45 protein-coding genes and 1 tRNA gene (2 of these 46 running past the window's edge) are annotated in these 57,671 nt (G+C 45.1%); 23 read left to right on the top strand and 23 right to left on the bottom strand.

The features are described from left to right. From DYD21_RS00480 to DYD21_RS00490, 3 genes are all read right to left on the bottom strand, one after another. Window positions 1-232, bottom strand: partial view of a carboxymuconolactone decarboxylase family protein gene (locus tag DYD21_RS00480; RefSeq protein WP_116030778.1) — the start only. The gene continues 317 nt to the left of window position 1, outside the view; only the first 232 of its 549 coding nucleotides appear in the window; it begins with the start codon at window positions 230-232; the stop codon falls past the left edge of the window. A gap of 94 nt (window positions 233-326) precedes the next feature. Continuing rightward, entirely contained in the window at window positions 327-1,175 is an 849-nt protein-coding gene (locus tag DYD21_RS00485; protein WP_158551356.1) for an AraC family transcriptional regulator, read from the bottom strand. 7 nt (window positions 1,176-1,182) lie between these two features. Next, entirely contained in the window at window positions 1,183-2,289 is a 1,107-nt protein-coding gene (locus tag DYD21_RS00490) for a DUF3179 domain-containing protein (RefSeq protein ID WP_147303450.1), read from the bottom strand. 210 nt (window positions 2,290-2,499) lie between these two features. Here DYD21_RS00490 and DYD21_RS00495 point away from each other — a divergent pair, with 210 nt between their 5' ends. Then, window positions 2,500-3,213, top strand: coding sequence for a flavodoxin family protein (locus DYD21_RS00495; protein WP_116030785.1), 714 nt, complete (start codon window positions 2,500-2,502; stop codon window positions 3,211-3,213). A gap of 336 nt (window positions 3,214-3,549) precedes the next feature. Here the strand turns inward: DYD21_RS00495 and egtD are convergent, their stop codons facing one another. The 8 genes from egtD to DYD21_RS00540 form a co-directional block, all read right to left on the bottom strand. Further along, window positions 3,550-4,500, bottom strand: a complete 951-nt coding sequence (gene egtD / locus DYD21_RS00500; protein ID WP_116030787.1) for an L-histidine N(alpha)-methyltransferase — start codon at window positions 4,498-4,500, stop codon at window positions 3,550-3,552. A gap of 32 nt (window positions 4,501-4,532) precedes the next feature. Beyond that, complete coding sequence (gene egtB, locus DYD21_RS00505; RefSeq protein WP_116030789.1) at window positions 4,533-5,831, bottom strand: ergothioneine biosynthesis protein EgtB; 1,299 nt, start codon at window positions 5,829-5,831, stop codon at window positions 4,533-4,535. Between the two features lie 305 nt (window positions 5,832-6,136). Beyond that, entirely contained in the window at window positions 6,137-6,805 is a 669-nt protein-coding gene (locus DYD21_RS00510) for a cytochrome c biogenesis CcdA family protein (RefSeq protein WP_116030792.1), read from the bottom strand. A gap of 17 nt (window positions 6,806-6,822) precedes the next feature. Then, on the bottom strand, window positions 6,823-7,350 hold the full coding sequence (locus tag DYD21_RS00515; protein WP_116030794.1) for a peroxiredoxin: 528 nt from the start codon (window positions 7,348-7,350) through the stop codon (window positions 6,823-6,825). Window positions 7,351-8,135: 785 nt separating this feature from the next. After that, entirely contained in the window at window positions 8,136-9,605 is a 1,470-nt protein-coding gene (locus tag DYD21_RS00520; RefSeq protein WP_116030796.1) for a HAMP domain-containing sensor histidine kinase, read from the bottom strand. After that, window positions 9,598-10,326 (bottom strand): response regulator transcription factor, encoded by a 729-nt coding sequence (locus tag DYD21_RS00525; RefSeq protein WP_116030798.1) that lies wholly within the window; start codon window positions 10,324-10,326, stop codon window positions 9,598-9,600. Before DYD21_RS00525 ends, DYD21_RS00520 begins: the two co-directional genes overlap by 8 nt. A gap of 151 nt (window positions 10,327-10,477) precedes the next feature. Beyond that, complete coding sequence (locus tag DYD21_RS00535; RefSeq protein WP_147303451.1) at window positions 10,478-11,005, bottom strand: hypothetical protein; 528 nt, start codon at window positions 11,003-11,005, stop codon at window positions 10,478-10,480. A gap of 105 nt (window positions 11,006-11,110) precedes the next feature. Further along, a complete protein-coding gene (locus DYD21_RS00540; RefSeq protein ID WP_116030802.1) occupies window positions 11,111-11,509 on the bottom strand; it encodes a DUF423 domain-containing protein in 399 nt (132 codons plus the stop codon). 895 nt (window positions 11,510-12,404) lie between these two features. Between DYD21_RS00540 and DYD21_RS00545 the strand changes: the two genes are divergently transcribed. From DYD21_RS00545 to DYD21_RS00585, 7 genes are all read left to right on the top strand, one after another. Further along, window positions 12,405-14,096, top strand: a complete 1,692-nt coding sequence (locus DYD21_RS00545) for a S8 family peptidase (protein WP_116030804.1) — start codon at window positions 12,405-12,407, stop codon at window positions 14,094-14,096. A gap of 100 nt (window positions 14,097-14,196) precedes the next feature. Next, the gene (locus DYD21_RS00550; RefSeq protein WP_116030806.1) at window positions 14,197-14,871 is read left to right on the top strand and encodes an alpha/beta hydrolase; all 675 of its coding nucleotides are present in this window, start codon (window positions 14,197-14,199) and stop codon (window positions 14,869-14,871) included. A 52-nt stretch (window positions 14,872-14,923) separates the two neighbouring features. Beyond that, window positions 14,924-16,507 carry a cation:proton antiporter family protein gene (locus DYD21_RS00555; RefSeq protein ID WP_116030809.1) on the top strand — a complete coding sequence of 528 codons (1,584 nt, stop codon included), beginning with the start codon at window positions 14,924-14,926 and terminating at the stop codon, window positions 16,505-16,507. Beyond that, on the top strand, window positions 16,497-17,153 hold the full coding sequence (locus DYD21_RS00560; protein ID WP_116030811.1) for a DsbA family protein: 657 nt from the start codon (window positions 16,497-16,499) through the stop codon (window positions 17,151-17,153). The genes DYD21_RS00555 and DYD21_RS00560 overlap by 11 nt, the downstream gene beginning before the upstream one ends. 72 nt (window positions 17,154-17,225) lie before the next feature. Further along, window positions 17,226-18,347, top strand: coding sequence for a hypothetical protein (locus tag DYD21_RS00565; RefSeq protein WP_116030813.1), 1,122 nt, complete (start codon window positions 17,226-17,228; stop codon window positions 18,345-18,347). Between the two features lie 347 nt (window positions 18,348-18,694). Beyond that, window positions 18,695-19,867 (top strand): MFS transporter, encoded by a 1,173-nt coding sequence (locus tag DYD21_RS00575; protein ID WP_116030817.1) that lies wholly within the window; start codon window positions 18,695-18,697, stop codon window positions 19,865-19,867. Window positions 19,868-20,318: 451 nt separating this feature from the next. Next, the gene (locus tag DYD21_RS00585) at window positions 20,319-20,873 is read left to right on the top strand and encodes an HAD-IIIA family hydrolase (RefSeq protein WP_116030821.1); all 555 of its coding nucleotides are present in this window, start codon (window positions 20,319-20,321) and stop codon (window positions 20,871-20,873) included. A 442-nt stretch (window positions 20,874-21,315) separates the two neighbouring features. Here the strand turns inward: DYD21_RS00585 and DYD21_RS00590 are convergent, their stop codons facing one another. Then, entirely contained in the window at window positions 21,316-23,418 is a 2,103-nt protein-coding gene (locus DYD21_RS00590) for a prolyl oligopeptidase family serine peptidase (RefSeq protein WP_116030823.1), read from the bottom strand. Between the two features lie 186 nt (window positions 23,419-23,604). Between DYD21_RS00590 and yajC the strand changes: the two genes are divergently transcribed. From yajC to DYD21_RS00615, 5 genes are all read left to right on the top strand, one after another. Beyond that, a complete protein-coding gene (gene yajC, locus DYD21_RS00595) occupies window positions 23,605-23,922 on the top strand; it encodes a preprotein translocase subunit YajC (protein ID WP_116030825.1) in 318 nt (105 codons plus the stop codon). Between the two features lie 83 nt (window positions 23,923-24,005). Further along, the gene (gene ribB, locus DYD21_RS00600; RefSeq protein ID WP_116030827.1) at window positions 24,006-25,229 is read left to right on the top strand and encodes a 3,4-dihydroxy-2-butanone-4-phosphate synthase; all 1,224 of its coding nucleotides are present in this window, start codon (window positions 24,006-24,008) and stop codon (window positions 25,227-25,229) included. 44 nt (window positions 25,230-25,273) lie between these two features. Next, the gene (locus DYD21_RS00605; protein WP_199535431.1) at window positions 25,274-25,894 is read left to right on the top strand and encodes a trimeric intracellular cation channel family protein; all 621 of its coding nucleotides are present in this window, start codon (window positions 25,274-25,276) and stop codon (window positions 25,892-25,894) included. Between the two features lie 485 nt (window positions 25,895-26,379). Beyond that, window positions 26,380-28,965, top strand: a complete 2,586-nt coding sequence (locus tag DYD21_RS00610) for a M14 family zinc carboxypeptidase (protein ID WP_116033376.1) — start codon at window positions 26,380-26,382, stop codon at window positions 28,963-28,965. A 697-nt stretch (window positions 28,966-29,662) separates the two neighbouring features. Further along, window positions 29,663-30,001, top strand: coding sequence for a hypothetical protein (locus DYD21_RS00615; protein WP_147303452.1), 339 nt, complete (start codon window positions 29,663-29,665; stop codon window positions 29,999-30,001). Between the two features lie 45 nt (window positions 30,002-30,046). On the opposite strand, the gene DYD21_RS00620 is transcribed toward DYD21_RS00615, so the two are convergent. From DYD21_RS00620 to DYD21_RS00640, 5 genes are all read right to left on the bottom strand, one after another. Beyond that, the gene (locus tag DYD21_RS00620) at window positions 30,047-34,444 is read right to left on the bottom strand and encodes a YCF48-related protein (protein WP_116030832.1); all 4,398 of its coding nucleotides are present in this window, start codon (window positions 34,442-34,444) and stop codon (window positions 30,047-30,049) included. Between the two features lie 340 nt (window positions 34,445-34,784). After that, window positions 34,785-35,381, bottom strand: coding sequence for a dihydrofolate reductase family protein (locus DYD21_RS00625; protein WP_116030834.1), 597 nt, complete (start codon window positions 35,379-35,381; stop codon window positions 34,785-34,787). A gap of 342 nt (window positions 35,382-35,723) precedes the next feature. Then, on the bottom strand, window positions 35,724-35,999 hold the full coding sequence (locus DYD21_RS00630; protein ID WP_158551357.1) for a hypothetical protein: 276 nt from the start codon (window positions 35,997-35,999) through the stop codon (window positions 35,724-35,726). Between the two features lie 155 nt (window positions 36,000-36,154). Beyond that, window positions 36,155-36,826, bottom strand: coding sequence for a 6-bladed beta-propeller (locus tag DYD21_RS00635; protein WP_116030838.1), 672 nt, complete (start codon window positions 36,824-36,826; stop codon window positions 36,155-36,157). Between the two features lie 174 nt (window positions 36,827-37,000). Next, entirely contained in the window at window positions 37,001-38,140 is a 1,140-nt protein-coding gene (locus tag DYD21_RS00640; RefSeq protein ID WP_116030840.1) for a restriction endonuclease PLD domain-containing protein, read from the bottom strand. 914 nt (window positions 38,141-39,054) lie between these two features. On the opposite strand from DYD21_RS00640, the gene DYD21_RS00655 reads away from it, so the two are divergent. Further along, window positions 39,055-41,739, top strand: coding sequence for a TrlF family AAA-like ATPase (locus DYD21_RS00655; protein WP_116030846.1), 2,685 nt, complete (start codon window positions 39,055-39,057; stop codon window positions 41,737-41,739). Window positions 41,740-41,837: 98 nt separating this feature from the next. On the opposite strand, the gene DYD21_RS00660 is transcribed toward DYD21_RS00655, so the two are convergent. Next, window positions 41,838-41,912 (bottom strand) — tRNA-Val (locus tag DYD21_RS00660). Between the two features lie 449 nt (window positions 41,913-42,361). Between DYD21_RS00660 and DYD21_RS00670 the strand changes: the two genes are divergently transcribed. Continuing rightward, on the top strand, window positions 42,362-43,657 hold the full coding sequence (locus DYD21_RS00670; protein WP_116030850.1) for an acetyl-CoA C-acyltransferase: 1,296 nt from the start codon (window positions 42,362-42,364) through the stop codon (window positions 43,655-43,657). 326 nt (window positions 43,658-43,983) lie between these two features. Then, window positions 43,984-46,110, top strand: coding sequence for a fatty acid oxidation complex subunit alpha FadJ (gene fadJ, locus DYD21_RS00675; protein ID WP_116030852.1), 2,127 nt, complete (start codon window positions 43,984-43,986; stop codon window positions 46,108-46,110). Between the two features lie 65 nt (window positions 46,111-46,175). Here the strand turns inward: fadJ and DYD21_RS00680 are convergent, their stop codons facing one another. From DYD21_RS00680 to DYD21_RS00690, 3 genes are all read right to left on the bottom strand, one after another. Then, window positions 46,176-47,405, bottom strand: a complete 1,230-nt coding sequence (locus DYD21_RS00680) for an aminotransferase class I/II-fold pyridoxal phosphate-dependent enzyme (protein ID WP_116030853.1) — start codon at window positions 47,403-47,405, stop codon at window positions 46,176-46,178. 125 nt (window positions 47,406-47,530) lie between these two features. Next, window positions 47,531-48,433, bottom strand: coding sequence for an aldo/keto reductase family oxidoreductase (locus DYD21_RS00685; protein ID WP_199535432.1), 903 nt, complete (start codon window positions 48,431-48,433; stop codon window positions 47,531-47,533). 28 nt (window positions 48,434-48,461) lie between these two features. Continuing rightward, complete coding sequence (locus DYD21_RS00690; protein WP_116030855.1) at window positions 48,462-49,757, bottom strand: choice-of-anchor B family protein; 1,296 nt, start codon at window positions 49,755-49,757, stop codon at window positions 48,462-48,464. 109 nt (window positions 49,758-49,866) lie between these two features. On the opposite strand from DYD21_RS00690, the gene DYD21_RS00695 reads away from it, so the two are divergent. Further along, window positions 49,867-50,070 carry a hypothetical protein gene (locus tag DYD21_RS00695; protein ID WP_116030857.1) on the top strand — a complete coding sequence of 68 codons (204 nt, stop codon included), beginning with the start codon at window positions 49,867-49,869 and terminating at the stop codon, window positions 50,068-50,070. A gap of 12 nt (window positions 50,071-50,082) precedes the next feature. On the opposite strand, the gene DYD21_RS00700 is transcribed toward DYD21_RS00695, so the two are convergent. Continuing rightward, on the bottom strand, window positions 50,083-50,991 hold the full coding sequence (locus tag DYD21_RS00700) for a diacylglycerol kinase family protein (protein WP_116030859.1): 909 nt from the start codon (window positions 50,989-50,991) through the stop codon (window positions 50,083-50,085). A gap of 378 nt (window positions 50,992-51,369) precedes the next feature. Further along, window positions 51,370-52,245: an SDR family oxidoreductase gene (locus tag DYD21_RS00705; RefSeq protein ID WP_116030861.1), complete on the bottom strand. Its 876-nt coding sequence runs from the start codon at window positions 52,243-52,245 to the stop codon at window positions 51,370-51,372. 143 nt (window positions 52,246-52,388) lie between these two features. On the opposite strand from DYD21_RS00705, the gene DYD21_RS00710 reads away from it, so the two are divergent. The 6 genes from DYD21_RS00710 to DYD21_RS00735 form a co-directional block, all read left to right on the top strand. Next, a complete protein-coding gene (locus tag DYD21_RS00710; RefSeq protein ID WP_116030863.1) occupies window positions 52,389-53,432 on the top strand; it encodes a BF3164 family lipoprotein in 1,044 nt (347 codons plus the stop codon). A gap of 91 nt (window positions 53,433-53,523) precedes the next feature. Beyond that, window positions 53,524-54,075, top strand: a complete 552-nt coding sequence (pyrR, locus tag DYD21_RS00715; protein ID WP_233505458.1) for a bifunctional pyr operon transcriptional regulator/uracil phosphoribosyltransferase PyrR — start codon at window positions 53,524-53,526, stop codon at window positions 54,073-54,075. Next, a complete protein-coding gene (locus DYD21_RS00720) occupies window positions 54,072-55,025 on the top strand; it encodes an aspartate carbamoyltransferase catalytic subunit (protein WP_116030865.1) in 954 nt (317 codons plus the stop codon). Before pyrR ends, DYD21_RS00720 begins: the two co-directional genes overlap by 4 nt. A gap of 170 nt (window positions 55,026-55,195) precedes the next feature. Next, the gene (locus DYD21_RS00725; RefSeq protein WP_116030867.1) at window positions 55,196-55,462 is read left to right on the top strand and encodes a DUF6364 family protein; all 267 of its coding nucleotides are present in this window, start codon (window positions 55,196-55,198) and stop codon (window positions 55,460-55,462) included. Next, window positions 55,443-55,856 carry a PIN domain-containing protein gene (locus DYD21_RS00730; protein WP_116030869.1) on the top strand — a complete coding sequence of 138 codons (414 nt, stop codon included), beginning with the start codon at window positions 55,443-55,445 and terminating at the stop codon, window positions 55,854-55,856. The genes DYD21_RS00725 and DYD21_RS00730 overlap by 20 nt, the downstream gene beginning before the upstream one ends. A gap of 153 nt (window positions 55,857-56,009) precedes the next feature. Continuing rightward, window positions 56,010-57,671, top strand: partial view of a hypothetical protein gene (locus tag DYD21_RS00735; protein WP_116030871.1) — the 5' portion only. The gene runs 72 nt beyond the window's last position; the window shows 1,662 of its 1,734 coding nt (coding positions 1-1,662); it begins with the start codon at window positions 56,010-56,012; the stop codon falls past the right edge of the window.

Raw genomic sequence — 57,671 nt, forward strand, 5'->3', positions numbered from 1 at the left:
AGTAGGTGCATCCGTTTACCTGACTCACAGCAAGGTTTACGACTTCTTTCTCTTTGTTATTGAGGGATGTTTTACCATTAGCAAATGTCAGGTACCTGGCCAGTGCATTATCTGAATGGGCATAGGTTGCATAAATATTCGGAACAAAGTCGAGTTTAGACTTCAAATCGTCGAAGATCTGCTGATTTTGTTCAGTGACTTCATCCCGGGTCGGTACATCAAAAGGTCTCATAGTATTTGTGATTTGTTTTCAGTTTTGATTTAATCTGTACCTAACTTCGGGATGTTTCTGCTGCATAAAAATGGCAGTTATACACTGTGGATTGTCAATTTTGCCCGGAAAGCACCCGGTTCTTCTGATTCTTAAATTCAGTTGTGGTAAAACCGGTATGATTTTTAAACAGTTTGCTGAATTGTGCAGGGTCGGAGTATCCCAGTTCATAACCGATCTCCTTGGCTGTTTTATCGGTGTAGTAGAGCAGGCGCTTGGCTTCCATAATCACTCTTTTGTGAATAACCTGAAGGGGTGAGTCTTCTGAATATTTCCCAAAAATATTGGTGATTGTTTTAGGTGATTTGTGCATCAGATCAGCATACTCACTAACCGATTTTATGGTTTTGAAATGTTCCTCTACCAGCACGTTGAACGTTCTTATCAGGTCGATATCCGACTGTTTATCATTGCTTTTCAGGATTTGATCTTTCGCCATACGGGTGCAGCGGATGATTAGCCTTTTCAGCAGAATCCGAAGCATTTCCTCCTGGTTTGAATCCGCTATCGCAAACTCTTCTTCCAGCACAGAAAACAACGTTCGAAGTCGGTTGGCCTCGTTCCGGTCGAGCTTCAAAACCGGTGTACTGTTAGATCCAAAAAAAAGAAGTCCGTTGCACGATACTTCACTATCGTAGGTATGCACGCAGTAAAATTCCCTGTTGAAAAAGAGACTTTTCAGTCCGCCGCGGGAATTGTCAATTTGGACTTTATGAAGATATGTGGTGCAGAGCAGGTGATCCGGCCGGAGTTCAATCTTCTGTTCATCAATCAACAGGTGAACAGAGTGATCGCCATCATTCCAGAGAAACATCATGTAACGCCCCTGATTCACATATTGATCGGGAAAACCGTGTGCCATTGTGAAACGGGCATCAATTTCAGCATTTTTGAATTCCTGCATGTTCATATCAATCCATCATTTCGGTTTCGGGATAGAACACCAGCCAGGCGAAAGCGAAGTAATCGCCGTAAACTTTTGTTTCGAGCTGTTCACCTTCCCGCGGACCTGATACGGCTCTACCCGAAACGGACCAGCTGCTGCCTGTTTGGATATCCTTAATTTCACCACCGGTGAATTCAAACTCCAGTTGTTCTCCATTCAAAACCGGTGAGAATACTCCTGTTGCCCCGTCATCACGCGATTGGTGGATTTGACGGTCATCGAGTGCTGAAGCCATACCGTAAACGTGGAAAATCACGATTGGCTCATCTCCAACCGAATCATGCAGAACTCGTTTATTCCGCGTAACACTATAGGCATAACCCTTTACCTGTTTGTCGGTTCGCACTCCGATTACTTTTTCCATCGGGCTGATTTTATCAGGAACCTCTTCATGCAGTAAAAATGGAGAGTTATTGATGTCATCATATCCCGCGTATGGATTTTCACCGTAATTTCTTTGATGGCCGGTATCACGCGACAGCACTTCAGCATTGGGATGAGCTTCCCTGAACTGATCAAAAGAGATGAGCTGGCTGGGGACAATCGTTAAAAAGTCGCCGGTATAATCGCCCACAAGAGCTTCACCGGAAAACTGCTGCCAGAGACTTTCGGTTTTTCGATCGAACATGATCATATCAGAATGGCGCAGTAATCCGGAGACACCGAATTCAAGTACTTCGCCATCATGGCGGCGGTCGAATACGATTGCTGAATAGCATAGCGGACAAAATGTAACTGCAACCGGTACGCCGCCAAGTTCATCATTTGCAATTTCGTGCCACATTAATATCTGTATCGGATATGCGCGGGCTTCCCCATTGATTTCGAGCGATATCACCGGTTCAACGCCATTTATCCAGGATTCAGCTTCTTCCTGGGATACAAACATCGGATCATCAATGGAGGGAATGCCGTCTTTGCCCGGGCCTCCGTCGATCAGTTCACCGAGATCAATTGAACGCTGGCTGAAATCGGTATCAAATCCCCTTATCTGTTGTGAATTAACAACTTCAGCCGCAAAAAACGCAATAAATAAACAGAGAAGCGGAAGGATTCTAAGAGTTTGTTTCATTGCATTCGGTTTATCATGAAAGTAAATGAGATACTCCAAAATATTCTTAACAAAAGGTTCACATGATGTCACAATTTGATAACATCGTAACCCTGTGATTTGATTTGGTGCTTTTTTGTGTTTGATTGGTTGTATGGGAAAGGCACAATCAAAGATGCTGACCTCCTCAGAGTTTTTATCTGATCAGCCCTCAATTAAACCAAGTAAGCTATGGAACACTCACTAAATTCGATTCAGCAGAAATGGATTGATGAAAATCCTTACGACTTTTCTGGCGTGAGCGCACTTTTTTTGAATTGTACACTGAAGAAATCCCCCGAAAAATCACATACTGAAGAACTAATGCAGCTGTCGCAGCAGATCATGGAGGCTGTGGGTGTAAAGACGGAAATACTTCGTCCGGTTGATAATGACATTGCAGCGGGAGTGCAGCCAGACATGACCGAACACGGCTGGGAGAAAGATGAATGGCCGGGTATTCAGAAAAAAGTGATGGATGCCAACATTCTGATTATCGGAACGCCGATCTGGCTTGGTGAAAAATCGTCGGTAGCCACACAGGTGATCGAACGACTGTACAGTTTCTCAGGAGAGATGAATGATGACGGCCAGTATTCCTATTATGGCAGGGCAGGCGGCTGCGTGATTACGGGAAATGAAGATGGGATAAAACACTGTTCGATGAGTATACTGTACGGACTTCAGCATATCGGCTACACCATTCCTCCCCAGGCTGATGCCGGATGGGTAGGTGAGGCAGGCCCGGGAAAATCCTATGCTGATGAGGGCTCCGGTGGCCCTGAAAACGAATTTACGAATCGCAATACAACGTTCATGACCTGGAACCTCCTGCACATTGCGAAAATGCTGAAAGATAACGGCGGCGTTCCGGCACATGGCAACCAGCGCTCACTTTGGGAGTGATATTGAAACAGGAGATATCTGACAAACCCTGCTTTTTCAAAAAATTAAGATTTTTTAGAAAAGTGATTGAACTTCACCCACCCCCTTTTTTTTGAGAGGCTGTGAGAAAATTGCAGTCCAAAGAAAATGCACTTAAATAAAGTAATACTTTTGCCATTTTCACAGCTCCCAGACTTTCTGACCCACCCCCGCCCCCTCCCTATCGCGCCCTAACGGGACTTGATAGGGAGGGGAGCCTCAATACAAGCTTTGACACCTTAAAAAAATAAATAATGCCAACGAATGGGAGTGAAAATTCTCAAAGCCTCTCGAAGGGGGACCCTCTTAAACACATTTCTATGTTGAACTAACATTAAAATAGTGTACACTGAAATAATCCCTGGAATCGGTCCAGGTTTTTTGGCAGCTGAATGAACCCGAAGCTAATTCTCTGAATTCGGAAATGGTGTATTTATTTGAGTTTTCGGTGTGAATGGTTTCGCCTTCGGAGAATGTGAACTCATCATCTCCTATGGTTACCGCCTGATGTTTTCTGCTCACAAGATGCATCTCGACCCTGCCTTTTTCCGAGTTATAAAATGCGTGATGTTTAAATGCATCGGGTTCAAAATTGCTGCTCAGCTCACGATTTATACGTGTCAGTAAATTTTTATTGAATGCGGCAGTTATCCCTTGCGAATCGTTGTAGGCTGCGTCGAGAACGGCCCGGTTTTTTTTCAGATCCACGCCGATCAGCAGGCCATCACCGGTCTCGAGTCCATTTGCAAGGTTGATCAGAAAATTCTTCGCGTTCTCTTTGGTGAAATTTCCGATCGTTGATCCGGGAAAATAGACAACTCTTTTTGAGGCCTCATCGGAAAAGGGAATTTTGAATAGTTCGGTATAATCAGCAGCAACAGGTTTGATATTGAGATGCGGATAATCAATCCGAAGAATGTCTGCAGTTTGATTCAGAAACTCTGCCGAAATATCAACAGGAACGTACATTGCGGGTTCGGTCAGATGATCCAGAAGTATTCGTGTTTTTCTGCTGCTGCCGCTTCCAAGTTCAACCAGTTGTGCATGGCTCCCGATAGCTTCAGATATTTCATCCGCATAGTTATCCATAATCTCAATTTCACAATCGGTAGGATAATATTCAGGAACATCACAGATCTGCTCGAAAAGCCTGGATCCCTCCTGGTCGTAAAAATATTTACTTGGCAGTTCTTTCTGTTGTTTAGAAAGTCCTGTAATCACATCCTGATAAAGGGAGTTTTCCGCACTTACCGCATTTTTAATGGCCATTGCATAATATTTGGATGTTTGTAGATGAATAATTATTTCGCAAGTCTGATTCCGGTGAACTGCCATCTGAACTTTGCATGGAAAAAGTTGCGGTATGTTTTTCTGAAATGTGACCTGGATGTTGCGCAGGAACCTCCCCTGAGCACGTACTGGTTGCACATAAACTTTCCGTTGTATTCGCCGAGTGCTCCGGGAAAGGTTTCATATCCCGGGTAGGCAGCATAGGCACTTTGAGTCCACTGCCATACCTCACCGAACATCTGATTCAGACCACGATCATCTGAGTCGCTGCTGATCTGCGTGGGGTGGAAATGTCGGGCATCCACAAAGTTTCCGTTCAGCGGTAATTCTTCTGCGGCCAGTTCCCATTCAAATTCGGTAGGGAGCCTGCATCCGGCCCTGCGCGCATAGGCATCGGCCTCAAAATAACTTACATGGGTTACCGGTTCATTTGGATTGATCTTCTCCATTCCGTTCAGCGTGTAGTGGTACCATCCATCATCTGTTTTTTTCCAGTAGAGCGGTGAGCGCCAGCCATTCTCAACAACATGAGAATACCCCTCGTCCAGCCAGTATTTCGGATCGTCATAACCGCCATCATTTATAAATTCAATAAACTCACCATTTGTGATAAGCCGGTTTGCAATTTTGAAATCATGGATATAGTTCTTGTGGCGCGGAAATTCATTGTCGTACCCGAAACTGCCGCCCGGGTGTCCTGTTTCATAAACGCCCTCAGAAAATGAACTCCACGTTAATTCCGGCACCTGACCTGTACCCGGCCTCTCTGTTTTCAGATATACAGGATGCAGCGGGTTTTGTCCGAACATGTACTTCAGATCAGTGATGATCAGTTCCTGATGCTGCTGTTCGTGGTTTAATCCAATTTCGAGCACCGGCTGCCATTTTTCAAAATCCGGCTCACTGCTATTTTCGATGAATAATTCTACGTGTTCATTTACATAGTCCCGGTACTGAAAAACTTCATCCACTGTGGGCCTTGAGAGATTGCCGCGTTTATTCCGGCAGTGGGGTTCACTTGTCTGCAGGTAGTAGGAGTTAAAGAGGTAGCTGTACTGAGGGTGTTTTGTTTGATAATTTTCGAGCGCTTTCTCAAGAAAAAAGGCTTCAAAAAACCAGCTCGTATGGGCAAGGTGCCATTTTGCAGGACTGGCATGCTCCGTTACCTGTATCACCAGGTCCTCCGTTTTCAGTGGTTCTACAAGCTCCAATGTGAAAGCGCGGACTTTTTTAAACTGCTGTAAAAGGCCTTCTCTTGTTGTCAGATCTGTTTCAACTCCGTTTTCCGGTAATTTTGTTTTTACTCTCATATCGATCCTATTTTGAAGTTTTCAGGAAATCAGGAACACATACTTCTCAATTATCTATTATAATAACTCAATATAACTTAGTTCCATTCTGCTACTATAAAATATAATTGATGATGCGTGTCAGCTTGAGTGCCGGAACAGCTGATTATCTGATATAGCATTAAACCATTTCCATAGTTTAAAATAGTTTAGAGTTCTGAACTTACCCCCCCCCTCTAAAAAATGGAATGGTTTGCCAGAGTGAATGAACTGTATCTTCAGGACTTACATGTAATCATTCCTACAACATCTCATTTAATTACTCATTAATACATCAAAAATGACTGATAATAGATCACATATGCGCCCGCACCTATCAGCATCCAGCCGGTTACTTTCTCCATGTGTGGCAGAATTTTTCTCAGATATTTCATCATAACGTCCCTGGCCAGCACCGACAGCAGAATAGCTCCAATCATCATCATGCTCATTCCTCCGAAATAAGCGACAAAATAACCGGCACCGGTCCACGCAGAGGGAGCCGCCATCGCCTGAGTGGCAACGACCAGGAAAAGCGGGAAAAGACATCCCAGGGCCCCGATTGCGTAAGCAATGCCAAACACAAAGGCTTCAACGACTTCCGATTTGGGCGATGCATGATTCACATTCAGCGTGAAAGAGAAACTTTTCCCGGTAGTCATCAGAATTCCAATGATAATGAGGATAACACCCATGCCGATCGTGATCCAGATCATATAGTCTTTGAGCAGCTGTGCGGCTGATATGATCAAAACAGTTGCAATAGCGTAGATTGCAAAGATACCTGCAATACTGAGTAGCGCAAGTTTAAGACCCCTCAAAAGTCTTGTAGATATACCAGGGTTACTGCCGCTTCTTGAAATAAAGGCGACAATATAACCCGGCAGCAGAGCCACGGCACAGGGCGCCAGAAATGCTAAAACGCCCTGAAAAAAAGAAAATGAGTAAAACTCCATAAAATGGGTGGCTCAGGTTAATCGAGAAGCTCTGCAAATAATTCACGGAACTCGTCTGCACTGAGTGCCTCACCTTCTTTTTTAAATGTGATGTATCCGTCGCGATCCACACCCACGGTTGTAGCTTGTCCTGAAACTCCGAAATCGAGCATGATTTGAGGGTGCCCGGCTGTACTTGGAAAGCGAAAGTTCTTCTCTTCAGAAAGGTCTCGAATCACATCTTCAGTATCGGTAGGATCAATGCTGATGGCTACCATCGTAAGACGATCTTCGTACTCGGGATACACCTCAGACATCACAGGCCAGTTACGGGCGCATGTAGGGCACCATGATGCCGTAAAATAGACAACCATCGGCTTGCCTTCATCAAGAGACTCGCTGAGGCTGATTGTTTGACCATCCACGGTGGTTACTTCGAAATCCGGGGCGCGGTCTCTGTCATTAGCTGCCTGACTTTGATCAGTTTCACCCTGCTGATTACATGATGCAAATAGAAAGGCGGATAAAATCATGAGGAGAACTGGTGTAGAAGTTTTCAAATTCATACTGTTGTTGATTCATTTAATTAACTATTAATTTATTTCTCCAAACTACAGTATGGCCACCGACAAAGTGTCCCGAATCTATAACAGAAGGTTGATTTTTCGTAAACAGGATCTGCTGAAAAGGTTAAAACGAGAGGTCAAGGGAAAGAAAGGTAAGATTCACTGTGGGGTGAAATTTTAAAAATGGTTTTCGCAGACTGCACCCCCCCCCTAATCTGCAGGAAAATTATAGGTTTTGAAGAGATGGTACCGCCACTTTATTGATTTTAATCATAAGTGGCTTAATTCCCCGACTCTCTGAGTCGGAAATAAATAGGAGTCCCCCTTTGAAGGTAATGACACTAACTTTGATGACTACCTTGAGAACGAAATCTAATAAACTCTTGCATAATAGATATTGTGTCGATTTTGTAATACTTCCGGCCTTTGATTACTTAAGGAGGTGATTGATTTGCGGGGAGTGCATGCGATGTTTGTAAAAACTACCGGCCAAATATATGATTACTGTCACTAAGTGATATGGACCTTTGTTTTTACATCGCAAAACGGACCGTAAATCCCGACTGAAGGAATCACCAGCCCGGCGGGTTTTGGATACTGCCGCCTGCCCCGAGTGCTTTTGTTTCGGGGACCGTTCAAAAGTATCAGGGGATTAATCCATATTTGGCTAATATTAGTGACATTACCTATGAGGGGGCATTCAGAGTTCGGAATTATCCATTTTTAGTTGTGAAGCACAGCAGGCCGTCCCCCATTATCCCCCCTGAGGTAGTTCATTTCACATTTCAGGCAGGAATACCGTTACCCGGCAGCGCAACCCTGAAGGTGGTTCCACGATTTTCGATACTGCTAACCATCACTTCAGCACCGTGCAGGTGAAGTATTTTCTGCGCAATGGCGAGACCCAGTCCGGCTCCCTGTTTTTCAGACCGGCTTTTATCAGCCTGGTAAAACCTGTCGAAGACGTGAGGGAGATCTTCTTCAGAAATACCGCAGCCGGTATCCGAAATCTCAATCACAAAATCCTGGCCACTCTCTACAGTTGCGATGGTTACTTTTCCGCCCTCAGGCGTGTGCTGAATAGCGTTGTCGATGAGATTGGTTAAAGCCCGGCTCATGAGTCCAATGTCGGCTTCGATCAGGTTGTTGGGATTCGTTGGGAATTGAGCCTCAAGTGTAACTTCCCTCTTTTCCGCAATTGGCCGAAATTGTTGTACCAGATCCTGTATCAGTTCAGCCATGGAAATTTTTTCGAGATTAGGTGTTACCTCTTCGGCATCCAATTTACTGAGTTCGAAAAGGCCGTCAATCAAACTGTTCAATTTTTTTGTATTGCTGAGAACAGTTCCGAAATAATTGTGCAGTTCATCTCTGGTAATGGTATCACCTTTCATCTGAATAGTCTCCAGGTATCCTTGAATAGAGGCGATCGGACTTCTGAGATCGTGCGAGACATTTGCAACCAGTTCTCTGCGGAGCCTGTCGGTTTTTTGGATCTCCTTCATGTTCTCGACAAGGGTATCCGCCATTCGATTAAAACAAATGGAGAGTTCGGAAAGCTCGTCGTTGCCTTCAACTTCAATTCGTTCGTTCAGTTGGCCGCGTTCAAATCCCTTTACGGTCTTTTTAATTTTTTCCAGCCGTGAAGTGAGGTTTGAAAAGACGAATAAACCTGTAACCAGGCTGATTATAAACACAACGCCAAGAAGGATTAGCGTGCCGCGCATAATGTAACTCTCTGTGATCATGGCAGTAGCCTGCGTAAACTGATCACCCTCAAGTACCACGTAAATGTAGCAGCCCTCCGATCCCATAATACTGATATTGGCTGCACTGAATGGTTTTTCCCTGTCAGGGTTAAGCGGATCACTGGCCAGAATGGGTAGAGGATCACCGTTTATAAATCGGTCGAGAGGTTCTGTGTCTAATGCAATTTGGTCGAGGGCAATTTTCTCTTTGGAAGCCGGAATTACACTTTTCACGTACCCGGTACTGCTGAGAAGGTAGAAGTCAAACTGGGGATTTTTACCGCTCAGTTCAGTAAGTTTTTCCTCAATTTCATCCTGGTTGAACGATTTGGCAAGCATTGGCTGAAACTCTTTCGCAAGAACTGCGGTAATATCCTGGTTGGTTTTTTGAATGGCTTCCTTCGCAATGTCTGATGAAGCTCTCATTGTAATGGTTACCACCAGTAAGCCAAACAGAATCAGGATGGCTGAAAAGATAACCGCGATTTTCAGATAGAAACTACGCATGCTGTTTGCTCTCCTCTTTATCCGCGAAGCGATACCCTACGCCCCATACTGTGCGTATGTAGTGGGGTTCTGAGGGATCGGCCTCAATTTTTGTTCGAAGACGATTGATGTGGGAATTTACCGTGTGGCTGTATCCTTCGTAACTGTACCCCCATACTGAAGTCAGCAGCTCATCCCTGCTGAACGCCTTACCGGGGTTCTTAAAAAACAGAGTTAAAAGCTCATACTCTTTGCTGGTGAGGTCTATCAGCTTTTTGTTGAGTGTCACCTTTCTTTTCCCGGTATCAATACACAACCTGTCAAACTCCAGGATTTCTGATTTCGATTGCCGTTCATTTTTATTGGCACTCATTCTTCTGAAAATGGCCTTGACGCGGGCCAGGAATTCGCGAATACTAAACGGTTTGGTCATGTAGTCATCTGCCCCGAGTTCAAGGCCCAATACCTTGTCAATTTCCTCAGCTTTGGCCGTAAGCATCAGGATTGGGGTAATTTTATCTTCGCGGCGAATCTCTCTGCACACATCGAAGCCGTCCAGCTTAGGGAGCATGATATCAAGAATAATGAGATCTGGCTTGCGATTACGATAAAGATCCAGGGCAGCGATGCCATTTTCAGCTTTGTGAACAATGTAGCCATCATCCGTTAAGTTGATGGTCAAAAGGTTCTGCAAATCGGCATTGTCTTCTACTACGAGGACGGAATGTGGCGAATTGGCCATGAGGATTGGGTGTGATGTTCAATATCAGTTTAAAATCTTCAGTCTGGATGCGGAATTCATCACACATTCATAACATTCCGGTTTTAACTGAATGTCCAAAATCCCTGGTATTGCAAAGCCCTCCGGGTTGCAGTCAAAAACAACAAATCCATCAATTTCTGCTGCGACTACGATTGGATTGATGATAGTCCTCAATAAAAGTATCGAGCAGATTTTGTGCCGCCTGGTTGATTACCGGCAATCGATCGTACGATACCAGTCCAACCATGCCGGTTTCCCAGGTGCTTGCGGATGTTTGCATATCCCGGTTGAGTGTGAGCTTTACGGGTTGATAGAGACGTAATTCAATGGAAAAAGGGATCAGCCCGTTCTCCATCTCCATTGCGTTGATGTGCATATACAAGAATGGGATATCGGCCGAGGAATGGACTTCTTCATCGGCTACATATCGTAAATCGGCATTCAGCAGACGGTTGATGGCATCCTGGCGAATCACGGAAGGCGTTAGGGTTTCACTGTCGGCGATGGTTCGGCTCCCTTCAATATTGGCGGTAAACCCAAATTCCTGAAGCCCTTCGAGCGAAATCCGCTCCCGTTCAATTTCATTTTGGGCAAGAACGAAGGCAGGAACAAAAGAGATAAATAACAAAAACGTGAGCAGTAGCTTTATCTGTTTCATAATCGGAAGATTTGTTAACAGGAACTCATAATTCAATATAGTGAACGGAATTCAAAATCGGATATTGGATATTTAACCCGTTCGGAACAAAAATAAGCTGATAAACTACAGCGGAGTACCTTTAGGATCGTTTTGTTTCATCACCCCGACAGCCAAAAAAATCCAGCCAAGAATAAAAGCCACTCCGCCTATCGGGGTAATTGCGCCCAGCCAGCCGGTATCGGTTAGAGTTAAAATGTATAAGGAGCCCGAAAAGATCAGTACTCCGGCAGTGAGGCAGTAAAAACTCATGGAAAGCCACTGATTTCCGCGCAACTGAAGAGCCATCACACCGAGAAACAGAATTCCCAGAGCGTGATAAAAGTGATATTCCACACCGGTCTGGTACACATCAAACCGTTCGGGCGTAAGCATATCCTGGACGATGTGCGCTCCAAATGCTCCAAAAGCTACGGCAAGGGCCAAAAAAACCGACCCGGTTGTAATTATCGTTTTTGAGTTCATTGTGGTTTGTACCTACGTTTAAATTGTTCGTTTGGTCGGTGTTGAGTCATCGGAGGGGTTTTTCGATCAATCAGGTTATGCTGGATTGATACATGATTCATGGACGGTTCATTTTTGGACAGTATTAGCCGCTTTTTTACTCAATTTTAGATCCAACTCAGGTTAAAACCTGAGTTGGATTGTTAAATTATGAATGTAAAAGTCCCCCTTAAAAAAGGGGGATTGAGGGGGATGTTCATCAAAATCTTGGTAAAAACCAATGGACACCCCTCTAAATCTCCCCTTGTTAGGGGAGACTTCTTAATGGCTAATTCAAAAAGATTATTAAAAGAACTCAGCTTTAATAGATTCAAATAATCTACATGAGAAAGATAGAGGGCTTTCTTTAAAAACCATACCGACGTTTTCGATTATCTGACGGTTTGATGATTTCACAGTCGTAAAATTATTTTAGTTCTCATGAGCTCTTTTCTGTGCAAAAAACGCATACCTATGTAGTGGTTATCCTTCTGCTTTCGGGTATACTGTTCAAAAAACAGGTTCTATTCTGATTCGTGTGGGTTGAAAAACCTCATTGCCAATAATTTAATATGGATTTACTGAAATTTGTCATTCCCATCCCGGTAGGGTTTGTGGATTATTTGTTTTTCGGTTTAGAAAGTTTCCTTTGAAAAAGTTGTGAGATAAGATATGAACATTGATATAGGCCATTTTTTACCACGAAGTCGCAAAGTCCCGAAGGTACACGAAGGAAAAAATATATCAATTCCACAACTCCAAATAGTTTATTGATCTTCGTGAAGTCTTCGTGTCCTCGCGTCTTCGCGGTCCTTTAGTACGATTGTTTAATAAACTCTCCCATACTAGTCGACATAGAGCCAAAAAAAATAACATCATGAAAAAGCTGCCTTTACTCATAATTATCTTTTTTATCCCCGGTTTAATTTACGCACAAATACCCGGTGTGGATTATCATCCTGAACGGGTGATAATTAAGTTTTCAGATAATGCTCAGGTGCTGCATCAGCTTGATTCGTATCTGGCCAAGTCAGATTTTAACTATTCTAAGATCAACTCCAGCGATCAGGCAATTCATTCAATAGCTTCAGATTTTTTCTCAAACTACGGATTTCTCTCCTTGCGAAAATTGAAAACAGGTTTTCAGTCCGCGCGCAAGAAACAAATCACAAACCACCCGTTTAACCGAATTTATATCGCTGAACTGCCGGCCGGCAGAGATGTGTTGTCGGTGATCGATCAATTAAATAATGATCCCGCTGTAGAGATTGCTGAACCTGATTTTATTGGCCATGGAGGAGGTAAACGTGCAGAACTTTTGCCTTTTTATCTCAGTGAAGATGACCCGTACCCAAACGATAATTTTTTTGAGTACCAGTGGGGCCTGGAAAACCGGGGTCAGGCGATCAATCAAATCCAGGGCGTGTCGGGTGAAGATATCAATATAAAACCCGCATGGCATCTTACAACCGGGAGCCGCGACATTACCATCGCAATTCTCGACAGTGGCCAGCCCGATTCTGTTCCAGATTTCAGCGGCCGCGTGGTTCCGGGATATAATTTCGCCTACGATACCACTTCTACTATTGATGACCACGGCCACGGAACCAATGTTGCAAGTATTGCGGTTGCCACAGGAAATAATGGAGGGATAATTGCGGGGGGTGACTGGCAGTCGAACATTATGCCGGTTAAAATTTTAGACGATGAGAATTCCGGTTTCTATAGCTGGTGGATTGACGGAATTTACTGGGCTGTAGAAAATGGTGCCGACATTTTAAATATGAGCGTTGGCGGATCGCAGGTCAGTCAGCTTATGGAAGAGGCCGTTGAGTGGGCCATCGGTGAGGGAGTTCATGTAATCGCCTGCACAATGAATACAAATGATGATGTTATGTATTATCCGGCTGGATATGATGGCGTAATTTCAGTTGGCGCAATTAACAACGAGGGGAACCGTGCCGCGCCGTTTTGCTGGTCGGAGGATAGCGGCAGTAACTACGGCGAACATATCGACCTGGTCGCGCCTGGAGAGTTTGTTCTCGGTCTTAGCCATTCCAATCCCGAAGGTGCATCATACTGGTGCGGAACATCACAGGCTGCGCCGATGGTTGCCGGTGTAGTTGGGCTGATGCTTTCCGTAAATCCATCACTGACTCCGGCTGAAGTTAAAAATATTCTGATCACGCAAGCACGGGGCGATAATAGCTGGAATAGATATACCGGTTGGGGTACACTGGATGCGTACGCTTCCGTCACCTCGATTATTACCTCGCGGGAAGAAGAGCTAAAGAACGAAACTCCTTCCTCACTTCAGCTCGATCAAAATTACCCGAACCCGTTTAATCCATCTACCCAAATACGCTATTCCATTCCGGAACGGGATCACATCACTCTTACAATTTACTCGCTCGACGGCAGGAAGGTGACCGTGCTTTATGATGGCGTTCAAAATGCCGGATCCCACAGCATCACGTTCGATGCAGCTATGCTCGCCAGCGGAATCTATCTGTACAAACTCGAGGCTGGCGGCATGCAAACATCCCGAATGATGACGATGATTAAATGACTTACTGACGAGACTTCATTTAATATTAAACGAAAAAGAATTATCTTCTGTTTTGATAGTGAAAACCAAGTAAATCATAAATCAAAACAGAGACAGAATCATGTTCCGTGCAGATAAAAAGTCGAATTTCCAGGGTCCTCATCAAAATCAGCAGACAGCGACAGCGGGTGCATCGAAAGAGAATGCGAAAGCGGCAATGATTTTAATTCACGGCAGAGGTGCGTCAGCCCAGAGTATTTTAACACTGGCAAACGAATTTAGCGACCCCGACCTGCACTACGTGGCGCCGCAGGCGAACGACCATCAGTGGTACCCGAATTCGTTTTTAGCCCCGTCAGAAAAAAATGAACCGGGGCTCTCCTCCGGTTTGCAGATGATCTACGACCTCGTTTCTGATCTCGGAGAATCAGGCATACCAAAAGAGAAAATCATCATCCTGGGATTCTCACAGGGTGCGTGTCTTGCTTCTGAATTTGTTGCCCGCCACCCCGCAAAATATGGCGGACTTGCTGCTCTGAGCGGAGGGCTCATTGGGAAAGGAGATCACGTACCACCTGATAGCTATAGCGGCGACCTGGAAAAAACGCCTCTATTTTTCGGCTGCAGCAATATCGATCCGCACATCCCGAAAGAGCGCGTAGATGAATCGGAAGAAATTTTCAACTCACTCAATGGTGATGTGAACAAGAAAATTTATAAAGGGATGGGGCACACGGTTAATGAAGATGAGATTCTGGAAATTCAAAAGTTGATACAGAACGTGACTGAAGCGTAAGTAATCCTTACTTTACCCGATTGATCAGATCAATTTAAAATAATAGCTGTCAATGGATATCATTTGGGTTGGATTCGCATTGGTATTTGGGATGGGAGTTGCCCGACTTCATTTACCTCCGTTAGTTGGATACCTTGCTGCCGGATTAGCGCTTGCCGCATTCGGTTATGAAGCCGGAGAAATGTTGCAAGAGATCTCTCACCTTGGAGTGATATTTCTCTTGTTCACAGTCGGGCTTCATATCCGGTTGAGAAATATCCTACGCTATGATATTCTGGGTATCGGACTGACCCACCTTGCTGTATCAACGGCCATATTTACCCCGATTTCACTTTATTTTGGTTATGACCTTCAGGCTGCGATCATCATATCCATTACACTGGGCTTTTCAAGCACCGTACTTACTGCGAAAAATTTAGAACGCAGAAATGAGCTTGGAGCTTTATACGGTCGTGCCGCGATCGGTATTCTGATTATCCAGGATTTAGTTGCAATTGGAATTATTGCATATACCGGTGGCGGCATCCCTTCTTTTTGGGGGATTTCCATATTAGCACTTCCGTTGATACGCCCTCTGCTCCTAAAGTGTTTGGATATTTTAAAAGATGAAGAGCTTTGGATGCTGTTCGGGCTTGGGCTGGCTCTTGGCGGAGCTTCACTATTTGAATTTTTCAACTTATCCGGAGAGCTCGGGGCACTTGCCGCGGGTATGTTATTGGCATCTGATGAAAGAGCAGATGAAATTGCCAAAAAAATGTGGGGTGTTAAAGAAGCTTTTCTTGTAGGATTTTTCCTTGAAGTAGGATTAACCGGTTTTCCCTCACTGGAGGGATATTATTTCATTGCTGTACTACTGCTTCTACTTCCCCTGAAATCTATTATGTTTTATGGATTATTCATGTTTTTCAAATTCAGGGCAAGAACCGGCTTTTTGGCTTCAGTATCTCTCACAGCATATAGTGAATTTACTCTTATCGCTGGAGTTGTAGCGAGCGCCGGCGGGTTTATACCTGAGGAAACCATCGTTGTTTTAGGTTTATTAACCGCTATATCGTACGCTATTAATGCACCTATTACTATGAATGAAGAGAAGATTTGGAAAAAATGGCAGGGTTTTCTGCTAACCTTTGAAAGAGATGTAAGACATCCTGAACATCAAACCGTCTCCCTTGGTTCTGCAGAGTTCCTCATTGTAGGTATGGGGAATGCCGGCAGGGCAGCTTACGATAAACTCAAGGAACAAGGGAAGCCCGTAGTCGGTATGGATATTGATCCTGATCGGATTGAACGTAATATTGATGCGGGACGACGGGTTCTTTACGGTGATATACAAGACACGGATCTGTGGACTAATATCGAAATGGATAAAATCCGGTCGGTTATGATTGCAATGGGGAATACGGAAGTGAAGGAAAATGCCACCCGCACGCTTCGAACAAGTGGATTTGAAGGTTTAATTTATGTATTAACAATGCGTGAAGAAGAAGCCATTATAATGCAAGAGGCCGGAGCCAGTGCTGTCTCAATTCCAATTAAAGAGGCAGGAGAAAAACTGGCTGAGCTGAGTGCTGACCTTGTGGATGAGCCTCCCGCCATCGATGTGAAAATAAAAAAGTCGGAGCATAATGGTGAATAAGATCACATTAATTTACGTATACGACCCTCTCTGCGGATGGTGTTTCGGTTTTCATCCGGTCGTCCAAAAAATTAAAAAGCGTTTTAATGGGCAGATGAATCTTGAAGTCAAGCCCGGCGGCCTGGCCATTGGCGAGGGGGCCGGTCCGATATCCGAACACTTTTCAGATCTACATTCGGCATTAAACCAGGTTGAAAAGAGAACCGGCGCCGAGTTTGGTAAAAACTTCAGGCTATTAGCTGAAGAGGGGAGTTATCACTTCAATTCCGAACCACCCTGCCGTGCCCAGGTCGCAGTTAACATGATTTCGCCAGATCATGCCCTGGATTTTGCCGGTAAGCTGCACCACGCGATTTTTGCAGAAGGAAAAAATTTAAATCAAGCTGATACATATCCTGAACTGATTGAAGAGTTTGATATCGATCCGGACCGGTTCATGGAGCTTTTCAAAAGCGATAAAACCGCGAAGATTCTGCAGGAAGAGATCCGGTGGAGCAGAGAATCCGGCGCGACTGGATTTCCCGCACTGCTGATTCGTATCGGCGATCAAACCAGCCTGATGACGCGCGGTTACCGTCCGTTCGACACCATTGAGTCTCACCTCCATCATCTGATCAACAACCTCGAAAAAATAAGCAAAGCATAGCAAGATTGAATTCAGGTTTTTAGTAACATCCCTCATCCATAAATATATACTCAAAATTAAATCGCCCACTGTATGATTCTACTTGAAAAGCTGACTCAACCCGGGCCTTTCAGTCTCTCTGCAGTTCTTTTATCGGCTATGATCAGTTCATTGCTTCTGCTGCCAATGGATAGTCATGCACAATCAAACAGCGGTGAAAATTACTCAATCCATGAAGGGGAGTTAAATGGCGCCCCATACAAAGTTGCCGTACCGGAAAACTGGCAGGATGGAAACCTGTTTTTTCACCTGCACGGCTGGCGGCCCGCCGATGCACCGCATGAAGCGAATCTTAACCCGGAAAATCCATTTTATCGCGAACTCCTGGAGATGGGATGGGCCGTTGCCCGAACCGCCTATTACGAAAACGGGGTGGATAACGAGGCGCACATCCGTGCCATCACTGAGCTGCGCGGGTGGATTGATAGCGAACTGGGAACTGTCGGTCGGGTAATATTGGAGGGTGAATCCACAGCCGGATCTCTCGTGCTTCGAATTGCGGAGATCGAACCCGGACTTGCCGATGGAGTTATCGCCAAAGGAGCTTTTGTAAATATTCACGATGAAGATGCCGACTCTTACCTGGAAGGCACACCTAAAATTCCCGCTATTCTGATGAGCAACCTCACTGAACTTGATGAGCCGGTGGCGTATACTGCGATTTCGGAAGATGCCGATGTTAGACCCGCATTACGTCCATTATTGCGCCCCGGACACGTGAATGTCAACTGGGTAGAGCGTCTTGATGCGTTTAATGATCTGAATAACTGGATCAGCTCCGGCACGGTTTCGCTAATCAGCGAAGGAACACGTTCGGTACCTGTGCGTGAAACAAATACAACTGTAGATGACGGTGAACTCATCAACCGTGTTGAGGAGACCGATCCCTATTTTGGTAACGCAATTCTTGGATTTCACCCTGTAGAATTGGGGGATATCGGAATTTTCCCCGGCGATTATTTTATCCTGGAGACCGGTGACGCCAGCTTTGAAATTTTTTACGGCGACTCCTACGGTGATGTGGCGGAGGGTGAATGGGTGGCGTTTCCCACGGCGGATGACAGAATCCTGGTGGCCCGCAACTTCGAAAATGCAGTTGAAACAGCCGGCTTCTCCCGGGGTGACCGCGTTGTGATTCGCTGGATTGGAGAGTGATAATTGAACAAATCAGGAAGAATTTCCGGAATGGATCACGTGAAATGCTTCTGATTCGTGTCATATCACTGATGAAGTGATGGGGGGATTGGATGAGGATCTTCACCGAATGAATTCGCTTCATCCGGTGAATTGCCCGGCTTTTTCATTATCCAATGCATAACCAGACAGAGTAATACTAGCCCAATCCACTCATCCGATGACGTGGAGTCAGCGGATGGGGGACCTGCCAACTCCAGATTTGACATGATCTGGAAAAAATGAATGAACCCGGATTTTATCCTGTTGGTCGATGCCACACCTGAGTCACATCTTTTGTATCTTGTGCCTCTTTTTAAACTTCCGGAATGTCACCTGAACAAAACCGTAAAATTTTACTGATACTCGCGATTGCCGTAATCGCATTCAACCTGCGCCCATCCATCTCTGCAGTCGGTCCGCTGATCTCTGAAATTCGCAGCGACACCGGACTCTCCAACTCGCTCCTGGGAATGCTCACCACGTTGCCCGTACTCGCTTTCGGTATTCTCTCGGTATTTACACCGCTGTTTACCAAACGGCTGGGTACAGAGGGAACCATGATGCTTGCGCTGATTATTCTAACGGCCGGAATTCTGCTTCGTGTGATTCCCGGTTCGCTCATGCTCTTTGGCGGAACCATCATCCTGGGGGCTGGAATTGCCCTGGGAAATGTACTGTTACCGGGAATTGTAAAAAAACAGTTTCCAACCAAAACAGGTTTGGTAACCGGAATCTACTCCGGGATGCTGGGAATCGGCGCCGCGCTCTCTTCCGGAGTGAGCGTGCCGCTAAGTGAAAACGCGGGGTTTGGCTGGCGATGGGCTCTTGGATTCTGGGCACTTTTTTCAAGCATTGCGGTGCTTACCTGGTTCCCTCAGCTAAAACGAAATTTCCAGGTGATTGCCAAACGTCCGCTCGGAAACGCCCTTAAACAACTCAGCCAGTCGGGACTCGCGTGGAATGTGTCTCTTTTTATGGGTTTTCAGTCGTTTACGTTTTATATCATCATTGCGTGGCTTCCGGAGGTATTGCAGGATCGCGGAATCAGCGCAATGGAGGCTGGGTGGATGCTTTCGCTTTGCCAGGGCATGGGAGTGTTGGGTACATTTTTTATGCCCGCCTGGGCCGAAAGACTCGAAAATCAGCACATTCCGATTCTCGTTCTGATCATTTTGGAAATTCTCAGTCTTCTCTGGCTGATGATTCCCGGCACGGCATTCACCGGCGTGATTGTATCGCTGCTCGGTTTCAGCATGGGGGGCAGTTTTGGAATGGCCCTCCTCTTTATCGTACTCAGAACCCGGGATTCCGATTCTGCCAACGAACTATCAGGAATTTCACAGTCGGTTGGTTACACACTGGCCGCAACAGGCCCGGCGCTTTTCGGTGCGGTATTTGATATCGCACAGGTATGGACCGTTCCCCTGGGGATGTTGCTGCTCTTCAGCTTTTTAAAACTCTGGTCAGGCTGGAAAGCCGGAGATCAGGCCTTTGTTTAGAGCTGGACTCGAAATCTTCATTGGACGAGTTTTTTTGTTGTTAATTTGATAAACAAAATGATATGATGAATTCGTTGACGACTCGTCCGATGAATATTAAGGCATTAATCATATGTGGTTTAATTCCCCGATCCTCTGGGTTGGAAAAAATAAAAAAGTCTCTCTTCGAGAGGCTGTGAGGAAATATATCAACAGCATTAAAAAACTCCTTCTATTTGACCACGAGGTCACGATGACACGAAGATTCACGAAGGTTAGGAATTTGATTTTGTTATACTTCGTGTACCCTCGTGACTTTGCGTCTTCGTGGTAAAAAAAATGGCCGATATCTTTGATTAAGTATTTCCTCACACCTTCTCGAAGGGTGACACATCAAAATAAGCTTTGTATTGACCAAAAAGTTATGAGTCACATCAAACTCCAATAATCCAGCAATCCAATAAACTTCCAAATGAAACAGAAAGCATTTTTTCTTGACCGCGACGGAACACTCAATGTTGATTACAATTATGTACATACAAAAGAGGAGTGGGCCTGGTGTGATGGTGCCCTGGAAGCACTGCGGATTATTCAGGATCAGGGGTTTAAAATTGTGGTTGTAACAAACCAGTCTGGGATCGCCAGAGCGCGTTATACGGAAGAGGACGTTATACAGCTCCACAAATGGGTTGATGAACAACTCAGTGAAGAAGGGCTATCGGTTGATGCCTGGCATATGGCGCCGCATCATCCCGAATACGATCCAAAACCGCACACCTGGCCGTCTGAAGACCGAAAGCCCGATACTGGTATGTTTGATAAGGCCGCTGAAAATCTTGGGCTCCGCTTTAACGGTTCGTTTATGGCGGGTGATAAAATTTCAGATCTCCAACCCGCAATTAAACTGGGTATGAAGCCCATTTTTATCCGATCAAGGCATGAACCCAAACAGGACAAAGCATGGCTGAAAAAACACTCCATCCGGCCCTATGATACACTTCTGGATGCGGTGAAAGAATTGTTGTGATTTGGGATTTATTGTTAATTCATCTTTGTAAACAGTAATCAACTTTGAAATACCTACGTAGTACCGTCCATTTCACGAACTTCGGGTTGTGAGTGCCCTTTTTCCCGGGATCCCTTGGGGAGTTTGAAGAAAGGTGAGATACCATTGTTCAAACACCGCCCCCCTTTTATATAGAGCTGAATTTTCAGACCAACGTAGATAGTTTGAGTGTCGATGGTTCTGAAAATGATTCTTAAAAGGTATATCGTTGATTTGACTTCTGTCGGGTAACCATCGGATACAGTTTCAAACCCTACACAAGATTTAGCCCGATGGTTGATTGTTGTTTGTCTTCACCACCCCACGTTGAAACGTGGGGCTACAGTTTCTTTCACCCGCCTCCGGGGGTTGTTTGGAGCTTTTTTAATACCTGGGTTCAATTTTATAATTTGTATAAAAAATGTTATTCAGACTCAGATTTCAAATGCTCTTCAAAAAACTCAAAGATTCTTCGGTATTCATCATACCATGAATTCGGGCTGGTAAAACCGTGACGTTCTGATGGGTAGATCATCATCTCGAATTGTTCATGCCCGCTCTGGATTAACTCTTCCGCATACTGGAATGCATCCTGTGAACCCACATTATCATCTATCAAACCGTGAAGGAGAATCACCGGGTGTTCTAGTTCGGAAGCGTGCGTGAGCGGTGAGCTTCGGTCATAATGTTCCGGCACTTCATCCGGATCTCCAAGCCGCGGAAGTGTATACCACGGATTGGCATAGTAGTAATTTCTCCAGTTCGACACTTTTCGCAAAGCAGCACCGGCGTGAAAACGATCGGGTTTGTCGGTCAGCACATAAAGCGCCATAAATCCGCCGTAACTTCCGCCATAAATACCCACGTTGTCGAGGTCCAGTGCGCCGCCGGTCTCTTCCTGCAGCCAGTCGAGGCCGTCCACAATATCTATTGTTTCATACTTGCCCATCCAGTTGGTCACATCTTCCCGAAACTTCCGGCCGTATCCTGTACTGTGGCGAAAATCAACCTCTACGACAATGTAGTCGTGGTACGTGAGATATTGATGAAACATATATTCCCGCCAGTAATTGTTCGACCACCCTTTGTATACGTTCTGAAGTGAGCCCGCCCCGTGAGCAAAAACCACCACGGGATACGTATTTTCAGGATTGTAGCCTTCCGGGTAGAGAACTGACATCGAGAGGCCGGTCTCGCCATCTCTTCCGGTGAACCGAATGTACTCCTCTTCTTGCCAGTCAATCACCTGAAATTGTTCAGGAACGGAATTTGTGAGCTGAATCTCTCCGGAAGGATTTGAGAGATCTATTTTGAACAGATCATACGGTTCGTTGAAATAGGTTTTCGCATAAATCAGGGTTGATTTATCCGGGCTGAGCGAAAACTGGTATCGGTATGCCTCCCGTTCGGTAAGCTGCTCTGCGGTTCCGTTTTGAGTATTGTATACAAACAGGTGTCGTTCTCCATAATCTGCTTCGTTGTTTGCATATACAATTGTATTGTTGCCGATCCAGCTGGCCCATGTGATTTCAAAATCACCGTCAGTGTGCTGCTCAACACTTCCGGTGCGGAGATCGGCGATGTACATGTGATTCCAGCCGCTCTGTTCAGAAAGAAACATCAGTTTTTCATCAGATGGGGCAAATTCCATAGAATGACCGTGAAGCCATCCGTCCGTAGAATCTTCAAAAAGAACGGATGCTGTGGTATCACCATGGGTATCAAAAATTTTGAGCTTTCTCTCTTTCAGAGCTGCATCAGCATGATCCACCGCAATAAATCGTCCGGATGCAGAAGCACTGGTTGATGACCGGTGAACGCCATCCACTAACGTTTTTCGCTCTCCGGTTTCAAGATCTGCACGCTGAACCGTAACGGCTGGAATTCCCCGGGTTGTTCCGCCCGGTGATACAAAATCTCCGAGATAAGTGGGGAAATATATGGTTCGTGAATCGGAATGGTCTGATTGCGAAATGATCAGCGCCTGGTTGCCGGCCCAGCCGTTGAGTGAAAAGTTTGGTTCGTCACTGCTTTTGCGGGTTACCTGCTGAAGTCCCGGACGCGAAACCTGGGTAACCCAAATATCCCCACTTTTTCCAAATGCGATACTCCGTCCATTCGGCGACCACTGAATACTGTATACGTTATCTTCAGACGAAAACAGATTTCGCTCAGCGGATCCATCAGCATTCGAAATATACAGATCACCATCTTTTGTATATGCAATCAGTCGGTTGTTTTGGGAGTGAAATACGCGATTGACATCCTCTGCTGGCTCGGGAGTCCCGCCATCGAGATCAAGTTTATAGAGCCCGGTATCAAAATATGCGGAATCATTCCAGGAGATGTAGACTGACTGCTGGTCACCTGCAAAAGAGTGGAGCGAAGGGCGAATACCGGGGATCACCGGTTCCAGGAAAATATTTTCAAGAGTCAGGCGGTCTGGTTCGTCCGCCTGTGCAAGTGGCGCGTCAAAAAAGGGTACAACTATCATCGCAATGATGACCGGCAGTAGAATACGTTTCATAAGTAAATATTTGTTTTCGGTAGAATCTGCTGAATTTGGTCTGAAAATAGAAAAAATGGCGGTATAAAAAAGCAGCGGCAGATGGATAAAATGCAGATATCACCAAAGCTGATCATCGTTGTAGGCCGTTCAAAATTATCCTATCTTACGAAGCTGTATAATCAATCAAAATAACTACCATTTTTTATGACTTTACTACACGCGTTTTTTATGATGGGATCCCCTGACGGCGGCGGAGACGGCGCCCTGATCAATCTGCTCTTCCTGGGTGCACTCTTTTTTGTATTCTACTTTTTTATTATTCGTCCCCAGAGCAAACGTCAGAAAGAGATACAGAAAAAAGTTTCTGAAATGAAAAAAGGCGATAAAGTGGTTACTGGCGGCGGAATGATTGGCATCGTGAACACAATCGACGAAGAAACTGTATTGTTAGAGATCGACAGCGGCGTGAAAGCACGATTCCAAAAAGGGTCTATTACCGATGTAAACCCCGGTAAAAAGTAAATTTTGCAACATACTTTATCCGGCCGGATGTTCGCAATCCGGCCAATTTCTATTTTCGGCAATCATACCTATCATTTTTTGTGATGTCAGACAAAACGTTCGATACCATCCCCGAGGCCATTGAGGATATCCGCAATGGAAAAATTGTGATCGTAGTGGACGATGAAGACCGTGAAAACGAGGGTGATTTTCTTATGGCGGCTGATAAAGTTACCCCCGATGCGGTGAATATCATGGTGAAGCATGCACGTGGCCTGGTCTGTGTGCCGATCACGAAAGAACGTGCTCATGAACTTGAGCTGGATTACATGGTCACGGAAGGTGCCGATCCCGATGAGGCAGCATTCACCATTTCGGTAGATCACAAAGAGCTGACCACCACCGGAATTTCCGCACCCGACCGCGCCAATACGATTCGCGAGCTGATCAATCCCGATGCTTCTCCAACTGACTTCCGCCGGCCGGGGCATATATTCCCGCTTATCGGTGTAAATGGCGGTGTACTCCGCCGGGCCGGACATACCGAAGCAGCCATCGATTTTGCACGTCTTGCCGGTTGCCAGCCCGCCGGAATTATTTGTGAAATAATGCATGATGATGGCGAGATGGCGCGTCTGCCCGAGCTGATCGAGCTGAAAAAGAAATTCGGGATGAAGCTGGTGACGATTAAAGATCTGATCGCCTACCGGATGGAAAACGAATCGCTGGTAAAACAGATTCTCACTGTGGATATGCCCACAATTTACGGTGATTTCAAGCTGCAGGTTTTCCAGGACAAACTCACCGGCGAAGATCACCTGGCATTTACCAAGGGAACGTGGGGCGAAGATGATCCCGTATTGGTCCGGGTTCATTCGGCCAATCCGCTCGCTGATATTTTTGGCAGTAAGCGAAGTGATAAAACGGCTGTGCTTCAGCAATCTCTCAGTATGGTGGAAAAATCGAACCGCGGTGTGGTGCTCTATATGGATCAAATGAGCAGTGAATACACAATTATCGACCAGATTACCGCTATCCGCATGCAGGAAGAAGGGATGAGTAAAGATGAGATTCGCAAGAAACTCGGGCTTAAGATGGATGCGAGGGATTACGGTGTGGGGGCGCAAATTCTGCATCAGCTTGGCATCCGGAAGCTTCGGCTGCTTACCAACAACCCGGTAAAACGCGTTGGGCTGAAGAGTTTTGGCCTTGAAATGGTTGAAGAGGTGAAAATAGAACTCGACCATGTAGATACCGATCACCACGAGGAAAAGCTCGACAAGCCCGAAACCAGGGAAGGCTTTCTCAAAAAAATGATGCTTGAGTAGCTCCCTTACTACAACTCTTAACCTATCACCGCACGGAGAAACGGTTGCTGCAGTTTGATCTCTTCACGACAATCGATGCAATCGGCACATTTGCATTTGCTGTTTCCGGTGCTACAGCCGCTATCCGCAGCCGGTACGATATTTTTGGCATTCTCGTTCTCGCATTTGTAACAGCAATCGGCGGAGGTACCATCCGCGACCTGCTGATCGGTAACACCCCGGTCAACTGGCTGACCGACACGATTACCATCTGGTCGATACTCACCGGCTTTATATTCGCACTGATTTTTAGAAAACGGATTGGTAAATGGGATGGCTGGCTCTTCTTTTTTGATGCCGCCGGGCTCGGGCTTTTTACTGTAACCGGCACCCAAATCGGGCTTGCATCCGGCATGGGCGTTGGTATTTCGGTAACGCTGGGCACGATTACCGGCTGTTTTGGCGGCGTGATCCGTGATGTGCTGGCAGGCATCAAACCGCTTATTTTCAGAAAAGAGATCTACGCATCTGCCGCTGTGATCGGAGGGCTTCTTTTTGCCGGAACGCTGCACTTTACCGGATCGCTATTCTGGGCTCAAATCACTGGAATCATCAGCACAGTGCTGATCCGTGTGATTTCCGTACGGTTTGAACTTGAGCTTCCGAAACTTAAAAGCAGTTCTTGAAGTATCGCGTATAGCTGGAAATTTTAGGTTGATGATAAAAGTCCCCTCTTGAGAGGGGAAATGGATTTGAAAACTGCGGAACGCAGATTTTCAAGCCGAGGGGTGTGTTGGTAGGGTGCATGATCTAAAAAGTAACTTCAATTTTGACCAATGCTCTTCGGAACACACCCCTAAATCCCCTCTCAAGAGGGGACTTTTTGACCGTCACCTCAAAAAATGTGCCTTCATACGATATATATCATAACCACAATTCAAAATTTGTTCACACGGTAGATTAGAAAAGAGGGAACTTAATACAGGATAAAAGAAATGGATTATCAAACGATCTCAGGTAACAACCCAAAAATCATCTTCAATCTTCACAGATTTTTTCAACTGGCTGTGTTAGATTACGAGCGGATTTTCACGGCACCGTAAATATTACTGCAATACCGATCTCCGTTTGGAAACAGACGATCTGCAACTTCAATGCATTACAACTTATGATGAAACGATATACAACTGCGTTAACCCTTCTTTTTCTTTTCATAATCCCACAACTCGCTATCAGCCAGGTCTCTCTCGACTATTACCTGCCCGATGACATTACATATAATCCAGCGGTTCCCACACCCGAAGAGGTGATTGGCCACCAGGTTGGCGAATGGCACATCACACACGATAAGCTCGTTTTTTATATGCGCGCCGTTGCTGAAGCGTCCGACCGGGTTACATACCAGGAATTTGCATACACATACGAAGATCGGCCGCTGGTTATGCTGACGATCACTTCTCCCGAAAACCACTCTTCCCTCGACCGGATAAAAGAGAATCATCACCGGCTGAAATCGCCTGCGGAATCGGGTGATCTGGATCTGAGCACAATGCCCGTGATTATCAATCTTGGGTACAGCGTACACGGAAACGAGCCGAGTGGTTCAAACGCATCCCTGCTGATGGCCTACTACTATGCTGCTGCTCAGGGTGATGAGATCGACGAAATTCTTGAAAATTCAGTAATCCTGCTCGATCCGAGTCTGAATCCTGATGGCCTGCAGCGATTTTCAACATGGGCCAATCAGCACAAAAGTATTCACGGAACCGTTACCGATCCATCGAGCCGCGAGTATGGTGAAGTGTGGCCCGGCGGAAGAACCAATCACTACTGGTTCGACCTGAACCGGGACTGGATGCCTGTGCAGCATCCATCAAGCCGGGGACGCATTCAGCTTTTCCAGGAATGGATGCCGAATGTACTTACTGATTTTCATGAGATGGGAACCAACGCCACCTACTTTTTCCAGCCGGGAGTACCGGAACGAACCCACCCGCTCACGCCGCAGCGGAACCAGGATCTGACGATGGCCATTGCAGAATATCATGCCGATGCACTGGATGACAGGCAAGAGCTCTATTACACTCGCGAACGATTTGATGATTTTTATTACGGCAAAGGTTCCACCTACCCCGATATTTTTGGGTCCGTTGGCATCCTGTTTGAACAGGCCAGCTCCAGGGGGCATGCGCAGGAGAGTATTCACGGCGTGATTGAGTTTCCATACACGATTCTCAACCAGGTCACCACATCGTTTTCAACGGTGAAAGCGTCCATCGAACTTCGTGAAGAGCTGCTCGATCATATGAGAACCTTCTACCGGGAGGCAGAAAATGAAGCGTCCGGTTCATCAGTGAAGGGAATTGTTGTTGGTGATTCGTACGATCGCGCACGAACCTGGCACCTCGCTGATCTGCTCAGTTTCCATGATATCGAGATGTATACGCTGGCAGAAGATTTTGAAAATAATGGCACCTCATTCAGTGCGGGGGAGGCAATTGTGATTCCGATGGAGCAGACTCAGTTTAAATTCCTGGAAGGCATATTTGAACAGCGAACCGAATTCCCTGACAGCCTTTTCTATGATGTTTCCACCTGGACACTTCCATACGCGTTCAACCTTCCGTTCGCTGAACTTTCACAGCGCCAGTTCAGCAGCTCGCTGATGGGCGACCGAATCGAATCCCCTGAATTTCCAGAAGGGCGTGTGATTGGCGGCAGAAGTCAGTATGCCTACCTGTTCGAATGGGATGGATATTATGCGCCAAGAGCTCTTCATCGCTTGCAAAACGCCGGTGTAAAGACCAAAGTCTCCGGCACAACATTTCAATCCGTCACAACCGGAGGAGTTCGTGATTTTGATTACGGCACAATCCTGGTTCCGCTCGGCATACAGGACGTTGATGAAATGGAGATCTTTCGGATGATGCAGCAAGCTGCTCAGGAAGACGGTTTGGATATCTACAGCGTTGGCCGCGGATTGAACCCGAGCGGAATTGACCTTGGCAGCCCCAGCTTCAGCATTCTGGAGAAACCGGAAACGGTTATTTTGGGAGGATCCGGTGTTCGCGGTAATGATGTCGGTGAAATCTGGCATCTGTTTGATCAGCGTTTTCACATGCCGATTACAATTCTTGAGAAAGACCGTGTCGGTCGATCGGATCTAAGCCGCTATAACACGATGATACTCGTGCAAGGAAACTACAACGATCTTTCATCCAACGATGTAGATGAAATCAAGCGGTGGGTTCGCAGGGGCGGCACGCTGATTCTCAACAAATCGGCTGTAAACTGGGGCGTTCGGGAAGGACTTGCAAATGTTGAATTCGTAGAGCGGCCGTCCGACGACTCTGAAAAAAGACCCTATGCCGAACTGAGTGATGCACGCGGAGCACAGGTCATCGGCGGCTCGATATTTCACGGTGAGCTGGATCTCACCCACCCGCTGGCCTATGGCTATAACCGTGAGGACATCACCGTTTTCAGAAACTCCAATACGTTCATGAAACCTGCAGAGAATCCATACGCAACACCGCTCCGGTATACGTCGGATCCACTCGCAAGCGGCTACATATCAGATGAAAATCTCGAACTCATCGGCGATACCGCATCCATTATTGTTAGCAGTTACGGAAGAGGACGCGTGATCAGTATGATTGATAACCCGGCATTCCGGGCGTTCTGGTTCGGTACAAATAAACTGCTGATGAACGCCGTATTTTTCGGGGATACCATCAGCGGAGCCGCATCAAACTAACAAACCATTTGTAAAATGAATCTAAATCTTCAAAGGTCCGCATCTCAGTGGATCTTTGAAACTTCAGTTCGATTTATAGATAATTTCATTTATTCGGTATTAAGTCTCCCCTAACAAGGGGAGATACAGAGGGGTGTCCATCGGTTTTTCCACAATCAGATGAACATCCTCCTCAATCTCGTCTCGAAAGTCGGGACTGGAAATACACCAGCTGATGCGGGAAAAAAGAGGAGCCCTGTTTTAAAGGCTGTGAGAAAATAAATCAACAAGTAAAAAAACTCCTTTTATTTGGCCACGAAGGTCACGATGACACGAAGAATCACGAAGTCTAGTAATTTGATTTTGTTATACTTCGTGTACCCTCGTGGCTTTGCGTCTTTCCCTGAGGACCCCTTGCGGGGCGTGGTAAAAATAAATGGCCGATATCTTTGATTAAGTATTTCCTCACACACTCTCTAAGGGGGGCTTTTAAAGATCATTATTTAAGAATCGAACTCAGGTTTGAAAGATTTTGATAATTGGTGGGAAAATCCGTCTAATTACTGACTCATTTGGTTCGTAAGAATCTAATCCAAAAAGGCTAAAAACTATTGTGCCGAACGACAGTTTAGAACAGGCAATTTCCCTGTCAAAAGGCAAATCAAGGAGTTACAAGGTGATAGCTAAATCACTGTAAATTTGACATTTACCGGATATTGTGAATATTAAGGAAGGATCAGTACATACTCTCCCGTTGATTCCCTGGGAAATGTTAACGGATGGACAAGTACATATAGGTTTCAGAGAACCGGATCAGCTTGCCGGCAGGGATGATAATGGAAACGTTACTGTTTCCGATGAAACCGTATTATGTGGAAAAGTCAGACTCCGGGATATGGGTGTTCAAATCTTACATGAATTCAGGCTGAGTCCATCTATAACGGCTGAAATACCGGCAGATCCGGATTTTATCGCTGAATTGAGGAATTTTGCACTGATAGATTACCTGGAACCTGTTACCACCGGAGAGTATTATACGACTCCCCTTTTTTATTAAAGTCAGGGAATTCAGACCCCTGACCACAAGTTATCCGGTTGCTCCCTATTTTATCAGCATCATCTGCCTTGCCAGGGTCTGTGAGTCTGTTTGAAGCCGATAGAAATACACTCCGCTTGACAGACCGGATGCATCAAAACGAACGGTATGTCTGCCCGAACTTTTCCCTTCATTTACCAGTACCGCCACCCGCTGCCCCAGCATATTGTATATATCAAGTCTAACGTTCGATTGTTCCGGTAATGAGAAACGAATCTGGGTAGTTGGATTAAATGGATTCGGGTAGTTTTGATCCAGCTCCAGATCTGTAACAAGTTCAGACGGTTCATCGGGATGAACGGAAACCGGGGTTTCAGACTCTCCCTCCGGGCCTGTATACTTTAGAAGTGTGCCATTGTTTGCCACTGCCCAGCCGCTCTGTGCACTTGTGAAATGGGCGTCCATAATAGATCTCTCCGTTGGCACGGGCACACGAGCCCAGGTTAGCCCGCCGTCGGTTGAAAACATGGTCAGCGCAACCTGGCTCGATCGGCCGCCGACCGCCCAAACCGTGTCCCGGTCAATGGCAAAAACAGTTTCGAGATCGGGGGTTCTGAAGCTAATATCTTCAGCCAAATGCTGGGTTGACCAGGTAGTCCCGCCGTCATCGGTAAAAAGGATGATCTCATCTTCGCCAGCCGCCCAGGCCGTTTGTGCATCATGAACAGCCAATCCCTCAAGATCGTGATCTGTACCGGAATTTTGCTCCTGCCAGGTATCACCTCCGTCCGTAGTCCGAATAATCGTGCCTTCGTCTCCTACTGCCCAGCCGGTCTGATTGTCGGCAAAACGGATTTCGTTGAGCGACTCATCGGTTCCTGAACCGAGCTCCTCCCAGGTTTCTCCGCCATCACCGGTTCGCCTGATTTCTCCGCTGTTTCCCGCAAGCCAGCCGGTATCGGGTCCATGAAACCATGCAGAGTTGATCGAGTGATCCGTTCCGTCTGCGATCCGGTCCCAGGTATCACCACCATCTTCCGTGCGAAAAATCCCCTCATATCTGCTGATGATCCATCCGGTCTGATCATCCGAAAAGTAGATATCCTGATAATATCGCTGCCATTCATATTGCGGGTCTTCGTCAGCCGGCACCACCTCGTCAAATGACTCGCCGCCATCCGTAGTCCGGAAGATTTGAGAATAGCCCAGAATCCATCCGACCTGCGGCGAGTTGAAGTGTGTTTTGAAAAAATTGCCTTCAATAACGTCGCTTTCCACCAGCGTCCACGTTCCGTGTACCGGGTTATCCATGGTTCGGAATGACCAAACCGGGCTTTGGGAATCGGAAATTTCGTTTGATTTGGTAACCATCCAGTAATATTCGGTGTACCAATCCAGCGGCCCGCTGTAGTAGGTTGAGTCGAGAGCGGCAACTGGTGCGCCCTGATAGATAATCTCATCGGCACCTAATTCGGGATGGGTGCCAAAATAGACGGTAATCTCGTCAGCGTTTTCATCTCCGGACCATTGTAGTGTAGTATTTACGTCTACATCCACCGTATCGGGCGCAGGTTCCGGATTCGTAGCTGTAAAAAGGCTGTTGATGGTCACGTCCAGCTCCAGAAGGAACGGCTCGCTGGCATCATTTGTGGTAACTTCGACCTCAACTCGATAGGTTCCGGTTGTATTCGAACCGCCCTCAAGTTGAAGCGGTATCACGCCCGCCGTTGCCGGTTCTACCGACCCGTTTCCCAAATCCGGTACCACCAATCCATCGGGCAGGCCAAATCCGTGCTCATCAGTGTAAGAGACGGTCACATCCCAGGTCAGATCGGCATCACCGATATTGGCTACATAAAGATAAATCGTCTCCTCTTCTCCGCTGCGCGTGAATGCATTTGCCGTTGAAAGCTGTGCCATGGCGACCGGTGCCGGATCGGAATCAACAATCGTCGTCCGGGCCAGCCGCTGGCTGAACGATCCGCCAACCCAAAGATCATCCCCTTGTCTGGCAAATGCACGAGGGTTGCCGTTGAGTCCGTCCCCGACCTGATGAGCCTGACCGGTACCGATATCCAACCGGATTCCCCTGTCTTCATCACTTGTTTGATTGGCATAATAGATAGTGTTGCCGGATTTATAGATATCCCGGATCCTGTTGCCGGGCGGTTTCACCGCTTCGGGCGGATAAAACCAAGTATCCGTTTCGGGATGAACAATCATCAAGGTGCGGGGAGAATCCCGCTGGATTAGTTGACCATCCTCATCCCATTGCCGGAAATTCAAAAAACCACCGGCGATATACAGAAATTCTCCGTCACGCATCATCGTTTCGTTAGAGCTATTAGCTGAATTCCCCCGCAGACGACCGTTTAACTGGCTCACTGCACCAGTCTCCAGGTTTTTTCGAAACAGGGTACCCGTTTCATTATCATTAACATTGTAGATATTAGCTGTGATATAGAGATGTTCATCGTCGCTTTCAAGGGAGATGAAATTTCGGTCCCGCAGCGCCCACTCCTCCGGAAAATCGATAGACGCCGACTCCCCGCTGGTGAGATCAAGCTGCATCAGGTTAAGCTGATGATCCGCCCGGTCGGGGATGGTGGAGAAGTAACCGGCAATATAGAGCTGGCCGTTTTTGATATGCAGGTCGTTGACCATCGGATTCCACATAGCGGTACCCCCGGTGAGGTTCTGCACCTCTTGCCATTGTGTACCGTCCCAGCGGATGAGGCTGCGTGTCGCCTCCGTCAGTCCGTCCTCGTTGATGCCATAAATGAAATTACCGCCGAAATAGATGTCACCGGTGTCCGGATCTTCAATAATTGTATGAATCTGCGCGCCGGGAGTGCCCACACCCGATCGGGAGATACCACCCTGCAGCGGAACAAAATCGCGGGCTTCCGGATCGTAGGCAATGGCCAGTGAGGCATCATACGTTTTCGATCCCGCGTATGCCCGCCTAAAATTGCCTCCAACACCCAAATAGAGCAGCCCGTCCGCCATAGCCAGGGCGGTGACCCCGCCGCCATCAATACCAAAACCGAGTTGGTGAAAGGTTTCGCCATCAAAGCGGGTAATGTTTTCCATATCCAGCAGTGTTCCGGTTGTAGTGCCGCGGTGAAAGGCATTGAATTCGCCGGCTATGAAGATATCGTCGCCCATTTTTAACCCAACCCGTGTCGGGCGTGAACCCGGTACAGTCCTTGCCGATCTGTGCCATGCTCCGTTACCCAGAATACTGTACCCTTCGCTGTCCAGCTCATATTCCATGTTGGTATCGTTAAAGACAGCTACTCCGCCTACCGTAAAACTGCCCTGGTTCTGAGTACCCAGCGTTACGACATTTCCAAATATATAGATGTGCTCCCCGTCAATAAACATATGTCTCAGGGTGGCACGTCCCTGGCTGTTTAAGGGATTTTTGCGAGTACTTAACGAGGTGGTTTCGAAGCCGTGCCAGGACCCGTTTTCACGGTATGCGAAACTGGTGGCATGTGTGGCGTTGTTTTGGTCGATATCGGCCATGTCCATCAGCTCTTCTTCAATAAGATGATCGAAACTGCCGCCAATATAGAGCCGGCCTGAATCAGGATGACGAGTGATCGTTTGAACAAACCCGGTTGATACATTTTCTACCGCTCCGGCTCTCCGCCATGTACCGCCGCCGACCATATGCCAGTTGCCGCCTGACCAGCGCACGATTCCGCCTACCGGTGTATCGCGATATCCATCAAAGGATTCATAATCACTATCATAAATCCGGGCATTCCGGAAACCGCCTCCTACGTACAGACTGTTGGAAACCTCATCGTAATAAATCGCACTAACACATCCGCCCCACAGACCGGTATATTCATAATCCTCTGAACCCACCGTGAAAGGAACCCATTCGTTTCCAGTCCAGGCCGAAATTCCATTGAACGATTCGCCACCCGACTGAGAAAAACATCCGCCGGCGTAGAGTGTGCCGCTGTTGTTCATTTCAAGTGTGGTAACACCTCCTAACGTAAATCCCGCACCCATTGTGCTCCATTGACCGCTGCTGGTATTATATTGCGCAATTCCAAGGGCACTGAAAGCTGAACCATCTGCCGGGTTGATTTCGGTAAAGGATCCGCCTACATATAAGACATCCTCATGCGTATACAAGGCAGCAACGGTACCATTCAGATCTCCGATATTCTGCCACTCCTCTCCGGTCCAGAGTGCAATATTCCCGGCTTCCAGGGCTCCCGCATGATCAAAATTTCCGCCTACATACAGCTCTCCGTCCGGGCCTTCTGCCAGATCATTAATCTGGCCATCGGTTCCGAAACCAAAATCTCCTGTCCAGCCTGTATCCTCTGTTAATGGATTTCCATGCTGAATGAACTGTGCCTCAGCAACAGGCAAACCCGCCGCAATAAGCATTAATAAAGAAAAGAATAGTGCCGGTATGATAGCTTTTGTTTGATCCATTTATAAAGAGATTGATGAATGCCAATTCGTGTTAATTTCACAAAATCTCTCAGCTACCAACAGTCAAGCTTTACATAAAGATTGAGACTTTAAGAATAGAAAGCGCAGGAAATACGTATGAACTGTCAAAAAACTCTGAAGTTTAATAAATGACCGTGGTGAGAAGATTGGAGATCAGATCCAATTACGTTTAACTAAAAAACTGAGTTCGGGGATAATGTCGTTGCGGGAATCCCCGAATCTGTACCTGAATGAATAGAAATGCCAAATTTTGTTACGGGCTTTCCTGCTTTATAACGAGCTGGTGTTTATTTATAAGTTATAGGGTAGATTAGCAATATTAAGCTCCAAGAGTACCTGTCTCCACTTCCCCGGCTCGCTTGTAATTGGAAATAATAACCCCGTATGGTGTAATCGTACTTTTTGTTAATGTAAATGCTGCCGGAATTGGGCCATCATCAAACAACTTTTTACCTTTACCAAGAGTCAGCGGGTGTATGATAAGCCAGAGTTCGTCTACTAAATCATTCTTTAGGAGCTGTTGAACGAGTTTGCCGCTGCCCCAAACCTGAAGATCAGGACCTTCTGAATTTTTGAGCTTTTTGATACCGGCTATGTTTTTGAGGAAAACTGTGTTCTTCCAGTCTGACTTTTCTCTGGTCCTGGACATGACGAATTTGGTGCCATCATTGATGCCCGGCCAATTATCTTCATGTTCAGGCCAATAGCCTTCCCAAATTTCAAATGTTTTTCTGCCCAGGAGATATTCTGCAGGGTTCATCAGTTCTTCCATAATCTTATTACCGACTTCGTCAGAATTAGGTGCAGCCCAGCCGCCAAATTTGAAGCCGCCTGATGTATCTTCTTCAGGTCCGCCGGGAGCCTGCATCACTCCATCCAATGTGATCATTGATATGACGATTATTTTTCTCTTCATTTATTCACCTTTTAGGTTTAATACTCTATCCTGAGACCTGTAATATATCGACTGGATAGGCCAATTCTACGGTGGAAATGCGACACTATCACAGGGCAATTACGACATAAAAATTTATGTTTGAGTATAATTTTAAGTCTGATAACTGTTTGGTGCTTAACCGGGGTGGTAAAGTTTTAAATGTAAACAGCTAAACGTAATCGCGTCCGGTTGATTTACATTGTCAGCGCTGAAAAATAGCTGACTTGCTGTTCTTTAGCCGGTTTTGTGAGAATACAAGAGCATATGAAGTGGGTTGAAGAGTTCCTGAAAAGAAAATGAGGCCACTGATTCTGCGTCTGCTTAGTGGATGTTAAGCCTGTAAACCCGCACATCCGGATCGCGATCATCAAAATATCTTCTCACAAACAGACGATTTTCATTGTCTATATGACTATGAAATAATTTCACATCTTCACCATACTCTATATGGTCAGACAGCGAAAACTGATCAATAAAAGTGCCATCCAGAGCGAAGACTTCAATATAATCTCCTATGGTCAATGCTTCTTTCTCATTTTGCCGATAAATGTGGTAGAAATAATTATCATTGACATCCAATAACATAGAGTAGTACAAAATTTGATATCTATAATTCCCGCCTCTGCCAGAAGAGCTCACCAATCCATTCATATCCTGCAATTCAGATATTGAATCTACATCGTATTCTACATAGTACGGAGCTTCAATAGTTGGATTTCCGACTACTTTAACATCACCTGAGACCGTATCAATTAAAAAAGGTTGCCTTTGTAAACTGTGTGGCCTGCAACAACCCTGTTGCCATCAACTGAAATGAGTTTATGACCTATTGTCCTGCCCATATTCTCTTCGATGGGGATCTTGTTATCAAATTGATATTTAAATATTGGAAAGTGAGATGAAATGTTTTCCTCTTCACCAAGTTCGTAAACTCTCAGTGCGTTTGCAGTCACATCAGTACTGCCGGGTACACCTGAACCTACATAGATTGTCGCAAATTTATCGTTTTTGAGAGGCGCCAGTGTCATAGTTGTCATATCGGGCATGTCTTTGTAGATAAACTCCTCAACGCTGCCTGCTTCCATATTAAATTTAGCCACTTTGAACTGAAAACGATCCAATACTAGTAAATTATCATTTTCATCAACGGCTATTTCTGTAATTCTATTAAATTCTCCCGGACCTCTGCCCTGGGCGCCTACGCTCTGAAGATATTTGCCATCGGGTGTGTATTTATGAATCGCTCTGCCCCGGTGGTCTGCCACAATAATATTGCCGTGGCTGTCAGTACTTACACCAACCGGATTGTATAGATATCCGGGCTCACCGAATTCAAGATCTTCACCTACTGTAAAAAGGTATTCTACCTCAAGACTCATATCCTGAGCCTGCAGTGAAGCACAAAAGAAGAACAGGCTGGCCACAAAGGTTATTATAATTTTTTTATAGCGCTAACGGAGAGCCATTTAACCGGCTTGGCCATTGATGCGAATAAAGTGAGGAAAACTAACAACTAAAACAAGAGCAGAGGCGTGAAAACATGCCTTACGTGGCCAAGTCCGCGTTGAAATGGTTGTTATAAAGCGGTTTTAGGAATATTATTTAGACAAATCGTCAATTTTAAAAAAATCAAATATGTATTCAAGTTTACCATTCTTAATTGGATATTCTTCTGGCATTAGCCAACCGGGTATTTCTCCAATTGATGATTTTCCTATGTAGTCAATTTTTAATCCATTTTTCTCTTTTTTGGTCAAAGCAATTGAATATTTATGCGACATGTCTAATTTCTCAAAAACAAGAAATTCAAGTAGTTTTCTCAATGACTCAGCATTTATAGACTTAATATTTTGCATTCTTTTTCCTGAACCTGAACCACTCGAAATGCTATGGATACCCAAAAAGAATTCTCTAATTTCTTGCTCATCTACGGTTTGAAGGTTTTCGGCAATGTGTTTTGACTTCAAATATCTTTCCAATCTCCAATTGAAGTCTTTTTCTTCTATATATTTGGATATAAAAATTTCAAAATACTTCTGTAGTTCTTTCTTGTCGAAACGAGAATAGTTAGTCAAACTATAATCTTTAACAATTTTTGTTTTGAAGAAGTGACAAAAAGCATCAAATGTGTATGTAAATGGCAGTTCAGTATTGTTTAAATGCTCTAATATTCCCTTGACGAATAAGTGTTTTTCAAGAATTCTTGAATAGTTACTTGAATGTGTTTTCGAAATTCTTGCTCTTTTGTATCTCTCGTTAACCTCAATTTTCTTGTAGAATGTTCGATAGTAAGTAATAGTCTTTAGATCCAATTCGCTGAATGCTTCTTGTTTTAGTTTATGAAGGTAATTTGCTATAAAATCAAGATTGTCAGTTGTTAAAACATTCAATTCCTTGTTGCTACCTATCCCGCTATTTGTAAAATTGGAAGACCCGATTATTGCACATAATCCCAGCCCATTTTTCTTGAAGTAATACACTTTTGAGTGAAGTGAGCTTGTATCATAAACTGAAATAGATTTTTGTGAAGTTTTTAAATCTAAAAGTCTTTGAAATAATTCAGGTGTAGCTGGATAAGATAACCTACAAATTAAGGTGAATTTCACACTACGTTCCATGAGATCGAATAGAACATCGTTAGATGCAATAAATGGAGAGCAAATTAACACCTCGTCAGCTTTATTTATCCATTCTTTTAGCACGGTTCGTAGGCTTATCGTTTCATTATCTATTAGCATATCTGTAAGATTTTAAGTCTTGAATGAACACAAGTTGTTTTCCGCTTTATAACATATAATTCATTTCAGGGCTTTAGACCCTGATTTCTATCGGATAGTAAACCAATTATCTTGATCGTGCAAAAAGGTTACAAAAAATGCCCGATGAATGTTTATCGGCAGATTCTGTATGTCTGAATAAAAGTATCCACCCGGCCAACAGTATCTTTCGGGTGATGATGTCACATAGTTGTGGAAATTGGAATTTCAAAAGCAGGGTGCTCCACACTATCACATCATTGTAGGACTGCCAAAACTTTACAAACATGAATATTTTAAACATTGGTTAAGTAATTGCTGGTTTGAAGTCACTCAAGGCTTTTGGGATGAAAAAACAAGAGAATTACTTATCAGCCGATACGGAAGTACAGAAAATCAAGAATACTCGATCTACTGCTCATTATCCCTTTAAGTACCTGAATAAGGAGTTATCTGATGAATCTAAGAATCAAGGTCGCTACTGGGGATGCTCACGTAACTGGGGTGATCTCATGCACGAAGCGGAACTTACAGGGAGACAGCTCGTCCAATTCAGACGATTAGTTAAGAAACTCACCAAAAAGAATAACGCGCGAATGGCTAAGATGATAACCCTTCCTTTAAATCTTACCATTTTTGGCTAATGGGGTAGTTTTATAGATGCTCTTAATTGGGTTGAACAAGCGTATTAGGCTACAATACTTAAGCCGAACTCACCTTAGTAAAATTGTTCTAGTATTCAATTGCACTCTTTTAATGCACTAAAGAACTAACTACTTGAATATTAACTATATCGGTGTAGCTTAAATGTGTTATTGAAATAAGGAAATAATTATGGGACTATGGGCTAGTTTATAGTCCCATACTTCGCTGACAAAAAAAATAACTACTAAAAAATGGCAAATATTCAACAAGAATTAGACGAAATTGGATACGGAGCAAAATTTAGAAGAGGCGATTTACATATACATTCTTATGGTGAAAGATATGGTTCCTATGATGTAATAGATACTACAATGACTCCTAAAGCTATTGTAGATAAAGCCTTAGAAGAAGGACTTGAAGTAATTAGCATAACTGATCATAATGATATACGAAATGCTGAAATTGCAATAGATTATGCAAACGATAAGAATATTTTAGTCATACCTGGAGTTGAGTTTTCAACGACACAGGGTCACTTACTTGTATATTTTCCAACATTCAAAAATCTGGATGATTTCTTTGGAAAGATTGATGTGAGTGAAGACAGAAAAACCTGTTTTAAAGGATTTGTCGAGTGCTTAGAATTGGCTGGGATTTACGATGGGTTTGGAGTGGCGGCACATATTGATGGACCAAAAGGTTTCGAAACTGAAATTAAAAACTACAACCCTGATAAAGAAAACATAATTAAACATCCTAATTTACTTGGTTTAGAGATTGTCAAAAAAGATTCAAGTAAATTTTACACTATAAATGATACAGAAATTGAAAGGATTAACTTCTTAAAGAAAAGGAACAAAGAACTTTCAAAAGAAAAAGGATATCCTATTGCGGTAGTCATGAACTCAGATTCTCATAGTCTTTCAAGACTTGGAAGAAATGCAGCAGATGATAAGAAAATTACAAGATTTAAAATGGATACTTTAACATTTGAATCTTTAAAACATGCCTTCCTTGATTCATTCTCAAGAATACGTATTGAAGAATTTGTTCCAGAAAATGTACCGCATTTTTACGGTGTTAGAGTTAAAGGAGGGTTTCTACATAATCAACTTATAAAATTTAGCCCTAACCTCACATGCATTATAGGTGGAAGAGGTGCAGGTAAGTCAACACTTTTAGAGTCTATAAGAGAAGCTTCTGGCAACCAATCTCAGAGTAGTAAAATTGTCGATTCCTCAGTTTGGCCAGAAGAAATTGAATTAGTATTCAGAGATGAAGTTGGAGAATATCATGTTTTTCAAAGAGATATTGATGAGGAAACTTATAACAAGACAGATCAAGAAGATGGAATCAAATGTGTACCAATAGAAAGTTATACACAAGGTAGAACTGCTGATTTGATACAGCATGCTAATGATAAACCAGACGTTCTTCTAGAATTTTTTGATGAGTTTATAGTGTTTGAAGAGTTAAAAGAAGAGGAAGAAAAAGTTAGGGTAGATCTGATAGATAAGATAGACTTAATAGATCATCTTAGAAATGAAGTAAATAAAATTGAGGAACTTAAGGGGCAAAAAAAAGAAGTCGAAAGAAAACTTGAAGTTCAAGCAAAAAACAAACTAGATGAATTGATAAAACTTGAACAGAACTTACAAAAGGGTCGAGAGTTTAGAACTGATTTGATAGAGGATCTAAACAATGCGATTACGACTGTGAGAAAGGTGTTATCCGATAAAACATACTTTAATCAAATTAAAGAACAGGACTTTGATTCAATTGAAGTTGGGAAATCAGAATTAGATGAAATTCTTAATGATGTCCAAAAAATAGAAAAGATTATAGAAAAGGCTGGGTTGAAAATTGATTCCGAGTCTAAAGAGATGATCAAATCCATTAAAGGTAATTTGAAATCTTGGAGACTCGAAGAATCCAAAATTCTATCAAGAATTGAAGAAAAAAAGAAAGAGTTAGAGGAAAAGGGCATTAGGTTTGATTTGGCTTTTATAAAGTCTCTAACAAAGCAAAATGTCAAAATTGATAAAAAGCTAACTCAATTAAGAGTTAAGAAAAAGCAATATTTGAAGGAGTTGAAAAATGAAAGAGAACTTATTAAAGAGAGAAAACAATTAAAAAACAGAATTTATCTATACAGGAAAGTGTGGGCGGATAAAATAAATCAGCTACTAGCAGAAACGGTAACTGATTATAGTATTTCGATTAAATTTAATGAAGGAAAATTCTCAGAAGATTTAATTCAATATTTGATGACTGAAATAAATTGGTATCACACTAAGACACCAAAAATGAGGGCTATAATTGAGACTTATCCTCCATATGAATTGCTTAAAATTTTAAGAAGTAAAGACAGAAAAGAATTTGAAAAAATGGAAAGTCCAGAGGGAGGTAGATTATTCTCCAAGACTGAAGTAGATAGTATAGTTTCTTTGAGCAAGCCTCATGTTCTGAACAGAATTAAAACAATTAAATTTGATGACTTTCCAAGATTATTAGTGACAAAAGAAGAGAGAGATGAAAGTGGTAAAAAAGTACTGAGAACTAAAAACTTTACTAACTTATCACTTGGTCAGCAGCAGTCGATTTTACTATCCATATTACTTTACTCAGATAATAAATACCCACTTCTCATAGATCAACCAGAAGATAATTTGGACAGTGAGTTCATTTATAAGACTATCGTTAAGAATTTAAGGCGGGTTAAAGAAATAAGACAAGTGATAATAGTCACGCATAATGCAAATATTGCAGTTTTAGGTGATGCAGAATTAATTATACCATTTAAAAGTACAAGCCAGAGAGCTCATCTAATTGATTCTGGGTCAATTGATAATACAGAAACAAAAAATATCACTTGTAATATTTTAGAGGGAAGTAAACAAGCTTTTAAAAAGAGAAAGGAGATATATGGAATCTGAAGCTTTGAAACTCTCAGAAAAAATCTAAACTGTTTTCACTAATGTTTGCACCATAAAAACAAAAACCCATGCAAATCAATGACTTACATGGGTTTTAGTGGGCGCTGAGGGATTCGAACCCCCGACCCCCTCGGTGTAAACGAGATGCTCTAAACCAACTGAGCTAAGCGCCCGTGTTTTTCAACAGAGCATCAAAGATAAGAAGGTAAACGATTCAGACAAAATAGTTTTTTATGATTCCCCAAAAATTTCAAGGCCCAACATGCCGGAACAGCCACTATCGTTTTGGAATTACTGGCGTTATCAACTAAATAAAGTTCAGAATTAATTTTTAATATCGAGACATTCAATGAAGTATTCGGTTTTTGAGCAACATCCGCTAAAGAATCGATTTGCCTGTAATATTCAACTTTCACAGCATCTGATTTTTTATTATCTATAAGCAGGTTAACGCTGTTAAGTTGAACGATCTGATACTGTTTTATGGTTTGATTAACAAGCACTTAGATGTGAAATACCGGCGTCAGCGTTTACGATAATTCTGTACAGGATTATTGCGATATATGTTTGAATGAGCATGTAATTTGAATTGAAGCAAAATTAAGCCTAACAGGAGAATACTATGGCTCAATCCAAGAAGGGAAAAGAAGTTGTATTTATTGATGGCGGACGAACACCTTTTCTTCGTGCCGGAACCGAATTTAAAAAGCTGAGCGCGTATGATCTCGGGCGCAGGGCTATCGCAGGGCTAATCAGCAGGACCAAACTGGATGGAGAACATATCGACCGTGTATTTTACGGTAATGTGATCCAGGATATTAATACCAGTAATGTGGCGCGGGAATCTTCCCTTGCTGCAGGTCTGCCCGAAAGCATTCCCGCAACGACGGTCTCCATGGCATGTATCTCCTCAAATATGGCGCTCACCATGGCAAAAGACACGATCGAAACCGGTAATGCCCGGGCAGCCATTGTGGGCGGAACCGAAGTGATGAGCGATATCCCGATCCGGTTCAGAAAGAAATTTCGCCAGAAACTGCTGGAAACGCAGCGTTATAAATCTCCGGCAGACTACCTGAAGTTCTTTAAAAACCTGAAACCATCTGACCTGCTGCCCGAAATTCCTTCCATCGCAGAATTTTCCACCGGTGAAACAATGGGACAAAGCTGCGATAAGATGGCGGCGAAGTATGATATTTCCCGCGAGGAGCAGGATGCCTATGCTCTGCGTTCACACCTGAAAGCAGACCAGTCACGGGATCAACTTTTAAAAGAGATTTTCCCGGTTTCGCTGAATAAGGGCGAGAGTATTGTTAAAGAGGATAACGGCATTCGCGGAGACAGTTCTCCTGAAAAGCTGGCATCACTCAAACCGGCTTTCATCAAACCGCACGGAACCGTTACGGCAGGGAATGCCTCGTTTCTTACGGATGGCGCCTCTGCCGGGCTGGTGATGGATCGAGATTTTGCCCTCGAAAACGGTTACAAGCCAAAAGCGATTCTAAGATCATACAGCTACGTTGCCCGGCGTCCGGGTGATGAATTATTGATTGGTCCGGCATTCGCGGTACCCAAAGTCTTGGATGATATGAAGCTGAAACTGGACGAAATTGATGTTTTTGAATTCCATGAGGCATTCGCGGGGCAGATGCTTACAGTTCTGAAAGCTCTCGCCAGTGATGACTTTGCCAAAGAACGCCTTGGTAAAAGCAAAGCCGTTGGAAAAGTACCGTATGATCTGCTTAACAGCCGTGGCGGATCTCTATCAATCGGCCACCCTTTTGCGGCAACCGGCGTGCGAATGGTCACCACCGCCGCCAATCGCCTGATCGACAACGGTGGTACATACGCCCTCATCGCTGCCTGTGCTGCCGGCGGACAGGGTCATGCGATGTTAATTGAGAGGTATGAGGAGTAAGGTGTGAGATGACAGTTGTGAGAAAATCTCCCCTGGAGGGGAGATGAATAAGCTCCGTTCGGTCGGAGCTTTTCTGAGGGGTGTTCAGGTTTTTTTATAAACGGAAGTAGACAATCTATCTCTGAAAATTTAAATGTAGTGGCTGATATTTTTATCTGACTGTGAATGATTTATTGAGCTCCCCTCCATGTGGAGTGCTTTTCGACATAGGGAGGGGCCGGGGGTGGGTCAGAATTCGTGGACACCCCTCAAATCATTGCGCTGAACGCGCAAGATTTTCTCCCCTCAAGGGGAGAGTTTTTATTCAAATTCAAATACCTAAACCCATGGCCAAACATAAATCGATTCTCAATACGGAAATCATCAGCGGAGTAGCAATTGTAACGCTGGATACGCCAGATGAAAAGGTGAACAAATTGAATGAGGCCCTGATTGAGGAGTTTTCCGGGTTTCTTGACCAGCTTGAATCGGATGAGGAGCTGAAAGGGGCCGTGCTCCTGAGCGGCAAGGATGAGAATTTTATCGCCGGGGCTGATATTGAAATGTTTAAAACCCGGGAGACGTCCGAAGAGCTTGCGGAGCTTAGCTGGACGGGACATGAAATTCTGTTGCGGGTGGAGCAGTGCAAAAAGCCGATCGTCGCGGGAATTCACGGATCGTGCATGGGCGGCGGCACTGAACTGGCCCTGGCTTGTCATTACCGGATCGTATCCGATCACTCCGATACTAAAATCGGTCTGCCGGAAGTAAAACTTGGACTCCTTCCCGGAATGGGAGGAACGCAGCGCCTGCCCCGGCTGATTGGCCTGCAAAAAGCTCTGCCCTACCTGCTCACCGGCAAAAATATGTACCCGCGACACGCCCGCCGAACCGGATTCGCCAATGAAGTCGTACATCGCCACGCCTTAAAGGATGCAGGAATAAGTGTGGTTAATAAACGAACTGAGAAAACTGCAAAACATCCGGATAAACGGTCGCTGGCCGAAAAGGCGCTTGAAAGCAATCCGCTTACCCGGAAAGTGATCTTTTCACAGGCACGAAAACAGACGATTGGAAAGACCAGGGGTAATTATCCCGCACCGTTTAAAATTATTGAATCTGTGGAGTACGGTTACAAAAACGGGTTCGAAAAAGGCTTGAAAAATGAATCGAAACTGTTTGGAGAGCTGGCCGTTACGCCGGAATCCCGTGCGCTCGTGCAGCTCTTCTTCGCGATGAACAGGGCGAAGAAAAACCCGTTTGAAAAGAAAGCAAAAGAGGTTAAAAATATAGGAGTGCTTGGTGCCGGGCTGATGGGATCAGGCATCACCGAAGTTTCAGTTGAGGATGGAATTCACGTCTGGCTGAAAGATCAGTCGCTTGAAAATGCGGCGAAAGGCGAGGCAGATATTGATGAAAACCTTCAGGAGAAAATCGATAAAAAGATTATTTCATCCTTTGAAAAAGATGAGCTGATGAGCCGGATCCATCCGACCACCAGCTATGAAAATTTTGACCAGATCGATTTGGTAATCGAGGCAGTTTTTGAGGATCTGGAACTGAAACAGAAGATTGTGAAAGAGGTGGAAGAGAATTCATCTGAACATACGATTTTTGCATCTAACACATCCTCGCTGCCGATCAGCGATATTGCAGCCAAAGCCAAACGCCCGGAAAACATCCTGGGAATGCACTACTTCTCGCCCGTACAAAAGATGCCGCTGCTGGAAATCATTAAAACGGAAAAAACAGCCGATTGGGTGATCGCTACGGCGTACGAAGTGGGGCTGCGTCAGGGTAAAACAGTCATAGTGGTGGAAGACGGACCCGGATTTTACACAACGCGCATTCTTGCACCTTTCATTAACGAAGCTTTATTGATGCTCGAAGAGGGTGCATCCATCGAACAGCTGGATAAGGCGATGAAACAGTTTGGGTTCCCTGTAGGCCCGGTTGCGCTGCTGGATGAGGTGGGCATTGATGTGGGCGCACATGTGGCGGGTGTGCTGAGCGACACATTTGAAGAGCGAGGCGCCAAAACGAGCAAGAAAGCAGCAGAACTGATGGAGGCCGGCTACAAAGGTCGAAAAAATAACAAAGGATTCTACAAATATGGAGACGGCTCGAAGAAAAAGGAAATCAACGAGGAGATCTACAAGTTCTTTGGCGGCACAACCCGAAAGGAGTTTAAGGAGATCGAAATTCAGCAGCGCCTTGCGCTGGTGATGGTTAACGAGGCCGTTCACTGCCTGGGAGAAGGGATTCTTGATAATGCCACCGATGGCGACCTGGGTGCTATTCTTGGCCTTGGATTTCCGCCGTTTTTGGGCGGACCGTTCCGGTATATCGATCGTGAAGGATCCGGGGCGATTGTCGAAAGAATGGAGATTCTTCAAACCGAACTGGGTGACCGGTTCAAACCGGCAGGTCTGCTAACGAAACACGCGAAAAATAATACTCCTTTTCACGACTGATGTTATAATGGCCGGACAACAATCTTCGGCTGCCCGGTTTTTAACAAATTCGCTTTAGCTTTACCTCAGGCCGAAACGCGTTCTTCCACATTTTTGAGCGCAAGATCTTTAATCGACTCAAAAGCGTGGAGTGTTTTTTCGATATGTTCCTTGGTGTGGCCGGCAGTAGGAATCAGCCGGATCAGCACCATTCCTCTCGGAACCACAGGATATGCCACGCCGCTCACAAACACGCCGTAGTCTTCGCGCAGTGTTCGCATAATGGTTGTGCAAAGCTCCGTACTGCCTTTCGTTAGTACGGGTGTTACAGGGCTTTCTGAAGGCAGGACGTTGTAGCCGATATCTATCAACCCTTCACGAAGTGCCATTGTATTTTCCCACAACTTTTCTCTCCATTCAGGATGTTTTCGGATCAGATCAAGACGTTTCCTGGCGGATACTACGATCGGCATCGGCAGTGATTTTGCAAAAATCTGGCTTCGGGTATTTGCCTTTAAAAACTCTACGACCCTGGGTTCAGATGCGATAAAAGCTCCAATCAGTGCAAAAGACTTGGCAAAGGTTCCGAAATAAACATCAATCCCATCCTGACAGCCGAGCTGTGTTCCGGTTCCTGATCCGTCATCGCCGAGGGTTCCCAGTCCGTGCGCATCATCCACTAAAAGACGAAAATCGTACTTCTCCTTCAGAGCGATAATCTCTTTCAGCTTGCCGAGATCCCCTGTCATTCCGAATACACCTTCAGTAACTACTAAGATAGATGAATTCGGTTTTCTGCGGCGATCGGCGCGTGCGAGCTGCTTTTCAAGGCTCTCAATATCGTTGTGTTTGAACACAGACTTCTCCGCCATGGCAAGCTGTTTGCCGTCTACAATGCAGGCGTGACTAAGTTCGTCATATATCAAAAAATCATTTCGGTCAACCAGAGCATGGATCACGCTCATAATGCCCTGGTAGCCGTAATTCAGCAGCAGCGCTTCCTCTTTATGAACAAAATCGGCAAGCTCCTTTTCGAGTGCTTCATGCTCCGTTGAATTTCCGGTCATTAGCCTGGCCCCCATCGGCACGCTCAGGCCATACTCTTCAGCAGATTGAGCATCCGCTTCGCGAACTTCAGGATGATTTCCAAGGCTCAGATAATCGTTTACACTCCAAACGACCATATCTTTGCCATTAAATTTCATAACCGGGCCCAGAGGCCCTTCAAGTCGTGGAAAAGTGTAGTACCCGTAGCCGTCAGATGTGAATTCTCCTAAAGGACTCGGTCGTCCTTCGAGTTTGTCAAAAAGATCCATAAAATCATTGTCAGTTAGTCATTATCCTGAAGTGCATCTAAATCGCAGGGTTCAGACACAAAACTCAAAAAATGTACGGAAATTGAGCCCCATGTCAAAAAGATGTGGGAGATTAAGGGGGCAATTTATGGTACAGGATGTCCTTGTGAAGCGACCAGAAGTTCAAACCAGTCCTGCCGATCCAGCTTAATCTCAAGCGCAGCGGCAGCTTCCTGCAGCCGTTCTGCTTTCCCCGTTCCAAGCACCGGCTGCGGGTTGCAAGGCAGAGCAAGAAGCCAGGCGATTACAATCTGTGCGGCCGAAGCACTATATTTTTCAGTTAGTTGGCCGATCGTATGCCTTACCCTTTGAGCGCGTTCATCATCACCCCAAAAGAGCGCACCGCCGGCAAATGGAGACCAGATCATTGGGGTGATCCGGTTCATCTGTGCATGATCAAATGTACCATCAAATATGGGTTCGAGGTGGTGAAGTGAACACTCCACCTGGTTCGTTACCAGTGGCGCATCAAGACGGCTTTGCAGCAAATCGAACTGGGAGGGTGAGAAATTTGAAACTCCCGCATGCCGGACTTTCCCGCTTTTGATCAACTCGTCCAGGGTTCCAGCTGTTGAATCGGCATCCATCAGGGGATCGGGACGATGCAGCAGCAGCAAATCGATATAATCGGTTTGAAGATTCCGGAGTGAATTTTCAACCGATTGCCGGATGTGTTCCGGTGTGGTATTGTAGTGATTGATCCGGTACTCCGGTTTCTGATCACAAACCAGGCAGATGTCGCACTTGGTTACGATCTCCATTTTTTCCCGCAGCGATGGATTTATCTTCAGTGCTTCCCCAAAACGGGCCTCATTGGTATATAATCCGTAGATATCGGCGTGATCAAACGTGGTAATTCCAATCTCCAGTGCGGACTCAATCCAGTTCAGAAGTTCCTGCGGTGAGTAGTTCCAGCTGTCTGATCTCCAAAGGCCTGCTGCTATGGCTGAGCCTCCAGGGCCGTCGGCGTGATATGCAATTCTTTTCAATGAATCGGTGGGTTGATTTTAAAATAGGTTAGCGGCTGTAGCGCAGTACAAAAAGTCCGTTTTCAATATCACTTACAAGTATTTTATCGCCGTGCAGATACGGGTAAACCGACCATAAACCAGCAAATACGGGCTGATTGGTAAGGGGAGTTGTGTTAAAATACCCCAGGGTGCGAACATCTTGAGGGAGGGGGCTGGATACATCCAGTATCCGCAGACCGGCGGTGTAGTTAGCCTGGTACATCAGATCTCCACGGATATAAAGGTTGTGTGTCACGGCGATGGTATCGTGTTCATAATACCCTATCAATTCCGGCTCTTCGAGATTCATTACATCCCAGATTAAAGTGCGGGTGTTAATTCCATTTCTGATTTCATCCAGCTCATCATTCATAAAAAAGTAGCGCTGATCTTCCGTCAGCCAGCCCTGGTGTGAATATTCGGCACCCTCATACGCCGTATTCGATATCGTTACAGGATTTTCTTTATCCGTTACGCCAGATATCAAAAAAGTGAGCTCTGCCGAACTGAAGCAGATTTCCTCGTCGCTGTATCTCGAATCGGGGCCGTTGTAGATTACGCATTGGGTGTCGTGAATATATCCGTCCCGGATCACCCCGCCCGCATCCGGCTCAACATGGCAGCCGGCGTAGGTTGGCTGCATTGGATTTTCATGCAGGTTGATGATATGAAGCCCGCCGTTCGAGGCACAGATTTCGCCGGTGGTTGCTCCGATGACATAAGCGTACCCGCTCTCCTCGTTAATTGCGATATTGTGTGCATTACCAAACCGGGAATAGAGATAATCTTCCCTGAACTCTTCCGGCGGATTCTGAACGTTTCGCAGCCGGGTCAGATCAAACACCTGCATGCCGTGCGTTCCCTGTTCACTTACCACATACATGGTATTCTGATACACCTTCATATCCCTCCAATCCGATGCATCTTTAAATTCTCCTTCCTCAGGATGGGCTAATAGCGGAGGGTGTTTCTGCTGCTGATCCACAGTTGATTCCAGGAGTTTTCCCACAACAACCGGTTCGGCGGGATTCGATACATCCACAAAAGAGATTCCGTCCGTAAGCCCTACAAGAGCATATTCACGGCCTGTTTCCGGATCGATCCAGCCCCAGATATCATTTAGCCGGTCACCGCCCAGATCCTCCGGTGTCAGATGAGCGTAAAAATCTATATTACTGCACGGATAACCTTCACTCGTTCCGTTTTCGCAGGCGGTATACTCAAATTTTTCAGAATCTGAACTGGTGCTGCACCCCAGCAAAACCAGAATAAAAATAAGGGAGAGATGTAAATAACGGAACATATTCGTACAAATAGGTGTTTAATGTGTAGCTGTGTCGAATAAAAACTTGATATCTTCATAAAAAGTATCATTTTTATCCTATTAACCCGAAAATTTTTACTTTTAACTTATGGAAGAGGAAAAAGAAGTGGATAAGTTCGAAGAGATGATTGAGAACCCGACGAAGCATCAGTTAAAAGCAATTCATAGCGCCAGGGAACGAGCCTGTATTGATGCAATGAAATCATCCACGTCTAAAAATCCGCATAACAAAGGTTCCGATCTTGCAGGGCTTTGGAATTATGTTTACGAAGAGTATTACCAGATGCAGTAACCCGTTACAATCCTACACAATCGGCCCTGATATAATTTGAAGTGCGTGTTTATGAACTTCAAACTTCAGATCACTAATTTTTGTACCGGCCAGTTCGCCATCAATATGAATATGTAACGGGATGGCTGTATGAAGTTCAACCTTTTGAAACTGTTCATGTCGTATTTCCTTCATGTTTTCCGGAAACCGAAACAGGAACTGAGGCAGCGCAATCAATAGTTTTAGTTTGTTCATTTTTGATACCGTCAGCAGATCCAGCTTCCCATCCCGGTTATCTGCATCCGGTGCCACGATAAAAGCCCCACCCTCTCTTTTACCTGCACATGCGGTAATCATCATGAGCAATTTTTTTTCAGGTTCATTGTTGTCAGCGCGTATTACGACCTCACATGCGGATGTTTTAAAGATCGCTTTCAGCGCTCCCAGAACGTAGCCTAATCGCCCAACCGTTTTTTTAAATTCGTTCGTGTATACATTTGCCAGTCCGTCGAGGCCAATTCCGGCCGTATTAAGACACCAGCCGTTTACATCACCGCTGCACCGGATCAGATCAATTTTTGTGAGATGATTAGCTGCGATAAGGTTCAGGGCATCGGCCGGAGATTCCGGTATGTTATTCATCATCGCAAAATCGTTGCCGCTGCCAAGCGGAATCACTCCAAGAGTAGTGCCCGTGTCGGCCGCGATCGATCCCGTTTTGTGAACCGTCCCGTCACCGCCGCAGGCTACCATCAGATCGAAGTTTTTTGCCTGCTCTGCAAGATGGACCCAAAACTGCGGATCCGGCTCTGTTTCCATCCACGTCCGGTGCGGCCATAAACGTTTTGTTTTGTCCCGGATTTCCTCTCTCATTTTTTCCGCCTTGCCGCCGTTGGCAGATGGATTAAAAACAAAGCAGATTCCGGGTTGATGGGTCGTCATTTTTATTGAAAAGTGGGTTAATTCCCCCGACCCTTTGAGTCGGAAAAGATAAAAGTCCCCCTTCGAAGGGGCTCATTTTTTGAACGCGTAAGCGAAAGCGAACGGAGAGAGCTGGGGGATGACTTTCTGAGTTCAGAATTGTCCAATTCTTGGCTTTGATCCAAAACCAACTATCCCCCATTGCCCCCTTCCCCAAAAGGATGCCTATGGCAAAAGGGGGACACCCCTGAATAAACTTCATACGTAACTAAAAAGTTATGGGTCAAAATGATTCAATAATTTAACTCACAGACTCTAATTAAATAAGTATCCACTATTTGTAAATATCAGTCCCGGAAAATGGTGGCACTCCCTGAAAACTGCGCCAACATTACGATTTCACCCCTGTTTTTCCGCCCACTCCGCGAGGGACAGTTCCGGTTTACCCAGCTTGCTCCAGGTCTGTTCTGATTGAAATTTTTCATCGTAATGATTGATGGCATAGAGAATGTTGTACTGAAAGTCGATAGTAGATGAAAACGGTTTCATCAGCCGGAACAGGCCAAGCGGTGCTTTCGCTTTTTTCAGCTTAGGATTGGGGTGATGCCGGATGAAAATATCAGCCGCCTCTTCCATGTTATACGGTTCCGGTCCCTGGATGGAGTATTCAAAATCTTCATGACTTTCAAGATCTTTCCGAAAAGCGTTTGCAACCTGCATCCCGTAATCTTCCGCGCTGATCCACCAGCTTTTTGTTACCTGGTCACCGGCAAGGTATACGCGATTTCCCTTCATCTGCAGATGGGCCAGGTTCTCATAAAAACTCGACGGGTAGAAGATCGTCACCGGAATATCGGCCTCTTTTAGAATCCTGCACGCTTCTCTTTTGATATCAAAAACCCACCAATCGGTTTCGCTATAATCTTTCACCAGCGATGACAGAAATCCGATACGTTTCACACGGGCCGATTTTGCCGCCTCAATTACATTCTGCAGGCCGTCAATCTCAGTTTTAAATTCATTTTTCTTTTCATCCGGTGTAGTGCTTAGGTTGAGATACACAAAATCTATATCGGCAAACGCGGAGCGAAGGCTTCTCTTATCTTTCAAATCACCTTTAAACAGATGCATTCCCGCACCAAGTTTTTGATGCACTTTCTGCATATTGCGGACGACTGCCGTTACCGAATAACCCTGTTTTTTTAGTACCTTGGTAACCGGCGCCCCAAGCATTCCTGTGGCTCCAACCACGGCAATGGTTCGAATGATATTCATCAGTTATTATGGATTTAATCGTTAAGAGAACGGGATGATGTTCAAATAGATTCCGGATTGCAAATCATTCTGACCGCCAGCGCCCGTGTAAATTTCGATCTGTTTAGCCAACTTGCTACACCTAAATGTAACGTAATCACCCGATGGTTCACAAAGTAACACTTTCATTTTTCCTGATTCTAATCCTTCTTATCTCTTGCGCTGAAGAAAATCGTGAAGAGACTTTTTTTGATACATCCCATGAATACCTGACCCCCGTCGTTCAGCATGAAATGTCGTTCGAAGAGATTCATCAGCCGCGAAAGATGAGAGTGATAGATGGACGGCTATTCGTTTCCGATTTCAGCAACCGCCCGGCATTCCACGAACTGAGTGCAGAAACCGATGGAGAACTGACCTACACCCGCGGTTTGGGAACAGAGGGCGATGGTCCCGGAGAATTTCTGATGATTGAAGATTTTGCGGATGCCGGCTCGCTCATCTACATTTATGATGGTCAGCAGCTGAAGCTTACCGGTTTTGAAAATGATTTCAACCCGGAACCTGTGGATGAGATTTACCTCGAAACAGGCGGGCACCCTCTTGCGGTGTATCACCTTTCGAATGGTTCGTTTGTCTCCTCCGGACTTTATGCAGATGAAAGGATTCAGGTTTTTGATGACGAGGGAGCTATCAAACGCCGGATAGGTGACCTCACATCGTTTGATGACAGTTTTTCAGGCAGGGAACTGGCCATTTCGTGGTACAGTTTTTCTGCTATCTCTCCTGATGAGGACTGGATTGCGCTTTTCTCCTCTAATTCAGACCATATCGAAACGTATGATCTCCAATCCGGTGATCTTCTTCAGTCTGTGATGGGCCAGGAAAATCCCTACCCGAGAATGCAGCTTGAAACGGTAGACGGGCAGACCTGGCCGGTGGATGACGGCAGCATCTACGGCTACCTTTGGGCCGATGCTGATGATGAGTATATGTACGGACTCTACTCGGGTGAGATCCAGTCGCAGCAGGAACGGTTTCGTGCGGGGATTATTCATCTGCTGGATCACGACCTGAACCTGGTGGCTGCCTACCGGCTTGACCACTACCCGTTCACGATGGCCGCCGATCAGAATGGCGGGATCTACACCGTTACGCATACCGATACCGGCGCCGTATTTCGATACATCACTTTTCCACAGGATTAAACAGAATCAAACGCAGGATTTCAGATTCAGAATTGTAAACCATCCCTGCGATCCCTAATTTTGCACTCAAAAAGTATCGCGAGGTATTTTCTTGGAACAGACAAAAATCATGACGGAAGAGGATCTGAATCGCACTTATATGCGGTTTGCTCATCAGTTTCTTGAACCGTATGATGATCCCACCGAACCCGCCATCATAGGAATGCAGACGCGCGGCGTGCATATGGGGCGCAGAGTTTTGCAGATCATTAAAAAACAGTTTAACGCAGCACCCGATTTTGGCGTGCTTGATGTAACCTTCTACCGCGATGATTTTCGCACAAAGCTGAAAATGCCGGAGGTAAAAGTAACTGAAATCCCGTTTGACCTCTACAATCGTGATGTGATCCTTGTGGATGATGTACTTTATACCGGCCGCACAGTTCGTTCGGCACTCGATGCGCTGATGGCATTCGGACGGCCAAGAAGCATAAAATTCTGCTGCATGATTGACCGCGGCCACCGAGAACTGCCGGTTTCAGCCGATTTTATCGGGATGACCATCCCCACCTACGCGAAGGAAGAAGTAGCCGTAAAAGTAAAAGAGCTTGATGGCGAAGATGCCGTCTATCTTGTGGAACATGAAGAGGAGGCAAATTCATGAGTGTAAAACAAACCGAACTATTCAGTTTTAACCAGAAGCACCTGCTCGGGCTTGCCGATTATTCAGCCGAAGAGATTGCCTACGTTCTGGAACAGGCAAAAACCTTTCGTGAAGTCCTCGACCGTCCCGTTCCGAAAATTCCCACTCTCCGCGATAAAACTATAGTGAACCTCTTCTACGAAAACAGCACGCGGACACGCCTGTCCTTCGAGCTTGCACAAAAGCGAATGAGTGCTGATGTGGTCAATTTTTCGGCGGGAACATCCAGCACCAAAAAAGGGGAATCTCTGAAAGATACCATCCGAAACATCAGCTCCATGAAGATCGATATGGTGGTATCGAGACATGAAAGTCCCGGAGTACCCCACTTTCTCACGCGCTGTGTTGACGCCTCCATCATCAATGCCGGAGATGGAGCACACGAGCACCCCACCCAGGCACTGCTCGATATGTTCACCATGCAGCAGACCTTTCCCGATCTGAAAGGGAAAAAAGTGGCGATTATCGGTGATATATCGCACAGCCGCGTGGTGCGTTCCAACATCATCGGCCTTACAAAACTTGGTGCTAAGGTGACCGTTTGCGGCCCGAAATCTCTGATGCCGATTTTCGTGAAATCTCTCGGCGTGGAAGTATCACACGATCTCGACGAAACCCTTGCCTGGTGTGATATTGCGATGGCGCTTCGCATTCAGATGGAACGAATCGGCGGGGGGATCGACCTGATCCCAAGCCTGCGTGAATATCATGAGACGTTCGGGATAAAAATGAGTCACCTGGAAAAATATCCCGACTTCATCCTGATGCACCCCGGCCCGATCAACCGCGGCGTGGAGATGGAGAGCGACGTGGCCGACAGCGACCGCGCCGTCATCCTCAACCAGGTAACCAATGGCGTAGCCGTGCGAATGGCCATCATGTATTTGCTGAGCGGCGGTACCCGGGTTTAAAATCCCGGCTGACGTATGCCCATAGTAGGGGGCACTTCGTGGCCTTTGGCCGTCTGTCAAATAGTTTAAGGACTTTTTGTTAACTGCGTGTTGTTTTGGCTCGATAAATCATTGATCATTACACGTGTATTAATTATTTTATACACGTATTTATCTACTTATCTACGCCTATGAAAGAGAAACTCACCCTTACAATTGATAAAGAGGTAAAGAAACAGGCCAGGGAGCTTGCAAAGAAACAGGGTGTGAGTATCTCCGGAATGGTTGAAACGTATCTAAAAACCCTATCTAAAAAGAGCGAAGACTGGAAACCGAAAAAAGGCTCTGTTGTGGCAAAACTATCTGGCAGCATTCCGGTAAAGGATAACAGAGATTATGATGAAATTCTTGAAGAGGCGCTTTTAGAAAAGCACAAATATGAAAAAGATTCTGATTGACAGTGATGTATGTCTGGACTCTATTACCAGTCGGTATCCCTTTTCTGTGAATGCAGATAAGATTCTTCAGTTGGCAGAAGAGAATACCATAGAAGCATTAGTTACAGCAGAATCATTTTCGAACATGTTTTATATCCTGCGTAAACTGTCAAACCCGGCTAAGGCAATCAGCGTTTTGAAAGATCTCAGATCCGTCGTACAAATTGCAGCGGTAGGACATTCGGTGATAGATTCTGCATTGAATTCCGCTTGGACAGATTTTGAGGATGCAATTCAATATCACTGCGCAATTGAAGTAAAATGTGATGCTATTGTAACGAGAAATGTGTCTGATTTTAAAAAAGCATCAATTCCAGTACACTCACCACCTGAGTTTTTAAGTCAGTACCATTAAATTTTACTTATTTTGTAAAACAGATAAATGTTTAAAAGCATGAAAAGATTGCCGGCGTCGTTGCATACACATAACCCAAGATGTGTAGTGGCAGGGGTAATGACATAAGGTTACATGTACAGTTCACTACCGAAACACCAGCTAAAACAGTAAATGAAGATAACTTCTCTCACAGTTCTCCTGGTTTGTTTTTTATTGACAACTAATGTCTTTTCCCAGGATATAAATCACCCCAAAAATATAGAATGGGACAAAGCCGGGGCTGTAAATCCATTTCCAGACAGTACAGAATTTGACCGTATCTACCGTGTTCCGCCTCCATCAGCATCAAACGATTGGTTGCTCATTCAATCCGCGATCGATTCAGCCGGGGCATCAAGCGGGACGAACCTCGTGCTTCTGGAAGAGGGCACATACCTGCTTGCCAATCCGTTGATTTTAAAAGCCGGCACGCACGATAATGTCTATATAAAAGGCGTCGGGCCCAACCATCTGATGAATTCCGGCCTATCAACCATTCTGAAGTTCGATTTTTCAGACCCGGATAAATTCAGGGTGCCGGCTTATGGCGGAATCAACGCGGCCATTGCTTTTCGCGGAGGGCCTGATGTAACCATTGGCAAAGTTACAGATTTTGATCCATCTAATAACCGGATTACAATTTCTGGAGCTGAAAATAATCTTTCACCGGGTGATATCATTCGGGTGCGGTCTAACTTGGCGAGTGGCTGCGGGGCATATCCGTGCATGGGGCAGATGAATCGAATCGGGAAGATCATCAGCCATTCTCCCCTTGTGATTGAATTAGAGCACGATTTCAGCCTGACCTGGGAACAGCAGGAAGTGTACGGAGGTCTCAATTTAGAAGTTCATAAAATAGATGCTTTGCAAAATGTGGGAATCTCCTCACTGGGATTAGAAACAACGGGCTATATTTCGGACCCGCTACCTGATCATTTTGTGTGTAAAGATGAGCCGTCAGCAAACCGTTCTCCTCATGGGCATCATATTTTAGCATTCAGGGTTTATAATGCCAGTCTTCAGGATTTATATAGTTACAGGCCAATCGCTCATCATATTTATATGATTGAATCCTTTCATAATACCATATCAGATAGCTTTTTTGATGGTGCAATTTACCGTCATGGATGTTCTGGGGGGCATGGATATGGTGTAAATTTGTGGAGAAAAAACACACTGAACCTGGTCGAGAACAATATTTTCCGCGATCTGCGGAGATCGTTAGTGTTTAGCAGGGGAGTTCATAAAAATGTGTTCGGATATAATTACTCCCGTGAAATAGCTGCACAAACCGGTTCTTCCATCCGCGGTGACCTGTCCAGCCGAAATATGTATGACAGCGGCAACCTGGCTGAAGGCAATATATTGGACAGGATTTTGAATGATACGTATCATGAACAAACCTATACAGCCTACAAGAATGCATATTTTCGAAATTCGACCTACTACAACTACCTGGAAAATGAAGGAGGTATTGAGAATTACTTTATAGGCAATCAAGGTGAATTTAATGGGAATCATGATCCATTGTCGATAAAAGCTGATCTGTACGCATTTCTGGGTTCTGAAACTTCCACTCATGAAAATTCATCCTCAGGCTATTCAAACCCTGATTATTTGCTCGATATCACCTCCTTATATCATCACGGAATACCGGCCTTTATTACCCGGAAAGATTCCTGGAACCAGAATTATACGTGGCCTCCGATAGGTCCGAGGCTGCATGTGAGTGATCCGCCACTAACCCAGGATATTCCGGCCAGGGGCAGGTATTGCGCCGCATATAATAATTAT

This window comes from Rhodohalobacter sp. SW132, from assembly GCF_003390325.1.
GTDB lineage: Bacteria > Bacteroidota > Rhodothermia > Balneolales > Balneolaceae > SW132.

Coding starts and splice junctions, on each gene's coding strand:
- DYD21_RS00485 (WP_158551356.1), bottom strand. CDS start 1,175: ATGCAGGAATTCAAAAATGCTGAAATTGATGCCCGTTTCACAATGGCA.
- DYD21_RS00490 (WP_147303450.1), bottom strand. CDS start 2,289: ATGAAACAAACTCTTAGAATCCTTCCGCTTCTCTGTTTATTTATTGCG.
- DYD21_RS00495 (WP_116030785.1), top strand. CDS start 2,500: ATGGAACACTCACTAAATTCGATTCAGCAGAAATGGATTGATGAAAAT.
- egtD (WP_116030787.1), bottom strand. CDS start 4,500: ATGGCCATTAAAAATGCGGTAAGTGCGGAAAACTCCCTTTATCAGGAT.
- egtB (WP_116030789.1), bottom strand. CDS start 5,831: ATGAGAGTAAAAACAAAATTACCGGAAAACGGAGTTGAAACAGATCTG.
- DYD21_RS00510 (WP_116030792.1), bottom strand. CDS start 6,805: ATGGAGTTTTACTCATTTTCTTTTTTTCAGGGCGTTTTAGCATTTCTG.
- DYD21_RS00515 (WP_116030794.1), bottom strand. CDS start 7,350: ATGAATTTGAAAACTTCTACACCAGTTCTCCTCATGATTTTATCCGCC.
- DYD21_RS00520 (WP_116030796.1), bottom strand. CDS start 9,605: ATGCGTAGTTTCTATCTGAAAATCGCGGTTATCTTTTCAGCCATCCTG.
- DYD21_RS00525 (WP_116030798.1), bottom strand. CDS start 10,326: ATGGCCAATTCGCCACATTCCGTCCTCGTAGTAGAAGACAATGCCGAT.
- DYD21_RS00535 (WP_147303451.1), bottom strand. CDS start 11,005: ATGAAACAGATAAAGCTACTGCTCACGTTTTTGTTATTTATCTCTTTT.
- DYD21_RS00540 (WP_116030802.1), bottom strand. CDS start 11,509: ATGAACTCAAAAACGATAATTACAACCGGGTCGGTTTTTTTGGCCCTT.
- DYD21_RS00545 (WP_116030804.1), top strand. CDS start 12,405: ATGAAAAAGCTGCCTTTACTCATAATTATCTTTTTTATCCCCGGTTTA.
- DYD21_RS00550 (WP_116030806.1), top strand. CDS start 14,197: ATGTTCCGTGCAGATAAAAAGTCGAATTTCCAGGGTCCTCATCAAAAT.
- DYD21_RS00555 (WP_116030809.1), top strand. CDS start 14,924: ATGGATATCATTTGGGTTGGATTCGCATTGGTATTTGGGATGGGAGTT.
- DYD21_RS00560 (WP_116030811.1), top strand. CDS start 16,497: ATGGTGAATAAGATCACATTAATTTACGTATACGACCCTCTCTGCGGA.
- DYD21_RS00565 (WP_116030813.1), top strand. CDS start 17,226: ATGATTCTACTTGAAAAGCTGACTCAACCCGGGCCTTTCAGTCTCTCT.
- DYD21_RS00575 (WP_116030817.1), top strand. CDS start 18,695: ATGTCACCTGAACAAAACCGTAAAATTTTACTGATACTCGCGATTGCC.
- DYD21_RS00585 (WP_116030821.1), top strand. CDS start 20,319: ATGAAACAGAAAGCATTTTTTCTTGACCGCGACGGAACACTCAATGTT.
- DYD21_RS00590 (WP_116030823.1), bottom strand. CDS start 23,418: ATGAAACGTATTCTACTGCCGGTCATCATTGCGATGATAGTTGTACCC.
- yajC (WP_116030825.1), top strand. CDS start 23,605: ATGACTTTACTACACGCGTTTTTTATGATGGGATCCCCTGACGGCGGC.
- ribB (WP_116030827.1), top strand. CDS start 24,006: ATGTCAGACAAAACGTTCGATACCATCCCCGAGGCCATTGAGGATATC.
- DYD21_RS00610 (WP_116033376.1), top strand. CDS start 26,380: ATGAAACGATATACAACTGCGTTAACCCTTCTTTTTCTTTTCATAATC.
- DYD21_RS00620 (WP_116030832.1), bottom strand. CDS start 34,444: ATGGATCAAACAAAAGCTATCATACCGGCACTATTCTTTTCTTTATTA.
- DYD21_RS00625 (WP_116030834.1), bottom strand. CDS start 35,381: ATGAAGAGAAAAATAATCGTCATATCAATGATCACATTGGATGGAGTG.
- DYD21_RS00640 (WP_116030840.1), bottom strand. CDS start 38,140: ATGCTAATAGATAATGAAACGATAAGCCTACGAACCGTGCTAAAAGAA.
- DYD21_RS00655 (WP_116030846.1), top strand. CDS start 39,055: ATGGCAAATATTCAACAAGAATTAGACGAAATTGGATACGGAGCAAAA.
- DYD21_RS00670 (WP_116030850.1), top strand. CDS start 42,362: ATGGCTCAATCCAAGAAGGGAAAAGAAGTTGTATTTATTGATGGCGGA.
- fadJ (WP_116030852.1), top strand. CDS start 43,984: ATGGCCAAACATAAATCGATTCTCAATACGGAAATCATCAGCGGAGTA.
- DYD21_RS00680 (WP_116030853.1), bottom strand. CDS start 47,405: ATGGATCTTTTTGACAAACTCGAAGGACGACCGAGTCCTTTAGGAGAA.
- DYD21_RS00690 (WP_116030855.1), bottom strand. CDS start 49,757: ATGTTCCGTTATTTACATCTCTCCCTTATTTTTATTCTGGTTTTGCTG.
- DYD21_RS00695 (WP_116030857.1), top strand. CDS start 49,867: ATGGAAGAGGAAAAAGAAGTGGATAAGTTCGAAGAGATGATTGAGAAC.
- DYD21_RS00700 (WP_116030859.1), bottom strand. CDS start 50,991: ATGACGACCCATCAACCCGGAATCTGCTTTGTTTTTAATCCATCTGCC.
- DYD21_RS00705 (WP_116030861.1), bottom strand. CDS start 52,245: ATGAATATCATTCGAACCATTGCCGTGGTTGGAGCCACAGGAATGCTT.
- DYD21_RS00710 (WP_116030863.1), top strand. CDS start 52,389: ATGGTTCACAAAGTAACACTTTCATTTTTCCTGATTCTAATCCTTCTT.
- DYD21_RS00720 (WP_116030865.1), top strand. CDS start 54,072: ATGAGTGTAAAACAAACCGAACTATTCAGTTTTAACCAGAAGCACCTG.
- DYD21_RS00725 (WP_116030867.1), top strand. CDS start 55,196: ATGAAAGAGAAACTCACCCTTACAATTGATAAAGAGGTAAAGAAACAG.
- DYD21_RS00730 (WP_116030869.1), top strand. CDS start 55,443: ATGAAAAAGATTCTGATTGACAGTGATGTATGTCTGGACTCTATTACC.